This window comes from Membranihabitans marinus (genome assembly GCF_021729155.1).
Taxonomy (GTDB): domain Bacteria; phylum Bacteroidota; class Bacteroidia; order Chitinophagales; family Saprospiraceae; genus Membranihabitans; species Membranihabitans marinus.
The window spans coordinates 57,672-115,342 of the sequence record NZ_JAJQYA010000004.1 but is presented as its reverse complement, the minus strand read 5'-3'; the positions used below and the strand labels follow the sequence as shown (position 1 = coordinate 115,342).

Genomic DNA, 57,671 nt, shown 5'->3' with positions numbered 1-57,671 from the left:
TGAAAAATAGGTTTATCTCATTCTCGGACGGCGACGTTTTCTACTTTGATTCATTATCGCACCTGTGTGTTTCCCACTTTGTGCAGCTTTAATGTTCCCGGAATTTTTTAGAGCTTTACCAAACTGATCTACTTGTTCTTTGATTTGTGGTTCAGTGATGCGAAGGTCTTTAATTTCTCTATAAAATTGTTTTGCCAAGGTCCAGTTACCTCTATTTGCCTGCATATTAGCCAATTGAATATTGACCATGGCTCTTTCGTTGTCCGAGGGTAGTTTTGTCGCTTTTGCCAGCTGTAAGAAATGTTCGGCCTCTTCCATTTTTTTGTCATTTTGAGCTATAGTACCCTTGAGCATATAGTAGTAAGCTCTGTTGGCAGAGTACAACCATTCTGGTTTTAGAATCATTTTAAGGCGCTTGTCAGCAGCTTCCATATCCATGGACTGCATCAATTGTGCAGCCGATTGAACCGTCCCCAACAACACATAGGATATAAAGAGGACTAAGCCAATTAGAAAAAATGGGAAAGCATACCAGAAACCATATATACTAGTGAGGATTGCGCCACCGATAAAACAAACAGCTATAATAGCTAGCTTTAGATAGATATTTATTGAGAACATAGTTTATTATCTTTAGAAATTACTGCAAATAAAATCAATTCCAGTGAATTTTTATAAAGTTAGACTTTTATAATAATATTTCTTCTATAAAGTACCAAGGTTATCAGCCAAAAGAAGAAAACATGGGTTATGGCAAATAAGAATGACCCGTGCAATGGACCTGCTATCGGTTTAAAGACTTGATGATATAGCCATCCATAACCGGATAGATCACCGATTTTTATAATTATTAAAATTTTAACCCATAATACGGAGATAATGTAGGCAAATAAGGCATTGGTCCCAAAAACACGAAAAGGAAATGTCCAATTCGTCCATTTTTTAATATCAATTAAATATATAAGAACAGATAATATCAGTATGGCTATACCTCCAGCAAATAATACATATGTACTGGTCCATAGCGGTTTGTTAATGGGCATTATGCCATTGAATAATAAGCTGATGATGATGGCTGTTGTCCCCACAATAAAGAGGTATGATAATTTGAGGTTTTTAGTAGTGGATAAATAATAGGCAAACAAATAACCCAAGATCGCCGTAATAGAAGCAGGGATGGCACCTAATAATCCCTCGGGATCAAAGGGGATACCAAAACCTTTGTACATGTGAGATTCTCCTATGGTTGCCAAATCAAAAGCCCGAACTAAATTGTTTTCTAGAGTGAAAGCTTGGTCTGGTCCTGCTATAATTAATATAAAATAATACCCGATGAGCACCGCAATAGCCGTCCATGCCAAATGAATTTTATTCTTGATAAACATGGCCAGTAGAGAGGCCAATAAGTAAGCAAAAGCTATGCGTTGAAGTACACCATAGATTCTGAGGTTTTCAATTGATTTGTTGTAAAATGGGAAGTAATTTAGAGCCAAGCCAATTAAAAAAATAAGGAAAAATCTTTTGAAAATTCTCTGACGAACCCCACTGTTGAAATGGTCACCATATTTTCTAAGTGAAAAATAAATTGATGCACCAACGATAAATATAAAAAAAGGAAATACTAAGTCTGTGGGAGTACAACCATGCCATTCGGCGTGTCTAAGAGGGCTATAAACATGGGACCAGGTGCCTGGGGTATTGACCAATATCATAAGGGCAATGGTCAGTCCTCTAAATACATCTAGGGCTAAATATCGCTTTGCTTTTTCCATTTTTTGTTTGCTTTATAGGGTATTAATATCTTTATTGTTGATGTAAAATTGGTAATTTTCTTTGTAGACAACATCGAGAGGAAGGTAGTATTTTTTTTCAATTCTCTTTTCCAATATCATGTGATTGACTAAAGTCTTGATGCTTAGATATCCCAATTTCTCTGCACTTTGATTGATAATGATGTCGATTTTATTTTCTGTTAACAAGAGAATATTGTGATCTATGAGGTCATGACATATTATATATATATCGGGAAATAATCCCTTTATGGATTTGGCAATTAAATATCCCTTAGATGAAGTATTGTAAATGCAATCTATTTGGTGCTTGCGAATATAATCTTTGAGTTTTTTTACCATTTCTAATTCTGACAACAAATGATCGTTAATGGAAAGAACATGGGGTTGTATATCAATGTTATTTTCACTAAAATAGTCCAGTAAGCCAATTTCTTTATTCTTTAAATGGGCTGCATTTTGAATATTGGAAGTATTGTGAAGAATAAGGATGTTTTTGATATTTGATTTTATAGAGACCAGTTTTCCTGTCAAGCACCCCGTTTGATAGGAATTGGTACCGATGTAGGACAGACAGGGTACAGAGTTTAATTCTGCATTGATGACAATGGCAGGGATTTCATTGCGATTACATTTTTTTACAAATTGAATGGTTTGTTGATTGAATTCCGAACCGACAATGATGGCATCTGGTTCTTCTTTAAGTATTTGTTCTGAGATGGATTGAAAGTGAGCCTCGTCAAACATATCGTAAAAATAGACATTGCCCGACAGGTTAAAATGTTCAAAATCTCCAATACCAGTATCGATACCTGATTTGATCATCTTCCAATAATAATCTTGATAAGGGTAGGGGATAATGATTGAAAAATTAGTTACCTTTTTTCTGGCAAGGGTTCGCGCAATAATATTGGGACTGTAGTCGAGGTCACTCATGGCTTTAAGTACCTTGTCTTCTGCTTTTTTGGAAACTTTTCCCCTTTTGTGAATTACTCTATCAACTGTACCTGTAGACACGCCAGCTCTCAATGCAATGTCCTTAATTTTAATCTTATTTTTCACCTATCTTAATTTTTCGAGTCGTAAAATAAAAATTTTAAAATAATAGTGTGTGCGAACACAGTAAAAAATTAAAACATTTATATCTTTGTTATCTAAAGCAACAAAAACTTATGGACATTTTAAAGTATCAACTGAGATCATTCGAAAAAATTCCAGTACGGATTTACGATGATGGTCTGGAAGCATCCAAGAATGTAGCAAAATCAATTTCTTTGGCCATTCGCCAAAAACAGCAAGAAGGAGAGTATATGGTATTGGGATTGGCTACAGGGTCGACTCCCATTAAAGTATATCAGGAATTGATTCGGATGCATAAAACCGAAGAGCTAAGCTTTAAGAACGTGATCACTTTTAATTTGGATGAATATTATCCAATGAAGAAGGATGACGATCAAAGTTATTGGAAATTTATGCACGAGCATTTATTTAATCATATAGACATCGACCCCAAAAATATTCATATCCCCAATGGAGAACTACCCATCGATCAAGTAGAAGAGTATTGTAGGGATTACGAAGAAAAAATCGATGCTTTGGGAGGAATCGATATTCAATTATTGGGTATAGGTCGCACTGGCCATATTGGTTTTAACGAACCTGGAAGTTGGGAGTCTTCTAGAACTCGATTGGTAAAACTGGATCATTTAACTCGACAAGATGCAACCAAGAGTTTTATAACGGAGGAGAAAGTACCCTACCGTGCTATTACTATGGGTATTGATACAATATTAAAAGCCAAAACGATTTATGTAATGGCTTTTGGGCAACAGAAAGCTGATATTTTAGTGAAAACAGTGGAGGGTAAAATATCCGCTTCTTGTCCAGCGACTTATCTTCAAAAACACGGGAATACTCGATTCTTAGTAGATGAAAATGCTGCTTCACAATTGACTAAGGTTAAAACACCATGGAGTGTTGGCTTGGTAAATTGGAGTGACGAGCTTATATGTCGTGCCGTTGTTTGGTTGGCTTCAAAAGTGGGTAAGCCAATTTTGAAATTGACTGATGAAGATTACAACATTAATGGATTGAGTGATTTAATCCTTGAATACGATTCAGCCTACAATATCAATATAAGAATATTTAATCGGTTACAACACACGATTACAGGATGGCCAGGAGGGAAGCCAAATGCCGACGATTCGCAGCGTCCTGAAAGAGCAAAACCCAGTAAGAAACGAGTGGTAATATTTAGTCCTCATCCCGATGATGATGTGATCTCAATGGGAGGAACTTTTATTCGGTTGGTAGAACAAGGACATGAAGTTCATGTGGCTTATCAAACCTCTGGGAATATTGCTGTACATGATCACGATGTAATGAGATTTTCAGAATTCATCAAGGACGTGGTTGATTTATATGAAATCGATGCCGAAACTGCAAATAAGAAGTACGAAAAAATTCGCAAATCATTAGAGAGTAAGAAAGGTGGAGAAGCAGATATTAGTTTGGTTCGAGACATGAAGGGAATGATTAGAAGGGGGGAAGCTCGGGCAGGAGCTAGAATCGCCGGAGCCAAAGATGAAAATATTCATTTCCTTGATTTGCCATTTTATGAGACGGGTAAGGTTAAAAAATCCCCTGTAGGGAAGAAGGATGTTGAAATAATCAAGAAACTTTTACAAGAGATTAAACCTCACCAAATATATGCTGCTGGAGATCTAGCTGATCCTCACGGGACTCATAAAGTTTGTTTAGATGCTATCTTTGGAGCTTGCGAAGAACTTAAAAAGGAAGCTTGGTTCAAAGATTGTTGGCTTTGGTTGTACCGCGGAGCATGGCATGAGTGGGGTATAGATGAAATTGAGATGGCAGTTCCCTTGAGCCCAGATGAGGTCTTGCGGAAACGAATGGCTATTTTTATGCATCAATCGCAAAAAGATCGCGCACCATTCCCCGGTAACGATGAACGTGAATTTTGGCAGCGAGCTGAGGATAGAAATCGCGAGACGGCAAACTTGTACAATGCAATGGGATTAGCGGAATACGAAGCCATGGAAGCTTTTGTAAAGTGGAAATTTGAAACCAATAGCCTTAAATAGGTTGATTGATATAATTTTATTAAAAGGGTTGATTGTTTTAGCAGTTAACCCTTTTTTATTTAGACAACAAATTTCTCAAAATATCTAGGCCTCAATACCTTTTACGAAATACATTTTATGAAGACTTTGCACTGTTGATCTTTGGTACTTGGTATTATGTTTAGACCTGTCTCTACTGTAAATGATAACCGACAAATATAAATTCATAATATTGATAGTAGGATTTTCAAAATCAGTAGAGAAAATAGAACTAGAGAGATAAATTCTAGACTTATCATCAGTCATATTTATTCAAATTAAGTCTATCGATATCCGATCAACATTTTATTTCCCAAAACATCAATACTGCTGGTATTTTTAAAGACATTGGCAAAAAGGTTTTGATAGAGTGCTGATGTCTCTTGCTTGGTTTGAGCATTGGAGAATAATGTATTCCACATCACTAGTCCATTGATGGTCAGGTGATTGTGTATTTGCTCTAAAAATTCTATTTGCTTCACGTGATTGGGGATGTTTTCTCCGATAAATATATCGATACATATCATATCGTATAATGAATTATTTGTCTTTAAAAAATGGAGGGCATCGGTTTCATATATGTCAATGGGTGAAGTCAGTCTAGACGCTTGGTATTTGCCAAATAGGTAGAGTACACTTTCATCTATTTCTATTCCAGTGTACTGATATTTTTTATTGTGATATTTTTCTAGGATAAAGGGAATACTGCCCAAACCCAAACCGAGAACCAATACTTTAGAATCATCCTTGGGTAAGTCGGTTTCTAGGAAAACTGTCCTAAAATTATAATAGAAATCATCGTATGAATATATGGCATTTTGAGTACAGAGCTGCAATCTATTATTGACCATATAGAGGTCTAATTGCTGGTTGTGGTCGCTTTCTACCGATTCAATATGTTGGTCCTTTAGATAGGATAGTAGCTTGGTGTACCAATATATCATATCATAGGTTTTTGTATCTCATTGAGGTGACGTTGCAGTTGATTTTCCCAGTAATCATTCCAACTTTTACTTTTTAATATCATTTGATTTTGGGCGTGTGTTTTGGCTTTATCTAATAGATATTTTTGGTTTTTATTATCCGTTAACCAGGTTAGGGGAGGAATATTTCCAGTGATGGCACGACTGTTGATGATACTAGAAAATGAACCTATTTTAGTTCCAGAATTTATTTTAGTTATAATCCCTGTTTTTACAAAATCGCCTGTAATGACACCTCTCTTAATTGTCGGTAATGTTATAGTTTTACCTGTGTTCCAGTCTTGAGTTTTAATGCGCATAAAAGTATTTGACACATTAGAAACCGTAGTGCCTCCACCTAAATTGTTCCATCGTCCCAATATGGAATCACCCAAATATCCTTCATGACCTTTGTTGGTACACTCGTGGATAATAGAATTTTTAATTTCCCCAGCTACAGTACAATGTGGTCCTATGGTAGTTCCTGGATAAATTTTACTTCCCATTTTTACGATACTGTGATCCATGATGGCAATTGGACCTTTTAGAATAGCTCCATCCATAATATGAGTTCCTTTGCCAATAAATATTGGACCTCGGTCTGTATTCATAATCACTTGGTCAACTTTAGCGGTAGAGTGGATGAATACTTTTTCTTGACTTGAGTGATAATTTATATTCCCCTCTAGTTTTTTGCAGTCGCGTATTATTTCTTCTGCGTTATTGTCCAAGAAGTCAGAAAAATCAGAAATAATGGTAACCTTGCCATTATATTCAATGTTAATTGGATCTACATTGTTTATACTAATTCTATCAAATCTTGCAATGATGTGCTGCTCTTTCATCAATACCTCGCGCTGCCCTAAACCATTGATGTGATTAACTAATTCTGAATTGGGGAGAACAAGGGGGTTGATCCATATATCTTTAGGCAGCGAATCTTTGTAAGCTATCCATTTCTCCGCTAAATTAGAACAACCCAACAATAAGTGCTGAACTTGATCGTCGAAGCATAGAGGAAGAAATGATGATTGTTTGTTCGATATAAATTTCATGAATTATTGTTGAATTTTCCTTGATGTGAAAGTAAAAATTATTATTCTAATCTTTATTATTATTATAAGATTGAGGTCATATGTTAATTAGGCCTTTTTAAACTGTATATTATTCTCAGACCTGTTTTGTTTTATAGGTAATTTTTATATTTTGCGCCTCGGACTTTTAATTTTAAGACTCTAGATCTACAATCAATTAATTAAGCTATGGGGAAGAATATCAAATGGGGTGTTATTGGACTGGGGAAGATTACGAGAAAATTTATTCACGATCTTCATCTTTCTCGACGGGGAGAGCTCTATGCTGTTGGCAGTAGAAGTTTGGATAAAGCCTTGGCTTTTCAAAAAGAAATGGACTGTCCGGTAGCGTATGGTCAATACAGTGACTTGATAGCTGATCCTGAAGTAGATGTTATATATATAGGTACCCCACACCATTTGCATTACCCCTTATTAATTGATTGTATAAAAAATGGGAAAAATGTACTTTGTGAAAAGCCAATTTGCATAAATGCGGATCAATTATTATTGGTCAAACAATTGGCAGAAGATAGTGGTGTTTTTGTGATGGAAGCCCTTTGGACAAGATTCTTACCCGCATTTATAGCATTAAAAGAATACATAGATAATAGTGGGCAATCCATTAAAAATATAACTGCTGATTTTTGTTTTCCTACGGAGTACAATCCGAATAGTAGATTATACAATCCCGATTTGGCTGGAGGATCTTTGCTGGATATTGGAATTTACCCATTGTTTTTAAGCTATTTTTTGTTGGGGAAACCAAATCAGATTTCGGTGACTGGTGAAGTGGATAGGGGAGTTGATCTCCGTTTTAGTGGTATGTTGGATTATGGATCAGGTATAACTTCTTTTGTCTCTTCCGATATTACCTGTGCTTCTAAGAATGAAGCTGTTATAAAATTGGATGAGGAAGTGATTGTTATTCCAGAGCGCTGGCACGAGTCCAATAATTTTAACATTTTAAAAAACAATACAATTACTCAATATTTTTACCCAAAAATTGGACTGGGATATTACCATGAAATTGACCATGTGCAAGATATGTTAACTAAAAACAAAGTGGAAAGTTCTCTTTTTTCCCTCAATGATTCGCTAGAATTGATGAAGATAATGGACAAGGTAAGATCTGATTTGGGACTTAATTATCCCATGGCTATTGAAGAGGTGAATCAGTAGTTCTTCTAATTCAATTCTCGTAAAATACTGCTAAGTATATTAGATTTATAACTTTTATGTATTATTAAATAATGGAATATAATTTTAGTAATTCTGCTCTCTGATTAGGCTGAATTTTGTCTATTTCTCTGTTGTCGTCTGAAATTCTATTAACTATTGAATCTATATATATAGTTTATCCATATTTGTCTATTAATTTTCTAGAAAAAGTTACATATTATCTAAAGTTGTTATTTGATATTTAACAATATTCAAATCTATTATATGTTAATACTTAGATATTGTTGTTTTTAATAATGTGTTTAAAATTATTTCTAAATTTTTATTATTTTTAAACCTGATTTGTTTTAACATTCAATAATGATAATTGGTATGGTTATTGAATGTGTATTATGGAATAAGTAACGGTTATATGATGAAAAAATTACATTTAAAGATTTTAGTTATAATCTTATTGCATACTGGGTATACCTATGGACAGGATATACATATGACCCAATTTGATCATAGTTTCCGTACCTTAAACCCAGCACTTACAGGTCTTTTTGATGGTCAACATCGTATAGAGGCCAATTATAGAAAGCAGTGGAAGCAGGTTCCTGTAGAATATCTAACCTTTATGGGGTCATACGATTCCAAGTTCCAACCGAAGGAGTCAGAGAATAGTTTATTTGGTTATGGATTTAATCTCAATTACGACAGAGCTGGTTATTCAAAGCTCAGTCTTTTGCAATTGGGCTTAAATGGATCTTATTCTCATTTCTTAAATCCCAATAATATATTGACTGGAGGACTGCAAATAGGACTGGAGCAACGTACATTGAACGAAGACGATTTGAGTTTTGATCGACAATATGCCAATGGACAGTATAATGAAAATTTGCCCACTGGGGAAAACTTCGACAAGATGAATATTTTGTTTGCCACCATTTCAGCTGGGGTGAATTACAGATATCAAACTGAGAAAAATTCACTTAACCTGGGATTGGGTATTTATAATATAAATACTCCAGATCAAAATTTCTTTGATGTAGGCGATCCCTCCAATTTGCCATTGAGAACTTCTCTCTATGGTGACTTGTGGTTGGGTGTTACCAACAGACTGCGTTGGAATTTAGTAGCCGGTAGTCAATGGCAAAGCACTTATGAAGAATTAGTGTTTGGGACAAAGGTAGAGTTTCACGTCAATGAGAAAAGAGGGGATGACTTGTATTTATCTATAGGAGGTTATGGCCGTTTTAGTGAATTATGGGATGCATATTCACCTTATTTTGGGGTTAGATATAATTCATTTGATCTCGGAATTTCCTATGATGTCAATGTTTCTAAGTTTAAAATAGCTACGGAACGCAGAGGTGGTCCTGAGGTGTGGGTGCGCTATATTATTAAAAATGTAGATGCAGTTAAAGATTTCAAAACTTGTCGAATTTATTAATAGATTATGAGCTTTATAAAAGGAATAAAATTTTCGGTCATATTGTTGCTGATGGTCGTATTCAGCAATTCTTCTTATGGTCAAACAAGGCAGGCATTTATTAATGCTGCTGAAAAGGCTTTTGAAGAGAAAAATTATTATGCCGCATTAAAATATTATACTGAGGTTCTAGAATTCAAGAACGCATCTGCGGAATTGTATTACAAAACCGCTGAGTCTGCCCGATATTTCTTCGCCTATGAATTGGCGAAAGATTACTATACGAGCGCCGATATGCTCAAGGATGAGGGAGATCTACCTCTGACGAGCTATTACGTGGCTGAAATGGCCTTTCAAATGGGAGACTATGAAACGGCTATTCGGTATTTTACAAAATATTTAAATCAGAATAAGAACGACAGTAATTTTTATATTCAAACCGCTAAAAACAAATTAGAGGCAATTACCTGGGCTCAAGAAAATAATGAGTCGGCCTTCGTGTCTACTGTTGAGCGTTTAAGTGACTCTATCAATACCAATCAGTCTGAATTTGCTCCGATTAAATTAGGAGATGATTTGGTTTTTTCTGCATTGCGATACCCTGATGGTGATATTACTGCCAAACCAATGGGACGAGTATTTAACAATCGATTGGATACTTTACTTCAATTTAGGAGTGAGGAAGATTCCTTGTTGTATCAATCTCACTTTGCCTTAAATATGGATAGTACACGATTGTTTTATACTCTGTGTAAGTATATTACAGGAGAAGAATCTCGTTGTGCTATACACTACTCTGATTTGGTTAACGGAGAGTGGCAACAACCTCAATTGTTGGTCGAAATTCAAGATACTGCCTATAATTTTACTACTCCTAATTACGGTGTAGGACCGATGGGTAAAGGAGAAGGACTGTATTATGCCACCAATAAAGTAGGGGGAAAAGGAGGATATGATATTTATTTTACCTCTTATGAGGACGGATTGTTTTTGGCTCCGCAAAATGTATATGCACTCAATACCCCACTAGATGAATTGGCTCCATTCTATCACGAACAAAGTAAATCACTGTTTTTTAGTACCAATGGTTTTTCTGGTTATGGAGGTTTAGATATCTTTCAAATGGGATTACCACTGAAGTCTTCATCCAAAATTGAAAATTTAGGAAGTCCTATCAATTCTAGTTTTGATGATGTATATTTTTCTTGGGGGAAAAATACGAAGGATGCTTATTTCGCATCCAATAGAAATGAATCGTATAAACTAGATACTTCATTTCAAGCTTGTTGTTATGATTTGTATATAGCAGATATGACATCCAAGCAAATGGTTATAAAAGTATTAGTTTTCAACAAATTGACAGGGGAACCTATTATTGGCTCTACTTTAAATGTAATCAGAGACAATGAATTGTTAATTGATAGAACCAATAATGAATCACATGAGTACAATCTAGACCTTATGCGTGGAACTTACGATATTAAAGCCATGAAAGGTGGCTTTTATCCCGATTCTACGACCATTGATTTAGCTCATTTTGTTGGAGAGGATACCATCGTCAGAAAATTATTTTTACTACCTAAAGAATTGTCATTAGAGTTGCTGACTTTCGATGATGAAACTAAAGATCCAGTCAACGGACCTACCATTTCTATTTCAGATTTGGCAAATCCAGACAAGGAAAATATATATCAATTAAACAATCGCACCAATTCTTTGGTCGTTCCGATTGACCGCAATTTTGAATATGCTATTAAAGTCAATAAGAGGGGGTATGAAGAAGAAAATCTAGTATTGAGAGGAAGTGACTATCCCGACGATGCCAAACTTATCAAGAAGATATATTTAAAACGTGGAAATCTAGAGTCCTATTTAGTGTTGCCATTGTATTTTGATAATGACTTTCCCGATCCCCGTACTTGGGCTACACGCACCAATAAAAATTATCAAGAGACCTTCCCTCCATATTTTGCTAAGAAAAATGATTTTAAAGAAATGTATAGCCAAGGCCTAGCTGGGGTTGAGAAAGATGCCGCTGAAGTCGATGTAGAAAATTTCTTTGACAATGAAGTTTTAGCTGGAAAACAGGATTTGGTAAGGTTTTTGGAAACACTAGAAGAAGAGGTTGAAAAAGGAGAAAAAATTACTTTGGTAATAAGTGGATATGCCAGTCCAAAGTATCTTTCAAACTACAATTTGAACCTCAGTAAGCGACGGATAAATTCCTTGCAAAAAGAATTGGAAAAATACAACAATGGTGTATTTACTAAATACCTAAGGTCTAATATGCTTCAAATAAATGGAAGAGGTTATGGATCTGAAAATGCGCCGAATTCGGTAAGTGGTGATTCAAAAGATATTAAAAACTCTGTTTACCATCCCGATGCATCGAGAGAAAGACGTGTTGAAATAGTTGACATAATTCGAAATTAACAAGAGCAGATGAGAAAGCTATTACAAAAGAAGAAATCAGTAATTAAATCAGTTTATACCATGATGATGGTATGCTGGGTCAGTGTTATGGCCTATGCAATCCCATTTACTGGTGGTGAATTGAATTATACTTATATCAAAAATGGGGTATTTGAATTTACCTTGATTCTCGAAAGAGATTGTGGTCGTTTTAGCCCCAATCCTGAATTCACTGATGTAGTCTCAATTGGTGTTTTTGATATGGAAAATCAGTTGATTTCAGAATGTGGAGAAAATGGACGTATCCCTTTAACATTGTCTCAGAAGTACTATAAAACGAACAACTTAGATGCAGCTTGTATTGATGTGGAGGAAGTGGAATGCCGTGAGGTTGCTGTGTATAAAGGTAGAACCACCATTCCTTTGTCATCAAAAGGCCATCAGTTTGTATATAGCTCTTGTTGCAGAGCCGACAATATTGAAAATATACTAGATCCTTCCAATAAGGGATTTACTCTTATCTCTACCATGACCTTAAATGGATATCTATGGTTGTCTAGCTTGCCTAGTTTCAATAAACTATCCCCACTTTATAGTTGTATTGATGAAGAAGAGACCTATGACCCTGGTATAATAGCAAAAGACGATTACAGATATTCATTTACTTTGTGTACTCCTTATGATGGAAAGGCAGCGGCCAATGAATTTATTCGTCCAGGCAATCCACCATATGATTTTGTGGATTTTGCTAGTGGTTACAACTCATCGATGCCTTTGGGTGAAAATGGATATGTAAAAGTAGATGAGAATACCGGTGTAATTACCTATAAAAATGATGCTGTTGGTTCCTATACTGTGGCTGTATGTGTGACCCAATACAAAGGTGGCAAACTCATGGGAAGCGCCATCAAGGAAATTCAATTGAACTTTACTGATTGTGGCAATAAATCCTTTAGTGCCGATTTTGATTATACTGTAGATTTTTGTAATCCAGGTCGTGTTCTTTTTGAAAACAGAAGTTTTGGTGCCAATTCATTGAAATGGAAATTTTATACTGACGATAATAATTTTTCAACTTCTACCAACTTAAACCCAGTAATGACATTTTCTCAGAATGGAATGTACATGGTAGAATTAGCAGTTGCTAATGATGAAAATTGCGTAGATACTATTCGCAAAATTATAGATGTCTATTCTTTCGAAGACGATATAGAAGTCAATAATTATGGAACTTGTAATTCACTTTTACAATCTTTAACCCTCAATAAAGAGGTTCGCAATTACGATCTTACATGGGCCATCTTGGGAAGTAATGGTTCTGAAACGGTAATCGGTGAAGGTTCTGAGATTATGCATACATTTGACAGTGAAGGAAGTTATGTGATTAAAGTGACTGCACAATCACCGACATGTACGGTGTCCGCCTTGGATACTATTGATGTCAGATCGGGATTGACCCTGTTAATGGACACCATTGATTTATGTGCTCAAGATATGATCATGTTAAATCCCAATTTCAACCCCGATTATACTTATACATGGGATGAAAATCAGATTATGCAGAATGCTCAAACTGCCAATCCTTTGGTATCTATTACTCAATCTACTTTGTTTAAAGTAGTGATTCAGGACAACAATGACAATACTTGTTTAGGCGAAGGTTTTGTATTGGTAAGATTAGATGAAAAAAATATCGCTGATTTTAAAGCGACCAATGACGATGTTTGTTCTGTCGATAATTTATCCTATACCTTTGCACCAGTAGAAGATGACTTAGTTGATATTCGTTGGGTATTTCAAATTAATGGACAAAACATTGAATCAACAGAAGTAAGTCCTCAGATAACTTTCCCAACAACTGGGTATTATTTGGTGTCTTTATTCGCAGAAAATAGTGATGGATGTGTGGCTATTTTTTCTCAATTAGTTCCTATTCTAAGTGGAAGTTCTGATCTTTCCTTCAGCGTTTTTGGAAATTGTAATGATTTAAATCAACAATTGGCTATTGACGATCCGGTATCAGGACAAAGCTTCGAATGGTATCTTGTGTCTGGTGATACTGAAACCCTTATTGGAACAGGAAGTGCAATTAATTATACCTTCCCACAAGCTGATACTTATACTATAAAAGTAATTTCAAATGCTGTACAAGGATGTACACTGACAACGACTCAAGAAGTGGATATATTTATGGGGATAGCCCCACTTCAGAGTGAAATTGATATTTGTCAAATTGGCAATCTCTATCTCAACCCTAACTACAGCGACAACTATATATATACATGGGATAGTGATTTAATTGAAGATAAAAATAATCCCAATCCACTGGTATCTATAACTGAACCTACTGTATTCTCAGTCAAGATTGCAGATAAGAATAATCCTAATTGTACTACAACAGGATCGGTTAAAGTGACTATAGGGGAAAGAGAATTTTCGGATTTTGATTATGAAATAGTAGATCTCTGTTCTGAGGTACTAAACGTTCGATTGTTTACAGAAGAAGGAAGTGTAAATGGACAGTGGTCAGTGGAAATAGGGGATCAGGTACTTACTTCTAGTGATGATGAATTTTTGGTAACTTTCCCCACTTCAGGTTATTATCGAGTAACCTACACCAGTCAGTCTGGTGATGGATGTACTGGTAGTTTTTCTAGATTAATAGAAGTATTTAAGGTTCAATCTGATTATAGTATCCAAAATTTTGGAAATTGTACAGATTTTGTTCAAACCCTACAATTGGATCATGATATTGCAGACTTTACTGCTCAATGGAGCTTAATCAATGGAGACAATGTGACTAATATAGGTCAAGGAAGTTCAATAGACTACGATTTTGGCCAAGCGGGAACTTATCAGGTGCAAGTTGTACTGACAAATGACCAGTGTTCATATACTATTCAACAAGCTCTTGTTGTAAGTCAGGGTATTGAGGCTTTGACCGACACCATCGATATTTGTGTTACTGGAAATGTATATTTAAACCCCATGTTCAGTAATCGATATAACTATACTTGGGATAGTGACTTAATAGCGGATGCCCACGAAGCCAATCCTTTGGTAGCGGTAAGTGAAGAAACATTATTCCCAGTAACCCTTACCGATAAAACTGATCCAAGTTGTAGCAGTCAAGGATTTGTTTTGGTGAGATTGGGTGAAAGAAAATTTGCAGAATTTACCTATGAGCAAGGTAATTTATGCTTGTCCGATTATACTGTTGAGTTTACTGCGGCAGAAGGAGATTATATCAATGGTAAATGGAAGATTGAAGTAGGAGGTCAAATTGAAGAGTTTACAGGTGAAACTTTGACTTATTCTTTTCCTACTACAGGATATTATCGAGTCACATTTTCTGCGGAAACCGGTGATGGATGTATCGATGAATTTTCTCAATTGGTAGAAGTTTTTGATCCAAGAACAGATATTCATATCAATGCTTTTGGTGAATGTACTGATTATAATCAAACATTAGAACTCGATCATAATATAGATGGTTTTTCAGCAAAATGGTATTTAGTCATTGACGATCAAGTTCAAGAAATTGGCAATGGATCAAAAATTGATTACGATTTTGTTCAAGCGGGCAGTTATCAAATACAAGTAGAAATATCGAATGATGATTGTACTTGGACCATTAATGAAACTTTAAATATCAACAATCAAATACTTGTATTAGCGGATACTATTGACATATGTGTCACTGGCAACCTGTATTTGCTTCCAGACTATTCTGATCTTTACACCTATGAATGGGATAGCGATTTGATTGAAAATAAAAACGATGCCAATCCTTTCGTTGCCATATCTGAAGAGACTTTATTCCCTGTAACGATTACTAGTAAGGACGATATAAATTGTAGCAGTGAGGGCTTTGTTTTGGTAAGATTAGGAGAAAGAGAATTTGCTGAGTTTACCTATGAGCAATCTAATTTGTGTTTGTCCGATTTTTCAGTTGATTTTACAGCTGGAGACGGTGGTTTTATCAATGGAAAATGGAAGGTAGAAGTGGGCAGTCAGGTGGAAGAATTTGCTCAAGATTCATTGACATATATTTTCCCAGCACCTGGGTATTACAGAGTCACTTTTACCGCAGAAACAGGAGATGGATGTGTAGATGAATTTTCTCAATTGGTTGAAGTAATTGATCCGAGATTAGATATTCATATCAATGCTATAGGTCAATGTTCAGACTTTAACCAAACCTTGACATTGGATCACGGAATTGAGGGATTTGCAGCTAAGTGGTTTTTGGTAAATGGAGAAGATCTTCAAGAAATAGGAACAGGTACCTCCATAGAGTATGATTTTGGACAAAGTGGTATTTACGAGGTACAAGTGGAAATCGGCAATGGTCAATGTTCTTGGATAATCAATGAAGATATTGCTGTGTCCAATGAAGTCACTGTATTGGCAGATACTATAGACGTCTGTGTTACAGGTAACTTGTTTTTATTGCCAGATTATTCTGATCAATATAACTACGAGTGGGAAAGTGATTTAATAGAAAATAAAAATGAAGCCAATCCTTTTGTGTCGATTACTACTACTACTTTGTTTGAAGTAACTATAACTGACAAAGAAGATGCAAGTTGTACCAGTAGCGGATTTGTATTGGTAAGAGTTGGTGAAAAACCAATAGCTGGCTTTAATTATATCTCAGATATTTGTGGAGATCCAAGATCTATTACTTTTGAATCTAGTGTAGACTATATCAAATCCTATACCTGGTATTTTGATACCAACGATTTGTCTCAATATAGTAAATTAAGTAAGCCAACATATACTTATCCAAGCTTTGGAAGTTTTGAAGTCATGTTGATTTCAGAATCCTATGAAGGTTGTATTGATACATTGCGACAAACCATTGAGGTCAATGATTTCTTCGCCAATTTAGATATTATAGCGAGTGGTTCTTGTGATGGATTGGATTACTCTTTGGGACTGAATAAGGAAGTAATGGAATACCAAGTTAACTGGTATTTGGATAACGAAGGACAATTAACTTCATTGGGAACTGGAGAATCAATCGATTATTCATTTCCTAATGCGGGGAGCTATGATATTCGAGTAGAACTAGAAAATGATGATTGTACTAGATCCTTCGTTAAGAGATTGATAATATCTGATGGTATAGAAGCTCCTGATACTACTATAGTAGTGTGTCAGCCTGGATTAATTGCCTTAAATCCATACGGTCGAAATGATTTAAGTTATACTTGGAGTCCAGCTACGGGATTGGATGATGTAAATTCTGTGAATCCAGTTGCTGAGATTACTTCATCTATCCAATATACTGTCAATGTATCCTTGACCAGCAACGGTCAAGTATGTAGTGAGAGTGGGCAAGTAACTGTAGATTTGGTAAATGCTCAAGATACTATACCATTTGATACCACTACAATAACGGTTTGTGAAGGAGAATGGTTTTTCTTAAATCCAGACGGTGATTCTACATTAAACTATTATTGGCAGCCAGAATCGTTTTTTAACGATGCCAGAGAAAGCAATCCATCTACAAGATTATATATGGATCAAGAATTTGTAGTAACTATTACCGATCCAGAAACCAATTGTTCCAATAGTTACATTAAGAAAGTAATCGTTATCCCATATAGTGATTTATTAAATATTGACTATAGTTTTCAATGTGGTTCAACAGTGGCCAGTTTAATAGCTTTAGACATTCCTACGGACGGAGAGATTGAGTGGGTATACAACGAAGAGGTAATCTCTACAGACCCCGTATTTGATTACGATTTCGAATCTTTTGGAAGTTTTGATATTTTACTTCGATTGACTGGATCGCAGTGTATAGAGACATCAGCGGTAATTAGTTTATTGGATCCCAATAATTTATTGTTCAACGACAGTATCTTTTTATGTGAACCACAAGACATCCAATTGAACCCAACAGGTGATCCTAATCTTATTTACAAATGGGGTGGGGGTATGGTTGACAACGATACCTTAGCCAGTCCGTTTGCCTATGTAGATCAAAATTCTATCTTTTTTGCTGTAATTACCCATCCAAATGATACCAGTTGTACTACTACAGGAAGGGTTAATGTATTTATTGAAAGTGAATCCGATATTATATCTACGGAACAGACTGAGTTTTGTATGGGTGATTCTGCTTTCCTCAAATTAGGAAATGGAGAAGAAGCAATGAATGTACAATGGTATGATCCAGATGGTATCCTAATAGGTGCAGATCCAGAAATTGAATTTGTTTTTGAGAAAATGGGAGAGTATTCTGTTTCCGCACAATTTGGAGATTGTGTCTTTACTGATACTGTAGTTTTAATGTTTAGAAATGTAGAATTGACGGCTTCTAAAACAGACGGTATTTGTCCTGGTGAAGATGTGGTATTGGAAGTAATATTGGGTGCAGGTTTAGCCTACGATAGTATAGTATGGTCACCGTCCAATATTATGGTATCGGAAACCGATCCTAGAATGGCCATTTATTCTCCAGATAGTAATACTATAATTGAGACAAGAGTATATTTTTCTGACGGTTGTTTGAGTATGGATACTTTGATGTTAAAGATTCCAGTAGGGCTTGAAAACCTTGAGATTACGACTGATAAAGACACTGTAATAAGAGGAGAGAAGGCTACTTTAACACCTATAGGGGATGAGTTTATGACTTATGAATGGAATCCTTCAGAATTCATAGACAATCCAATGCAGGCTATTACTACGGTATTGCCTCCAGTAACTACAGAGTTTACATTGAACGTGACGGATGACAATGGATGTTCTATTCAGAAAAGTATTACAATATTTGTAATTAATCCTCAATGTGAGCCGCCATTTATATTTGTACCTCGAGCGTTTACGCCGAATGGGGATGGCAACAATGATGTATTATATGTAAGAGGGGAGAGTATTGATAAAGTTGAATTTATCATATACAATAGATGGGGACAAAAACTATTTGAAACCAATGATCAAAATATTGGATGGGATGGTAGTTATCAAGGCAAAGCTTTGGCTCCAGATGTCTACGGATATTATTTGAATGTTGAATGTATCGGTGGGGACACATATGAAGAGAAAGGAAATGTTACAATAATACGCTAGAGTTTAAAAACTAGAACTATGTGTATTGGCTGTCCCTAGGGACAGCCATTTTTATATCAAATTGTTTTATTAAATTCAGATAGTGTTTTGTATTCAAAAAAATAATGGATTATGAAAAGTAGTAAAGAGATTTTAATGGGACTTCCTTCAAAAGTTAACCCTGCTGTATTACAAGGATTGAGTACAGTGTTTCATTTCATAATAAAAAATGATTCCGGCACAGATGAATCGTTGACCATATCGGTAGAAGAGGGTAAATGTTCTGCCGAAGAAGGATTGACTGGCGAGGCTAAATGTGTAGTTACAGCCAGTGATGAAAATTTAGCAAAGTTATTGAGAGGGGAACTCAATCCCATGATGGCTTTGCTTACAGGTAAATTAAAGATCTCTAACCAAGCCGAAATGCTTCGTTATGCCAAAATATTCGGTCTGATGTAAAGCATAATTCATCAACTTTCATTTATTACTTAAATGAGGGCTGTATTACTTTGTCTAGCCACTAAAATTTATAGGTAAGTCCAAATATAGGAATGGTTGAAGTAATAATGGGCGGGCCGTTAGAAGTACCAGGACCGAAAGAAAGGTCTTCAGATATTTCAAAGTTTTTAAGGTGAGCATCTACATAGGCCTCTACTCCGTTGAGAAGATAGACAGCAGCTGTTCCTATAATCCCCAATTGAAATCTTTTGTAATAGATATCTCTAATTCTTTTTATCGTTTCATCATTGGGGTATAGTGTCAGATAGGGAGCATCGGGTTCGTTGTTGATCCGCTTTATATATGCGGTTTGGAATTCTTTGTATTTTGATCGATTATCTACTATGGCATATACTCCGACACCTAGTCCAGCGTATATAAGAGGTGTTTTCCACCACGATCTATTGTAGACTTGACCAGCTCCAGGAAGGATAAATGATAGCATTACTGCCTTCTTGGGATTGGGAGACCAAACCTCATCTGATTTTTTTTGTTGTGATTGGACAGCTGATGTATCTAGCTGAATCCCTTCCCCATCATTTTGTTGTCCAAAGCTCAGTATTGTAAAAAATACTAATACAAGACAGTAATACCACTTATTCATAGGACTGCTTATTGGTCCAAGAGTTCTAAAATTTCATCAAGATGATTAGGCGTTTCAAACTTAATTTTGATTTCACCTTTCATCCCATCTCTACTAGTTACTTTGACATCGGCACCAAATAATTCAGATAATTTATCTTCGATCTTTACTATCTCAGGATCTCTTACTTCTTCTGTTTGAGCGGTAGTAGGAGGCTTTGGTTTATGTAAATCGCGAATCAATTTTTCAGTGGCTCGAACGGACAATTGCTCTGAACTGATCTTGTGGTATACATAAAGAATTTCATCAATATGTTCCAATGATAGCAAAGCACGAGCATGCCCCATAGACAATTGTTTTTGCTTCAATCCTTTTTGGATTTCTGGAGGCAATTTCAACAATCGAATATAATTGGTGATGGTACTTCTATTCTTTCCTATACGGTCAGACAGTTCTTCATGAGTTATCTGACATTCTTCAATCAATCGCTGGTAAGTCAATGAGATTTCCAATGGATTAAGGTCTTCTCTTTGAATATTTTCCACCAAGGCCATCTCGAGTAATTCGGTATCGTTGGCTACCCGAACATAGGCTGGCACCCTTTCCATACCAATACTCTGGGCTGCTCTAAAACGTCGTTCCCCACTGATGATTTGGTAGTGATTACTCGATAATTTTCGAATGGTAATGGGTTGAATTAACCCATAAGTTTGAATAGACTGAGCCAGTTCTTTGATGGCATCGTCATCAAAATCCGTTCTAGGTTGACCTGGATTGGCTTCAATAGAAGAAATAGGAATGGTAAAAATCAAACGATCTTCGGCGTCATCTACCTCATCTGGCCCTTGTACCTCATCCTTTACTTCTTCCTCTTCCAAATTTGATAGGAGGGCTTGTAAGCCTTTTCCCAATTCCTTTTTTTTCATTTTAGCCATATATTTCTACTTTTATACTATCGGTTCAGGTTTACGCGATTGACGTTTCATAAATTCATTCGCCAAATTTAAAAAATTTCGGGCTCCTTTACTGCCTGCATCGTAAATAATAACAGGTTGCTGGACACTGGGAGCTTCTCCAATCTTTGAATTTCGATGAATAATGGTATTGTAAACATGGTCTTTAACCATATCTCTTACTTGTTCTACCACCATATTGGCCAATCTAAGCCTTTTGTCGTACATCGATAGGATTATTCCCTCAATAGTAAGCTTGGGGTTGAAATTTTGTTTAACCAATTTTATGGTATTTTTCAACTTACTCAATCCATCTAAGGCAAATATTTCGCATTGAATAGGTATGAGGACGGTATCGGAAGCCGATAATGCATTCAAGGTCAATATGCCAAGACTGGGAAGACAATCGATGAATACAAAATCGAAATCGTCTTTTACTTGATCGATGACTTTTCTCAGATGCAAATGTCTCTGGGTCGTCGTAGCCAATTCTACTTCTGCACCCACTAGATCAATGGTCGATGGCAATAAATATAAATTTGGTGTAGGGGTTTCCAATATAGCTGTCTTAGCATCTATTTCGTTCAAAAGAACATCGTAAATAGATACTTTAATATCATTTTTGGTGATGCCCAATCCATATGTCGTATTGGATTGTGGATCCAAATCGATAACGAGGATTTTTTTCTCCAATATTGCCAGACAAGCAGAAAGATTTATGGTAGTGGTTGTTTTTCCAACCCCACCTTTTTGATTGGCTATCGCAATTACTTTGCTCATAATGTTATATATCTATGGTTTCTCCAACTTCAGGTAAAAATATTTGTAGGTCCTGAGCTGTAAAATATTCTGAAACGTCTTCTTTATCAATCTTTATCGGTTCAAATGTATCGTAATGACAGCCGATGATTTTTTTACATTCAATAAATTTGGCTGCTATTGCAGCATCGCGATACCCCATAGTAAAATAATCTCCGATGGGTAAAATGGCAAAATCTAATGGTTTGCAAATCATGGGTATGAGTTTCATATCCATGGTAAGAGCGGTATCGCCGGCAATATAGAATGATTTATTTTCCCCTTGAATAACCACTCCAAAAGGATGACCTCCGTAGCTGCCATCTGGTAATATGCTAGAGTGAATAGCGGTTACTATTCGCAGAGATCCAAATTCAAAATTATAGCTACCTCCGATATTCATTCCATGTCCTGTAAATCCTTTTTTCTTATACCATTCCAATATTTCATATGAAGATATAATCTGGGCATTGGTTCTTTTTAATATAGATTCTGCATCGGCTAGATGATCGGAATGACCATGAGTTAAAATGATATAATCGGCTGGTATTTCATCTACACTTATCTCTTTGGCTAACGGATTATGGGTAATAAAAGGATCTACTAAAATTACTTTACCCTTAATCTTGAAGACAAAACAAGAGTGACCTAAATAGGAAATATTCATTGTGAGTATATTTTAAAATTTAATATCTCTCGAGGGATTTAGTTTCGTCAATTTAGAGAATTCATAGGTAACAATTAACCTAGGAAATATTATCTATATTGATTTATTCGTTTCCAAGTGCGAAGATATAGATAATTTTTGAAATGTTTGACTTAGTCCAAATTCAACCTTTGGAATTCATCTTAAAAACCGAAAAGAAATCGACTAGATCGATTTTAAAATGAACACTTAAATCTAACATTCGTTAATTTAGCGATTATTATCACAAGTTTTTATTTATTTAGCGACTAAATATGAAAAATCATTTAATTGTTCAAAACTGGGGCGCCATTGATTATGCAGAAGCATGGAAGCGTCAGGGAGAATTGCAGCAAGAATTAATAGACATCAAAAGGCAGCGAAATAAAGGTTTATCTCCATCGGACAATGGAAAACACTATTTAATATTTTGTCAACATCCCCATGTCTATACACTCGGCAAATCTGGAAGTGAAGACCACCTTTTGGTCGATGAAGATTTTCTTAAGAGTCATGAAGTTAGTTATTATAAAATAAATCGAGGAGGGGATATTACCTATCACGGTCCTGGTCAATGGGTGGTTTATCCAGTCATGGATTTAGAACTTATCTATACCGATATACACCGATATATAAGGTCATTAGAAGAAGTGATTATCTTGGTGTTGCAGGATCTAGGACTACAGGGATATCGAGTAGACGATTATACTGGGGTGTGGATTGGCGATGAACCCCGAAGAAAAATATGTGCCATTGGTGTTCATCTCAGTAGATGGGTCAGTATGCATGGCCTGGCATTTAATATTAATACTGATCTCAATTATTTTAATCATATTGTGCCCTGTGGTATCCAAGAGAAAAATAAGGAAGTGACTTCACTTTCGGAAGAATTAAATCGAAAATTGGACATGAAAGAAGTACAAGAAATGATTTTAAAGCATTTTCTAGAAGTATTTGAAATACAAGAAAAAAAATAATATGTCAAAAAAAGTAAAGGATTCACATACAGTTATGACTCAATTGATTCTACCAAATGACACCAATCATCTGGGCAATTTAATGGGAGGAGTCATGATGCGCTGGATGGACATTGTCTGCGCTCTCAGCGGGATGCGACATTGTAACGGTCCAGTAGTTACGGCAGCTGTCGATCATATATCATTTAACGAACCCATTGCCTTAGGATCTATGATAACCTTGGAGTGTTTTGTGACTAGGGCTTTTAAGACTTCCTTGGAAGTATATGTAGAGGTTTTTTCAGAAAGCTTTAGCGGAGTTAAAACCAAATGCAATGAAGCCTTTTTCACCTTTGTAGCCCTAGATGAAGAAACCAAGAAACCGGTCAAAGTACCAGCTGTTATTCCCGAATCTGAACGAGAACTTCAATTGTATGAGTCCGCATTAAGAAGACGTGAATTGCGCCTTATAATGTCTGGCCGAATAGATCCCAAGGATGCAGATAGCTTGAAAATGTTGTTTAGCTAGTCTTTATCTCCCAGAGCGATTGATAATGGTTGCACTGGCTTGTTGACTTCCAAAAACATCGATATCTTGGATGTTGACATGGCTGGGTCTTTCTATCATAAAAGCAATTATTTCTGCTACATCACTGCTCTTTAGGGGTTGATAATCTTCATATATTTTACTCTTATCAACATCGCCATCAAAGCGAACCAATGAAAATTCCGTTTCTTCCACATGGCCAGGGGAGACTTGACCTACTCTAATATTATATTTATGTAAATCAATGCGCATAGTATGGGTCAAGGCATCAACGGCGTGTTTGGTTGCACAGTAGACATTGCCGTTGGGATAGGGTTGTTTTCCAGCCACAGAACATATATTGATCACCTGTCCAGATCGTTGATTTACCATCCAACCAGTGACAATTCGCGATACGTACAATAAGCCTTTGATGTTGGTATCTATCATCTGTTCCCAATGACTTAAAGAACCTTCGTGGATTTCTGAAAATCCTTTGGCTAAACCAGCATTGTTGATCAATACATCGATCTGTTTGTTTTCGATTTGGGCTAAGGCTTTCTCTACTTCTTCATTGTAACGTACATCGAATGCCAAAATTTGAATATTTATTTTAGTATTGGATAGCAATTGAGATTTCAATTCGTCGAGAGCTTCTTTTCTTCGCCCAGTTAATATTAAATTATAGCCAGATTTGGCCAATAACATGGCCGTAGCTCTTCCTATTCCAGAACTAGCTCCGGTGATTAATACGGTTTTCATGTTGGTTACTTTTATTGGGTTAACAGATTGGTCATAATATCATCAAATTCACGGATGAAAGTTTCATAATGCCTGGTTGCTGGGCCATTGAATCCTGTAAATATTCGTTGGATATTATTGTTTTTATCAAATACTATTAAAGTAGGATATGAGGAGAATGAATCTATAAATGGTAGATTGACTTTATCTACATTATATTGACCTCCATAGACGATGGGCCATTCTATCTTCATACGATCTCTGTATTGTTTTAGAATATGAATATTTTTGGCGATGTTATCATATCTTTCATAGGCCATGGATACGACTTCTACCTGTGCTTGTGGATGATTCTTTATCCAGTCTTGGAGAAATACCGTTTCATCATAGCAATTGGGACACCAAGTACCCATAATTTGCAATAATTTAACCTTGCCTTGGTATTTATCTTGATCGAAGCTTATGACGGCTTGGTCAATACTTCGTCCCGAGAAAATTGAAGATTTGTCCGTGGTAGTTTTGGTGATATATAATGGATCTCTTAATTGATAATTATCGTCCCTTACTGCTTCCCATTTGGCTAAATAGTGTTTGCCAGAATAAAACACCCCATTGAGTTGTCCATCTTTATTCAGTTCTCCCTCAAATAAAAAGGCGTGAGCCCCATCAAAAGTAGAAAGGTATAATTTATTATCTATAACATCGCCTTGTAAGAAACGATAATCTCCTGTTTCGGTTTCAAAGGTACCAGTGACGGTATTACCCGATTGTGAAAAATCTCCAATTGCGGGAAAACTACTACCATCTGTTTCTGTTATTAATACCTTCCATCGGCCAGTAAAATCTAATTCTGTAGGCTTGGGCAAATCGGTAAATCGAAAGTTTTTACCCAAGTGGGCAGTAAATGGAATAGAATAGTGATCTCGATAATGAACGATCCATTCTCCCTGCATAACTCCACCTTGGACGTAGGCCTTTATCTCGGTATCATAAATAGGGAATTGAATGACAATACTATCTTTTGCTCCCAAAACATTGGGTTTAAATCTATAGGATTCCACCAATTGTTTATCGCTACCATTTAGCAAGAAAATTTGTAGACTGTCTGGATTTAGGTATTCTACAATGAAATTAAAAGGTAAGATACCGTTTTGTGTTGCTGAAAAATCAAATTTTGTGTCTGGAGTGGTTCGTTCTTTTTTACTGGGTAAATGTTGAATGTTTCTCAAATCTAATTCTCCTCGCCATTCACCTGGAGCCACCATAGAATAGGGGTTATTCATCTCTATACATCCATAAAAACAAAATAAGATGCAACCAAAAATTAATAATGTATAAGTGCGTTTGTTACACATAATTTGTTTATTAAATATGAACATTGTTACTTTGTGCAAGTTTAAGAATTATATTAAACATTAAATAAGAATAATCCATAATTTATGCATAAAAGCATTCATCCCATAAATCTAGATGTTGTCATTATTGGGGCTGGTCCAATCGGATTGACTTGTGCAATAGAGGCTAAGAAGAGTAAATTGAATTATTTAGTGATTGAAAAAGGAAGTCTAGTAGATTCACTTTATCATTTTCCAACAAATATGACCTTTTTCTCTACTTCCAAGTTATTAGAGATTGGAAATGTTCCTTTCGTTTCTCATTATGATAAACCCACTCGGAGAGAGGCTTTAGAATACTATCGGAGGGTATACGACTCATGGAAATTAAATATAAGTTTTTATGAAACGGTCAATGGATTAGAGCAAAAACAAGGATACTATATAATAGAAACTGATCAGCGAAGAATTTCCGCGAAGTATATTATTATCGCTACGGGGTTCTATGGACAAGCTAATTTGATGAATGTTCCGGGAGAGTCTTTGTCAAAAGTAAGGCATTATTATCAAGAAGCTCATCCTTACATTGGACAGAATGTATTGATTGTAGGAGCGGCCAATAGTGCTTGTGATGTGGCTTTGGAATTATATCACAAGGGATCTCAAGTATCTATGGTTATCAGAGGAGATAGTATCAATGATCGGGTAAAATATTGGATAAAACCCAATATTGAAAATAGAATTAAAGAAGGTTCTATTGACGCTTATTTTCAATCTGAGATTAAAGAGATAAAAGAAGATTCGGTTATAATAAAGACTCCCGACGGATTAATAGAAATAGAAAATGATTATGTATTGGCTATGACGGGATATACTCCCGATTTCACATGGCTTGAATCATTGGGAATAAAAAGAAATCCAGCTGATGTAAATCAATTAGATGTTGATAGTAATACATTGGAAACCAATTTGTCAGGTGTTTATGTGGCAGGTGTAGTAGTGGCTGGAAAGTATACTAGTAAACTATTTATTGAGAATACTAGGCAGCACGGGCAATTAATTATCTCACATATCAGAGAAAAAGAAAAAATTCAATTGTCTTAGAATTGGCATAATTTATGTTTTACTACCTGCGTAAACATGGATAATCGAGATATGAATAATAGCACAGTAGTATTAAAAGATAAGGAATCGGGGATAGAGTATAATTCTAAATTGTTGGCCTTTAAAAACGGGGTCTTATATATCGAGTTAGTCATAAATACAGAATTGACGCCCAATATTTCAAAAAGACAATTGGCCATAGGTTCTGCAAAATATTTCAAAAAGGAATTTCCTACATTCGAGGCTTCACTAGCTGCAAAAATTCATATTTATACTCAGGCAAATAAAATGGATTCTTACATTTCGAAATCATCAGGCACAAGTCCCGATTCAACTATCGGTATTATTTTTCAAGATAGTTTGTTGAATTAAACCAAGTAGCATCATCCAAGTCATTCTTAAGGGATAGCATTAATTTTATTTTAGTACATTTGGGCGTTTTTCTTACCTAAATGAGAACTAAGCTATGGAGTTGAATATATCCCATTTGCAGAATAAAATAGATACGGTCGTCCGAGCATTTATTGATAATGTAGACGATATCAAATTTTCAATAATAGAAAGTGGTCATATCAATGCAACATATAAAGTTGTGATTGAAAAATGTGGGCGCACAAATTCCTATTTACTTCAACAACTTAATACAGGGGTTTTCACCCAGCCCAATCAGGTAATGGATAATATTTATCGATGTGCTCGTTTCTTGAAGTCAGGGAACCTTCAATATCCATATCAAATTATGATGCCTATTAATACTTTAAGCCAAAGTGGTTTCTTGTACAAAGTAGAGGATGAGCATTGGAGAATGTTCAATTTTATTGAAAATACCACAGCTTTAGATAGAATTACAACCAGTCAACAAGCCTATGTCATAGGTAAGGCCTTTGGTAGTTTTTTGTATTATATAAATCAAGATGATGTAAGTCAATACCATACTACTATTCCTGATTTTCATAATTTCACTAAAAGATATATGTCCTTTCGTCAAAAAATAGAATCTCAATGGAAGAATTCATTGACCTTAGAAGAACAATCTATGGTAGATTATATCGCTAGTATAGCGGATGATTTTATAGCTTTAGAAAGAAAACAGTTCCCAATAAGATTAGTACATCACGACACAAAGGCAAATAATGTTTTGCTGGAAAAAGTCTCCCAACAACCTGCTTGCATAATAGATTTAGACACTTTGATGCCAGGATTAATTTTCTCTGACTTTGGAGATCTCATGCGGACAGTGTTGAATCCATATGAGGAAGATGCCTTTTTAGACCCTGAAACTACCATTGATAAAGAGATATTTTCTATGTTGCTGAAAGGGTTTATGGAATCTGTAAATGAAATGATTACAGATGATGAAAAAACATATTTAATTTTTGGCTCCAAAAAGATTATCTTGCTCCAAGTTGTACGTTTTCTGGAGGATCACTTGAATAATGATACATATTATCAAGTGGAATATCGAGGTCATAATTTGATAAGAGCGAAAAGTCAACTTAATTTGTACAAGTCTCTAGAAAACAGCGATTTGTCGATAGCCAATTAAACATATTTTAAGATTTTTTAATATTTTTTTTAATATATGATTATTTAACATATAAATGTTTTATCATTACATATTGAATTTATTTTTTATATCATGATTAATATGGCTAGACGTATACCCCGTAAAATAAAAATTTTCTGTCTTTTCATTTTCCTAATATTGGGATGGACGAGTTTTGCTCAAAATTCAGGAGGAGATGTGACCATTTTTATTTTTCACGATCAAAACAACAATGGTCAGAAAGATGCAGATGAACCTTACTTAGATGGGTTTTTTCCAGAAATCTTAGATTTTTCCGGAGGATATATCAATTTCGATGAAATCGAGCCCGGTATTTTTACAGGAACAATTGCCAATAGGGCTAGAGTAGAAATCAAGGGATATAATGGAGAATTTCAAGAAGGGAATATTGGGGAATCGGCCAGTTCTGTTTTCTTTGCCAGACCTGGTGAAGATTATTACATCGGTATTTCTAGTGGTATCGAGATAGATCCTGGACTACAGTTGGTTATACTGCCTTGTTATGAAGGTGGGCCTGCAGAGGGAAGGAACTCACCTGCCTTGATTGAGTTTAGTTATCTCAACAATGGAGTCGCCGAAAAACTCAACGGAACAACAGGAAATCCCAAAGCATTGGCAAGTATCAATCAGATAGGGGCTACTTGGGGAGTAGGACTACAAGATGATAAAAATATATATACTTCAGCTTTGGTGAAGCGTCATGTGGGACTGGGACCAATGGGAGTAGGAGGTGTTTATAAATATGACTATGAGGCTGGCGAATTGTATTCGTATAATCTTTCCGGTATATCCACGCAAAATTCTGGGGTATTGGATTTTGGAACACTGCAACGCGATATTGTAGAAGGAGAAATTGCCCACGACGCCAGCGATCAATATGCATTGACCAAACAAGATGGTGTGGCTACTTATGATATAGATGCCTTTGATAAAGTAGGTAAAACTGGTATTGGGGATATAGATGTTACAAAAGACGGCAATCAACTTTGGTTGGTTAATTTGCATCAAAACAGCCTGGTATCTGTTGATATATCTACAGGAGAACCTAACTTAAATACAGTAAATGCATATCCTATTGCAAGTATGCCTGGATTGCCATCCACTGACTTTCTCTATAAGAAAAATATTAATGCAGGTGGCTCGTCAGATCCTGGAGCTGAGGCGTTTACCGATCTCAATCAAACTGCTTGGGAAAGAAATAAATATTCAAATGATGGGCTAGGTGGATATTTAAACACAGAAATATACAATACTATGAATGCTAACGATGGGACTAGTGATACTACCTTGTATCAAACCTATCGTATCGGTGATCAATTTGAATACAATATACCAGTTGGTGGTAATGGAACTTATACAGTGACTCTGCATTTTGCTGAATTAGATGCCGACTATGATCCACAAGAGGCTGCTATGCCAGAGGTCAGATTATTTAATGTTTTAGCAGAAGGTGTCGCACAACTGCAAGATTATAATATAATAGAAGAAGCCGGAGGATTTGCCACAGCAGTAACAGCGAGTTTTGATGTAGATGTAACGGATAACGTTTTAGATCTAGAGTTTATAGGAAATAATTCCGAAGCTGTATTAATGGGGATAGAAATCGAAGGTGTTGAATATATGGACTCAGGAGAGTTGCGTCCATGGGGCTTGACCTTCGACGAAACCAAGGGTTATCTAGGATTGGTTGCAGATGCTTCTATCTCAAAGAATAAAGATCATTTATACGGTTATGTCTTGTCTTTCGATCCAAGTAATCCTGGATCTGGATTTACAACTGAGTTATCTTTTCCTCTAAAATACCGTCGAGAAAGAGTGTCCCGTGCTGGGAATCCAGAACCTCACCCGACCAAAACATCGGTTTGGGAAGCTTGGGTTGAAAACTGGGATCAGACATTTATACCACTAGAAGATGAAGGAGGTAACAATATAGAAAGAATATTTACATCATATCCACAACCTATCCTTTCTGACATAGATTTTGATAGTCATGGAGATATGGTCATTGGTATAATGGATAGATGGGCTCATCAAGTAGGATATAACAATTATCCTCCTATTATAGGGGATCAAACTTTTGTAGTGGGATATGCCTCTGGGGATATCTTAAAAGCGGCTAAGTCTAGTAGTGGAGGTTTTGAATTGGAGTCAGATAATAATGACAATATTCCATATTATAAAAATGATGATGGTCCAAGTTATAATGGAGAATTCTTTTATGAGGATTATTTTGAAGCAGAACTGGCACATCACGGGGAAATATTTACAGGGGGATTAGGAGTTATGCCCTCGTCCGATGAGGTGATTTTAACGGTGTTTAACCCTGTCAATACTGGCGCAATAGGAGATATTGACAACGATGGGGTATATACCCAAGGAACACATGCCTATTCTACTACATCAGGGGCCAAAAATAGAGGTTATCTTTTTATTAGTCAATACCAATATGGCAAGGCCAACGGTTTGGGAGATATTGAATTTCTAATGAGATACCCAGGTATCAATATCGGTAATTATGTATGGTGTGATGGAAATGGTGACGGGATTCAACAACCCAATGAGAATGGTATTCCCGGGGTAGAATTGGAACTTTGGTGTATTGATCCTGTGCAGGGATCCATTCTTGTAACGACTACGACTACTAATCAATACGGAGAATACTATTTTTACAATGTTAATGCCAATAAAGATTATCAAATCCGAATGGATTTATCCCAACCTGGTTTGAATGGATTTCAAGGAAAAATAACGGAGAGTAATGCAGGAAACAATAATCTGTTGGATTCAGATGCGGAGGATGATATTATCCCTGGCTATGCCGTTATCGATATTGAAAATCTATTCTTGGAATATAATTATTCTTATGATTTTGGTTTATTGGGGCCTGAAGCAGATGATATTACTCGATCTGTATGTGTGGATATAGCTGGTGGAGCTGGAACTTTTGATCTCTGTGAAATAGCAGATGCCCTTAAATTATCCATTTTTACTGGTGTTAAATTTTATCGAAACGAAATTGATGCTATAAATAACCTTAATTCAATAGATTATATAGGCACTTGTGATTATGTAACCACAGGAGACACACTTTATACAAGGGTATATGTAATAGGAGACGAACTTTGTTTTTCTATTTCAGAAGTTGTTTTAGTAGTTAATGCTGTTGATACGGAAATTATATTAACAGAATACTTTTGTCCAGGTAATGTAATTGATTTAGAGGAATATATTGATCTCGGTCAAGAAAGTTTAATGGTCTTTACTCATGAGGCTATGAATGCTGAAGATATGATTGTTGATCTTAATAATTATGTAGTCGGAACTCTGCCTGAAACATTGTACTTTAAGGCGAGCTACGATACCAATTGTCAAGCCTTTGGTCAATTAATTATCGAAGGGGTATCAGAGTTTCAGATTGATATGAAGGAAGAATCGAGTATTTGTGAAGGAGAGACCTTCTTTATCTCAGATTTGGATATAACATTCCCTATAGGGATTGAAAACATCGAAACTATTTATTGGGAGTTGACTTTAGGGAATGGAACAGTTGTTGGTTCCTTGGGTTTTCCTGATTTTGAATCCTATATACCCAGTGTTGACGATATCAATCGGGGGTATGTTGACTTTACCTTGGTTGCAAGTAATTTATGTCAAGAATATCGACAAAGAGTTAGGTTATATATATTGAATGAGAATAATATTTTTGTGGATTGTCTGCCAGCTAGAACAGTTTATTGTAATAACGATAGCATAGTTGATTTTCAAAATCCATTATTCCCTAAACCCACTGGTATTGTTGCTTGTGATAAATTTATTTATCCAGAACTATTAGATGTAGAAGTTGAGAAATACGATTGTCTAGAAAAAGACGATACCGTTGGACGAATTGTTCGACATTGGTTGTTTGAACTTAAATATGTTCCCGATACTTGTCCAGAACAAGAAGAAAATCCAGGACAAATCGTACGATGTGAAAAAGTTACTGTTACCAAGACATGTTCAGATACCATTTATGTACTTAATTTTCCTGATGATGTAGACATAATATGTCCACCTCCAATGGTAGTTTTGGAATGTGATACTATTGCTGAATACGATGAATTCGGCAGACCTCATCCCAACGTATCTGGATTTCCCAAAATAGGAGATATAGATTTGTATCCGAGTAGCGATCATTTATTTTGTTCTTACCGAACCGAATATGTAGATGATTCTTTTATGGAAAGTTGTGGAATGACAGGAATGTTTAAACGCAATTGGACGATTACCAATATGTGTACTAAAGAAATGACTACCTGTGAACAATGGATTCAAATCGTAGATACCAAACATCCTATTATCCGAAAAGATTTCACGGCATATCATCGATATGTAAATGATACCGTATTTATTAATACTTTGGAAAAAGAATGTGCGGGATTGTTTTATCCCAGTATCTACACTGTAGATTCATGTTCGGGAATACATCAAGTTAAAGCGACTATTAATTTTCAAACCGTAGAATTGTATTCTATCGGAGATGGAATTTTCAGAGCTGAAAAACCTATAAAAATTCCCTATGGTTACGATCCTGTAGAAGTGACTTATGAATCGAATGATAGTTGTTGGAATGGAGGGACTTTGACCCACTATGTACAAGTAAAAGACTATACTCCGCCTGTAATTTCTGTGGATGATGATCTTACCATAAGTTTGGTCAATAAAAAAGCTTGGTTAAATGCCGAATCGCTCAATGAAGGTAGTTATGACAATTGCGGTGATGTTATGGTCTTTGCTAGAAGAGTGGATTGGGAAACTTTCTGTGTGGATCTATGCGATGAAAAAATAAGTCAGATTACCAGTCTTGAAGAATTAAACGAGATCGATCCATTGTCCTTGTTGTCTGATGGAGAAGTGGAATTGTATTACAGAAATATGTTGAAATGGATGGAAGAAGATTATGCCTGTGGGAATGAAATAGTAGAAGGGTGGCGGCAAGCCATTCGATCGTACTGGGCAGAAAATTGTCCTCCATACGATGAACACGGCAATCCATTAATTAAAGAAAAGTCTTCGTTTATTGGTGGAGGTTGGAGTAAAAAAGTTCCTTTTGGTTGTGAAGATATATGCCAAGATGTAATGGTCGAAATTTTGGTCATGGATCAATGGTGTAATTGGGGTAAATCTTGGGCTACTGTAAGAGTAGAAGATAATGTGGAACCGGTAGTCTTGCAGAAATTAGATGATATTTCTATAAGTTGTGATGCTTACGATAAATATTATAAATCGATAGTAGAATTGGCCGCCGAAGCTGGAAGTAGTGAAGACGATTCCATCTTGTTCGCTCAATTAGACGAATTATTGGGTACTTATACCATAGCATGGGCTGATCAACAAAACCGCCCTACTCATATGGATGGAAGCCTAATGGATGTTAGTTTTGATTATTATAACACATTCTGTGCAGATTCTACAGTAACCACAACATATTCTGATACGACTCACGATGGATATATAGATTGGAAGTACAAAAATGTTGAAGTCGCTTATTTAGAAGATATCTCTAACACGGCTAATAATGGTTTCATTGGTGTGAATTGTTCCGCCACCATTACTCAAGATATCTGGCCTATATTAGATGATTGTGGACAGGGCAGTATTATGAGAAAATTTTATGTGACTTCTGGATGTGGGGACAAAGAGATCACTCGCGTCTATGTTCAAAATATTATTATAAAAGAGAGTTGTCCACTTCGACCTTCAATGTTTAGCTGGCCAGAAGATACAGAGCTATGTCTACCATTGACTACGAATTCTAGTGGAAATGCTATCTTGCCTTTGGCCGAAGTAGGAGAAGTGAGTTATCGTTTACCTGGAGGATGTAGATCAATCGCTATTGGATATCAGGATAAGATATACGATGTAGTGGGTTCTGAAACGATGAAAAAGGTATTGAGACAATACACAATTAAGGATTGGTGCAGTGGTGTAGTTATAAAACGAGAACAGGTAATCGTAGTCAATGATACCTGTGGATTGGATGGTCAACCTTTGATGATACTGTCAGGTACAGTTAGAGATGTACAGAAAAGACCTATTTACAATACCACTTTAAATGTAATGGAGTCTTCCAATACCATGGAATCTTATAATATAAACGATGCTGCTTATTTTATGAGAATTCCTTATTCGTTTGATCAAATTTATCTAGAAAAAGAAGATAATTATCAAAATGGAGTGTCGTTAATTGATTTAATTCTCACTCAACGGATATTGAAAAAAACATCAACTCCCACATCGGTATACCAGAAAATAGCTGCTGATGTCAATAATAACGATGTAGTAGATATTAATGATGTATTGTTAATTAGGCAGTTGATTTTAGGTCAACGCAGTAAGTTTTCGAATGTAAAACCATGGAAGTTTGTTGATCGATCTTCATTTAAAGAATATGCCGATGTAAGTCCAGATATCAATAATATTGATAACAATTGGATCGGTATCAAGATGGGAGATGTTAACAATAATGCGGATTACTTATTGAACACTAGTCGAAGTGAAATGCCTAGTTATCCAGTTAAGATCGTAAGTAAATACAATGACGATGGTCAAGTAATTTATGAATTCATCGCAACCCAAGATATTTCAATAGCGGGATTCCAGTTACACTTAAAAGAGTTGTCTAGAGATATAGAGATTGTCAATGGAAATAAAATTCACGGAAGTATATACAACTACTATGAACACGATGATGCTGCAAGTCTATTGTGGACTACAGAGAATGATGCTACATCGGTTTGGGCTGGAGATGTATTGTTTAAGATAGTATCCAATGATGCCAAGGTTGTAGACTTACAATTGATAGCTGGAATTAAAGGAAAGCAATCCATTGTGGTAGATAGTGAATTAGAGAGTAAGGCGATACAATTGAATAAGGAATTGCAAAACAATTGGTCTCATGTGATGTATCCTAATCCTTCGGTGGGATACAGCCAATTGAAAGTCAATGTACCGGTAAGTGGTAATGCTATTGTCCTCATTCGATCTATAGATGGAAAAATTGTCAATCGCAGAGACGTACAGTTCAATCGAGGAAGTAATGTAATATCATATGTATTCGATGGAGATTGGGTGGCTGGTGTATACACCTATCAAATAATCACTGATCAGAATATGCAGACAGGAAGATTTGAGCTAATGCCTAGATAGAGTTATTTTATACCAAAAATATTAGAATGCCCTTCATCATGTATTCCTTTTCTTAAGGTATAATTGGTGAAGGGTTTTTCATTTTAATAAAATTGGAGAAGAGATATATTAAAGTGATGTCGGTAATACAGATAATACATCAACAGATTATGGTATTAGTTTAATATAAATCTATATTTTTGCATTTCATTTGAAAATTAAATATATATGTCGGATCGGTTAAAGTATGAAAAAAGGGGAGTGTCAGCTTCAAAACAAGATGTACATCAAGCAATACAAGGAATTGATAAGGGATTATACCCCAATGCATTTTGTAAAATATTGCCCGATTACATAGCCAATGATAGTGAATATTGTAATATTATGCATTCTGATACTGCGGGCACTAAAACGAGTTTGGCCTATATGTATTATAAAGAAACTGGAGATATCACGGTTTGGAAAGGTGTGGCACAAGATGCTCTGGTAATGAATATCGATGATATGGCTTGTGTAGGAGCTGTGGACAATATTATTGTTTCTTCGACCATTGGACGGAATAAATCTTTGATCGGTGGAGAAGTGATCAAGGAATTGATTCATTTTTTTGATGGCTTCCAAAAAAGAATGGCTGATCATGGTATTCATATTCATTTGGCTGGAGGTGAAACTGCAGACGTAGGAGATATTGTCAGAACTATAGATGTGGGTTACACTACTTTTGCCCGAATGAAAAAATCAGATTTAATAGTCAATGATATCACTGGTGGAGAAGTTATAGTGGGCTTCGCATCTTATGGCCAAGCGAGCTATGAAGATGAATACAATAGTGGTATGGGGAGTAATGGTCTGACCTCCGCTAGACATGATATTTTAGCCAAATTGTATAAGTCTAAGTATCCCGATTCTGTAGATCCCAACGTGGATAGTGAATACCAATACACTGGGTCGAAGCAGTTAACCGATACCATAAATATCGATGGAAAAGATATGACAATAGGAAAATTAATACTTTCTCCTACAAGGACTTATATGCCATTGATTAAACCGATGATTGATGGTCATGCATCTGCTATAAAAGGTATGATTCACTGTACAGGTGGTGGTCAATCTAAGGTTCTTAAATTTGTGGATGGTGTAAAAATAGTAAAGAATAATTTATTGGCTTTGCCTCCTTTATTCCAATTGATCGAAGAGGAATCTGGACTACCTAGAGAGGAAATGTATCAAGTATTTAATATGGGACATCGTCTAGAAGTATTTACCGATGCCGATACCGCCCATGAATTAATACGATTATCTGAGTCCTTAAATATCGATGCTCAAATAATAGGTTACGTTGAAAAAGCGGATGAAAAGAGTGTTGAAATTACCGATGAGAAGGGAAGTTATACGCTTAAAGATGAATAATCATTACCTATGCCATCGTTTTCCATATACTAGATTACAATGACTAAGTTGAATTATCAAGAGGCTGAGGAATTCATTATGTCTGCTCTCCCTATGTTTCAAAAATTAGGTAGGCCTAGTTTAGAAAAATTAGATCTTAGGAAGACATTAGACTTTATGTCTTATTTAGGCAATCCACATAAAGATCTTAAATGCATTCATATTGCTGGCACGAACGGCAAAGGGTCGGTTTCTCATATGTTGTCTGGCATATTTCAACAAAATGGATACGATGTAGGATTATTTACCTCTCCTCATTTGCGAGATTATCGAGAGCGTATTAAGATCAATGGAATATATATAGATAAAGATTATATAGCTGATTGGGTAAGTGTCCATCAACAATATCTTTCAGATGCCATGCTCTCATTTTTTGAAATGAGTACCGGTCTTGCATTTGATTATTTCAAAGAGAAAAAAATTGATCTAGCGATTATAGAAACCGGATTGGGGGGAAGATTGGATTCTACCAATGTAATTCATCCTTTATTGAGTATTATTACCAGTATTGATTTTGATCATATGGATATATTGGGTCATACCTTGAAGGAAATAGCCGGAGAAAAAGCAGGTATTATAAAACCTGAAGTACCAGTATTATTGGGCAACGTAAATTCCGACTTAGAAGTCGTTTTTGAAGAGAAAGCCAGGAATGAGAATTCTATTATATTTAAAAGTGATTTAAGTCTTTGTCAATTTCGAGGAATAGTTGATTTTAAGCGCAGTTATCGTCTCATAAACCATAATTGGGGACAGGATGGCTTATTGTTGGACAATCTAGGACCCTATCAAGATCACAATGTGAACACCTGCTTACACGCGATAAAAATCGTTCAATCTTTAGGTTTAATAGCCATAGATATTGGTAAAAGTTTAGCAGGATTGGCGCGGTTTTCACAATTAAGTAAATTCAAAGGAAGGTTTGAAATTGTTAGTAAACAACCTCTTATCATAGCTGATGCAGCTCATAATGCTGCTGGTATTCAATATTTAAAAGAGTATTTTGATAAAAAAAGTTTACATTTGCACATCGTGTTTGGTATGGTTGAGGGCAAAGATCATAGCAGTGTTTTGAGTCAATTACCCAAAGATGCGACATATTATTTTTGTAATATGAGTATTCCAAGGGCTATGTCGGCTGAAAAAATTCAGCAATTGGCATTAAATTATCAATTGTCTGGGAAGGTGTATAAGTCTGCAAATGAAGCACTTACTGAGATCAAACAAACAATAGCTTCTACCGATACAGTATTGGTATTTGGCAGTATATTTTTAATCGCAGAAATTTTGTAAATTATGGATATATTTAAAAGAGTGGTGGACAACCCTGGTCCATTGGGACAGTTCGCTAATTATGGAGAAGGATATTTTATCTTTCCTGAATTGGAGGGTGAAATAGGTCCGCGAATGAATTTTCAAGGAAAAGAAGTCGTGGTGTGGAGTGTTAACAACTATTTGGGTTTAGCCAATCATCCAGAAGTGAGGAAGGCAGATGCAGAATCTGTAGCCAATTATGGTCTGGCATATCCAATGGGTTCGAGATTAATGTCAGGACAAACCAAAAAGCATGCTGAATTAGAAAGAGAATTAGCCGACTTTGTAGGCAAGGAAGATTCTTTTTTAGTCAATTTTGGTTATCAATCAATGGTATCAACCATTGATGCCTTGGTCACTAGACGCGATGTAATTATTTATGATGATGGTTCACATGCTTGTATAGTAGATGGGGTGAGATTACATGTAGGTAAGAGATTTACCTATTTGCACAACGATATGGACAGTTTGGTCAAACAGCTAGAAAGAGCAACCGCAATTACTGAAAAGACCGGAGGAGGTATTTTGGTGATTACTGAAGGAGTATTTGGAATGCAGGGCGAGCAAGGTGATATTAAGGGTGTGGTAGCTCTTAAAGAAAGATATGATTTCAGATTGTTGGTAGATGATGCACATGGTTTTGGTGTGCTTGGTGAAACTGGTGCTGGAGTAGGTGAGGAGCAAGATGTAATAGATGAAATTGATATTTACTTTTCTACTTTTGCCAAGTCAATGGCCGGTATAGGAGCATTCTTTGCCGCAGATAAGGAGATCATTAGATTTTTGAAATACAATGCGCGTTCTCAAGTTTTTGCCAAGTCTTTGCCTATGGGATTTGTAGAAGGAGGATTGAAAAGATTGGAACTGATTAAAAAACATCCAGAACTCAAAGATAACTTATGGCGAATCGTTGGTTTGTTGCAAGCTGGCCTCAAAGAGCGTGGCTACAACATTGGTAGTACAAAGAGTTGTGTTACACCAGTGTTTATGAAAGGAGAGCCTCTAGAAGCTTGTGAAATGGTTAGAGATTTGCGTGATACTCACGGCATATTCTGTTCTGTAGTGGTTTATCCAGTAGTACCCAAAGATGTTATCTTAATTCGATTGATACCTACAGCTGTGCATACAGAAGACGATGTACTGAGAACCTTGGATGCATTTGATTCAGTTAAAGTAAAGCTCGATCAAGGTGTATACAAAAGTCAAATTCCAACCAGTATATAATCCATAATTGTTTTGACAATTTGTACAATATGAAAATATAAAAAAGTGAACAGCCCTGTTGTTCACTTTTTTTATGTTTTTGATATACATATGCCATGTAATCACAAATCTTAAACTCAAAGTTTTATTTGATTTTTAAATATTCAATCTACATTTTTTCACTTTGGATATAAATGCATTCTTATATTTGCTATTATGAAGCATGGACGCGAAATTATGGAACCCAAACGATTTGATCTCACCCTACTTAGGTTGACCGAGCAAATCATAGAAGACTATAGCCATTGTGAAGAGTTGTGTTTAATAGGTATTCAGCCTCGAGGCACGATTTTATTAAAAGAAATATTGGCTCGACTTCAAAATTCAAACTTTAAAACCAAAGTCTTTGAAGGTCATCTTGATATAACATTTTACAGGGATGATTTTAGAAGGAGGGAGAAGATATTGGCACCGCAGTCCAATAAAATGGATTTTTTAATTGAAGGGCGTGAAGTATTATTAGTGGACGATGTATTGTATACTGGAAGAACGATTCAAGCTGCTCTCAGTGCTTTACAACATTATGGACGCCCATCTACTATAAAATTATTAACCCTTATCGATCGGAGATTTAATCGACATTTACCGATTCAGTGCGATTATACGGGTATGGAAGTGGATACGGTAGATCATGCCTATGTAAGAGTATATTGGAAGTTAGGAGATTCAGAGAATAGAGTGGTTTTGTACGATTCAAAAGAAATTGATAATGATTAAGTCTTATCTAAGTCAACCTCATTTATTGGGTATACAGAATTTGTTGCCCGAGGACATAGAATTAATATTGCAGACAGCGGACAATTTTAAGGACGTAATTAATCGTCCCATAAAGAAGGTACCTACACTACGGGATGTTACCATAGCCAATTTGTTTTTTGAGAACTCCACCAGAACAAGGATTTCTTTTGAATTAGCAGAAAAAAGACTTTCTGCTGATGTGTTGAATTTTTCATCTGCTAGTTCTAGTGTCAAAAAGGGGGAATCTCTCTTAGATACAGTCAACAATATTTTGTCGATGAAAGTCGATATGGTTGTCATTCGTCATTCAGCTCCAGGAACGCCTACATTTTTGGCCAATCACATAGATGCCAATATTATTAATGCTGGTGATGGTACCCACGAACACCCTACTCAGGCTTTGTTAGATGCCTATTCAATCGGTGAACACTTTAATAGTTATAAAGGGCTTCACGTATGCATATTTGGCGATATTGTACACAGTCGTGTAGCCTTAAGTAATATTTTCTGCCTTCAGAAACTTGGTGCTAAGGTTGCTGTCTGTGGTCCACCAACTCTTATTCCTAAATTTTTGTCCGAGTTAAACGTCCAGATTTTTTACAACGTAGAAGCAGCATTGCGATGGTGTGATGTGGCCAACGTATTGAGAATTCAATTGGAGCGTCAAGAAATCAAATACATCCCTTCTCTGCGAGAATATTCGCTGTATTATGGTATCCACAAGGAATTGTTGGATAAAATCGACAAAGATATTGTAATTATGCACCCAGGTCCCATAAATCGGGGAATTGAAATAGATAGTGATGTGGCCGATTCCGACCAATCCATTATCTTGCAACAAGTAGAAAATGGGGTTGCGATTCGAATGGCAGTACTGTTTTTATTGGCCGGGAATCGCGTAGGATAGTACCTGATTAGTAATTTTTGTGATTGGATTCCTAAAGTATTGGTGGTTATTACAAAATAAATTTGTAGGCTACTGATATAAATATGAAATGCATTTTTGTGTTCAAATTTTTCTATATAACTAGGGATGTACAACTCACAGCTCATAAAAGGTATTGGCTTGTCATAAATTTTTAAAGAGGTTTGCATTGAATATTAATTCCAAATATGAATTTGGAATAATTTAAATGATTGAAAATTATAGCTATATCTGAATCATGGGGAATTATGTCTTGTTATAAAAGATAAAAAATATGGATTACACATACGAATCACAACTCAAATTCGTCTTATTGTATAAATATCCCTATGACTAAATCCCTTTTAAGTTCTTTCCTGCTATTGTTTATCACCAATTCTGTATTTTCTCAATCATATAAATGGGCGGCTGGTCTAAAATTGAGTAAAAATATGGGGATGAGTGTGGTTTATAGTCCCGTGATTCCATATTCGGCTGAACTGGTTTTGTCTAAAAACTTTTGGACCAATGAAGCTGGTATTAGTTTAATCGGTAGATATCACAAGAAAATAATTTCTAAAGGTTTTAATATGTATGGAGGTGGGGGATTGCACTACGGGTTTCATGAAGATATAGAAAAGCAGAATTATGCTGGACTATTGTTAAATGGAGGGATTGAATTGTCCATAGGTAAATCAAATATTGCTTTTAATCTCACTCCCCTTGTAGGTATAGGATCTGAGGAAGTCAAATTTAGAATTGGTTCAGATATTAGTTTGCGCTATATCATAGAAAAACACAAAAAGCAAAAAGGAGAATTGTGGAAAAAGATCGGTATTAAAAAGAAAAATCCCAATGATCCTGGACTTTTAGAAAGAATAGGTATTAAGAAGAAACAACAACCTAATCAAAATAATTCAAAAGAGAAATGGTTTAAAAAGAAGGGTGGCTGATGGGATTCGAACCCACGACCCTCGGTACCACAAACCGATGCTCTAACCAACTGAGCTACAACCACCGTTTTAGCGAGTGCGAATATAGGAATAAATGAATTTATTTTAAAGCTTTTTTTGAAAATATTTAAAATAAATATCATTTTCCACCTCACCAGTTATTTTATTGAAGTGATTTTGCCGGATCTTTTATGATTTCGAAATTTCTCAAAAATGAACCTATTGGTGTAGGCAAAGGCATTCCGTTCATATCGAGTAATTGGATACCCACAGAATTGGTCCCAGCAGGAAGTCCTTCAATAAAGTAAGGTTTCCAATCGTAAAGATAGTATTGTTCTCCATTGACTTGCAATTTAATTTTAGCATCTTCTCCTATAGCAATATTCAAAGGGTAAAAATCTATTAATATTTTCTCCGCATCTTTTCCAACATAAGTTCCTTTTGGACGACTATAGAAAAGGGCGGGGGTAGGAATATTCCATTCATTGGTTACTTTCCCATCTACAACATCGATTAACCTAGCAATTCTTGCACTTGAATTTTTAATACTCTCATGATAGGATTTTCCTAAAAATGCGAGTATGTGATGTTGGCCGTCTGGAATATCAAATTCAAAATTGTCTTCATATTTAGCAACATAGGGAGCTTTATCTAATAAAACGTGGATATGTGCTCCCTCATTTGAATTGGCACACATTAATGACGAAGCATCGGAACTTTGTTGTTTTAATTCATATCCGTTGCCTTCGATATCAAATGATAATCTGCCGTTCTCATAATTCCAGCCAGTCATCTTGGCATCATTATATTCATCAGTGGTTTCTCCGGTGGTCAAGGTGTACTTTGGTGTTCCAGAACCTAAATATTCGAAACTTTCATGATGACTTTCACTATTATTACTTGTTTGACTTGTACCAGTGCCTTCATTTTTACATGAAAAACACATTACTATTCCCAATATTAAAACTGAATACAGATTTATGTTCATACTTTTTGTTTATTTTAAAATGCAAATTTGAAAAAAATTATCGGATTCTTTCTAACCTATATATAATTAAAATTAATAATTCCTTATCTAGCAATAATTAAGTTGTGAATGGATTTTGTGTTATTGCTATATTGTATTTGAATAAAATAATTGCCTGGAAATAATTTTTCTAAATCTAGGGTAATATTAGACATTAATTTATTTTCAAGATCTTGACTCATAGATTCTTGTCCCAGACTATTATATACCTTTACATTATTTATTTCAAAGGGCTTGATAAGTTGAATATCTACCTGATTATTTGCAGGATTGGGATATATGGAATGAGGTAGTGTTTGAATCCCGTTGTTGTTGGTTAAAATATCCACCTTATTGTCCTTGGTAATTATCCAACGATCGGGATCAATTTCTATACTATTTACTGTCCAAGAGAGATTAATCATAAATGCTTCATCATTGTGTTTGTGGTCGAGAGTAATCAAGGTGTCTCTATCATCTCCTATTAATTTTATTTGAACTGGCATTTCATAAAAGTCCACCGAAGGATGAGAAGTGGTTTGAGATAGAAAAATAGTATACATATCTTCTGAATTAAACCATCTTAAATGATAAGAAGGGTATCCTTGTCCTTCATACCAATCTTCAAAAAATTCAGTTAAATCCATTCCGGAACTTTGCTCTAAATGTCTTTTTAAAACCGGTGTTTTGGTAAAACCATGAACTGTGGATTCATCTGTTAAATAATTTCTAATGGCATTGAAAAAATCTTCATCTCCCATTATTCCGCGCAACATATGTAGAAGGAGTCCACCTTTGAAATAGGACAAATAGGGGTTGAAAATTCGATCGACACTGGTTGTATCATCTACTTTAACCGAACCATCAGGAAATGTAACGGCCAATCCCATTAACTCATCTATATATCTTTCCCAGCGACCATCTTTAGTCTCAAATTGATAGATAAGGGCAGTACAGTAAGTGGCAAATCCTTCATTTAACCATATATCTTCCCAGCTTCCACAAGTTATATAATCGCCAAACCATTGATGAGCCAATTCATGTGCCATTAAACTATAGCGATAATCTCTGACAAAACTTATGGTTTGATGTTCGATACCCCCTCCAAATTCAAATTGAGCATGTCCATACTTTTCTTTGGTAAATGGATATGGAGTAAAGAGAGAGTCCATCATTTGAATCATACCTGGCAATTGATCGTCCAATAAAGCCACATTCTTGTCGTATTCATGAGGATATATATAATTGGTTACGGGTAAATTACCTTCACGTAGTGGAATAGTTTGGTGATAAATATCGTAATTGGATACTGCAAAACCGATAAGGTAGGTTGTAATTGGATATCTGTGTTGCCAATGAAAACGACTGCGATTGTCAGGCAGGGCTAATTCTTCCATTAATAGTCCATTGGCGGCCACTTCATATCCTTGTGGAACGGTGATATAAAGATCTAATGAGTCTACTTTGTCTTTTAAATCTTGATTGCAAGGCCACCATTCTTTTGCACCAAATGGTTCGGATAAAGTATACAATATAGGGCCGGAATCATGGCTAGTTTGTATAAATGATCCAAAGCCGACTTCCATAGGCGCACCTTGATAGAATATTTGCACTTGAGCGATTTCACCTTCTTGGTAGGTTGAGTCCAATGTTATGACGAGGAGATCACTATTATTGTGAACGTATTGAAGATCTTGACCACGAGTTGAAAGAATACTATCGACCAATAAATTTTTCGACATGTCTAAAGTGATAGAGCTAGTATTCTCTTCTTCTATGAATAGTGTGGTAGTAATATTGCCAGAAATAAAATTGACATTGGGATCAATATGTAAATCTAGTTTTTGATGAATGATGTTTAAGTTTTTTGCTTCATTACGAAATTCTATCATAGGGGAAGCTGAAGCAGCTTCGGCCGCGGCTATTTTACAAATATCATATGCCTCTTGTCCTTTAATACTGGTGTTCCAAATAAAAATAATATAACATAAAGTGAAAATTCGAATACCATTCATGTATTGTCATTTAAAAAATTTTAAAATACAGTTCATATTCACAACGAATGTCAATTGGTATAACGCATTATGAATGTGAATTTAATATACAATACTTCTAATACATATTGACTTCTTTCCATGAATTTGTCCTACTTCCAAATATAGTAATTGGAATCGGTTATGTCCCAATCACTAATCATTGAAAATACTATCCCATATCCAATCATATACTTCTGTAGCTTCAATGACATCCTGATTTGGGGATTTTGAAGAAATTATAACTGGATGGTATATATTCTCTACTCCAATACTCCCATGTGACCCCTTTATGAGTTCAGCATCCGTTGGTATAATATTCATCCGATATCTAAATCCGAGTTTTTTTCTGGCTACCTTGTATATGGCTTTTAAAGTAATAAAGGGGTTCTTCGGATCCAGAAACAATTCAACAGGGTCGTAGCCTGGTTTTTTGTGAATATCCACAGAATGGGCAAAATCGGGGGCTTTGTTCTCATCTTCCCAATAATAGTAGGTGAACCATGCATTGGATTGGGCTTGAAGTACTATGTCTCCACTTCTTTTGTGATTTATTTTAAACTTTTCTTTCTCCGGTCCGTAAATCACATGTTGAATTTCTTGTATAGATTCCAATTTTTTAATCAAATCTGACTTAATCGAATCGTCATTGATATAAATATGAGCCACTTGATGGTCGGCAACGGCAAAGGCTTTTGAACCACCTGGATCCAATAATTCCCTTTTGTTTTCCACTCTGGTTTGCAGCCATCCATGCGATCGCAGAATTCTATTGATATGGATGGGGTGATTCACGGGATTGATACCGTATTCCGACAATAGTATTATCCTACAACCCTGTTTTTCGTAATAACTAACTGCTTTTGATACCAGGTCGTCAATTTCTTTTAAATCTTTTTCAATTTTCTGGGAATGTGGACCATATTTTTGCAATCCATAGTCCAAATGTGGAAGATAAATCAATGTAAGCTTGGGATCATATTTTTTATCTACATAGAGAGAGGCATCTAATATCCATTCCGATGCCTTTATTGAAGTTTTAGGTCCCCAAAAATGAAATAGAGGGAAAGTACCAAACTTAGATTGTAATTCATCCCTTAGATCTGAAGGATGGGTGTAACAATCGGGTTGTTTTACACCATCGGCATGATATTGTGGTCGGGGAGTGGCTGAGTAATCTGCCGTACTATACATATTGTACCACCAAAACATCTTGGAACATGTAAAATCGGGATTGACTTCCTTGGCTTTATCCCATATTTTTTTTCCTTGAACTAGAGGATTGGACTGTTTCCAAAATTTGATCTCACTATCTATCTTATCATACCAACCATTGCCTACAATTCCGTGATCTGAAGGCCAAGATTTTGTCAAATATGTCGATTGGGCCACAGTAGTTACAGCGGGAAAGACCGGTTTGATATTGGTTATATGATGCTGATCAATGTATTGTTTAATAAATGGGGTATGTTGACCGATAATACTCTTACTTAAACCTACAATATTAATCACTACCGTCTTATGCATATTGATTTTAATTTATATTTTCCAAGGTATTCTCTGCCCATTTTATTTCTCTTGCAATGGATTCATTAAGTGAATTTTGAATCTCATCTGGCAAAACTTCCCAAGTATATGTTTCTACCTCATAATGATCACATAGTCCTTCTCTAACTAAAATTTTTAGCGTCTCTGTTATATAGGATTGTGTAGATTCCAATAAACCATATTTTTCTTGAAAAATGGGGACATGGTAGTGAATTCGCCATATATCCCCTTCTCGAATATCTTCATTGATCAATGCTTTGGAAAGGTCTTGGTACCGTGATGTTGAATGATTAGGTAGTTGAATGACTACTTGATGTAGATATACAGGTTCATCAAAATCCTTAATTCTTCTTAATTTTTCTTGAATATTGCCGCTGATTTTCATTTCCATAGCAGAACTTATTTGAACCTTCCCTATGGTCAAATTATTTCTTTTAAGACTATGTATAGCTTCCTGTGGATCTTCAAATTCTACGGCAAAATGGCATATATCATAACACAATTGTATATGGTTATTGGTTATTGCTTTTACTTGACTATAGGGTAATTCTTCAAATTGTTTGGCCGCCATGGGCAGTAAATACTCATTGTACCAAGTAATATAATCAGAAGAATTACTGAGTAGTCCATCGGGCTCACATTCAATATCGAGGTGTAGACTTTGACCAGTCTCTATTTTATGTAAGTGAAGAAATTTTAAAACTTCAATAATATTCGCCGTTGCTTTTCGAAAAACTTCCTCAGTATCTTCACTTGAACTAATCCAATATTTATACGACAAAGGGGAAGTAGATATACCCCCTGAAGATAGATTATCCGGGAGTAAAGTTGAAAGTATTTTAAACAGCCGCAAGGTATAATTCAATCGATCTATAGTAGTCCAATCGGGAAAGTGAACTTGATCTTTTACTTTAGTTTTATGAAAGTTTCCATATGGGAATCCATTCATTGTGAATACATAAGAGTTATTTGTTTTAAGCCATTCTTTAAGCTCTTGTAAATATTCTTCCTGTGTTAAGGTTATGCTGGCCGCATTGGATATTCTCAGTCCTATGGCCATTTTATTCTGCGGATATGTTTTTTGATGAATGGTTGGAAAATTTTCTTTCAACTGTTGAAAGTGATCTTCCCATTGTTCTCCGGAATGGATATTACTGCAATATGTTAGGTGGCCGGTATGAATTTTCATTAATCAGGATAATTTTGAAGGAGGCTATTGATTGATTCTTTCATTACATCAGTATTTATTTCGTGTACTTCTAATCCAATTCCAATAGCTGACAATAAGGTGATGGTTAATTGACCTCCGAGATGTTCTTTGAATTCGATGAGGCCTTCTAATAATTTGTCTTGTTGATTGAGCTGAGGATGAGACAATGAAAATCCAAGTTTGGTCAGCAGCTCTAAAATTTGATCTTGGTCGGTCTCCGATATCAATCCTATGCGATGGGAGTATATGGAATCCAAAGCAATCCCAATAGCCACAGCTTCTCCATGACGCAATTGGAAATGGGTAAGGTATTCTAATTTATGAGCTAACCAATGACCAAAATCTAGAGGTCTGGCTGATCCACTTTCAAATGGATCACCACTGGCTATATGATCATTGTGCAGTTGAGCACATTTAAAGATTAAATACTCCATTGGTTTTGATTCTCTTTTTCTCAAGGAATCCGCATTTTCTAATAACCAATCAAAAAATATTTTATCCTTAATCAGGGCCACTTTCACCGCTTCGGACATACCAGATCTCCAATCTCTATCATTTAAGGTGGTTAAAAACAAAGCATCGTTAAATACAGCCACTGGAGGAACAAATGTGCCTAAGAAGTTTTTTTTACCAAAATAATTTATACTGTTTTTAACTCCAATACCTGAGTCATTTTGTGATAAAACCGTAGTAGGTATTCTTATATGCCTAATACCTCTATGGGCAATAGCGGCGGCATAACCTACCATATCCAATATGGCTCCACCACCTATTCCCGCTATATATGAATGTCTATCTATTCCATCATTATTGACAGCTGTTAGTACTTGCTCTAAGTATCGACTATTATTTTTCACTTCTTCTCCACCTGGCAATATTAGAATTGAAGCTAGTGAAATTCCAGGAATAGTTTCAAAATACGCCCTGATTTTTGCCTGTAATTGATCATGCAGTTTATTTACATTGCTATCGATAATAAAGAGTATTTTGGCTTGGTCATTGGAGGTATTATGATATCTAAAAAAGTCCGCCAATAGGGGATTGTCTATTTTGAAAAGGTCATTAGTAAATTGAATATCAAAGGTGTATTCTATTTCAAATTTTTGATTTATTATATTCATTTATATATATGAATTTATTTATATTATTGATTTATAGTAGTTTGTGTTGTTTTATTTAAATCTATTATTGAATGCTAAATATTAATTTTGGTTCATTGTTTTTCTATGTGTCTATTGATATACCCAATTGTCAGATCTATAATAACCACAGGTTAGTGAATGTGGTTTATGTAACAGCGAAATATTTAGACAACTGAATGGACAAGGGCAATAATGCTAGTATAATTAATGCTAAGATATAATTTCCCGAAACACTAGCCCATGCAGCATTCATAACTATGAGTCCCAGAACACCATGTTTTACAGCACGACCAATATTGCTGGGCAAGGGAGATTGAATAGCCTTTAGCAATGGTGAAAAAATAAAGTATATATGTAGTAATACAAAGGGTAAAGCAAGCCATAGGTACCCAATAGACCATGCTATGACTAATTGTGACAAATGTACGCCTCCGTAGAGGATGGCACTGAATATCATCATTTTTTTATGACCACCATGGACTTCACCTCGGCTAATGATGGTAACTGCTGCAATATATAACACAGGTAGTAAAGATATGGACAACCACGACTCTACCGCTAGAGGTAAAATACTTATACCCAGCATCAGATTTCCCCCTCGGCAAAGCCCCATATTAATCGGGCCTAGCAGTGAATGATGTTTTCCATATTTATCGTATATTACTGCACATGCCATAATAAAGATAGCAATTAGCCCGCTTATTGAATCGTGAAGAAAGGCAAAGAAAATTCCCAAAATAAAAAGCACAATTACATAAATTAATGCCGCACCTTTTGTTATTTGTCCACTGGGAATGGGTCTTTCTGGTCTTTCCAAGGTATCTAATTCTGCATCGCATACATCGTTAAATGCGATTCCCCCTCCGTATAAAAACAGAGTAGATAGGAGAAGAAAGATCAACCCGAAACCATTACTTATATCGATAATAGAATTTTGTGCTATAGAAGCAATGGCTACTCCGGCTAAGATATCAGAAAACGCAGTGACAATATTAGCAGGACGAATTAATAAAATATAGGGTTTGATATTCACAGCTATTCGATTATAATTGATTTTTTATCAATACGAGGTTGTTGACCCCCTCTAAGGATGGTATTGCCACTATATGTAGCAGATTGGTCGATAACCACGGGCTGTTCGAAATCTTCAAATGATATTTGATTACTCTGACCAAAGGCAGCTATGGCATTGGAATAAGTAACTTTTTTAATGTCTGAGATAGAAATCCCTTTCATTTTCATAAGGGCTGCAGTTTTTGCAACAGCTAATGGATCGCTTATGCCCCAATCAGCTGCACTGTTGACCATTATTCTTTCCGATCCGTATTTTTTAACAATTTCTACCATTCTTTCATTGCCCATTTTAGTAAAAGGATAAATGGTAAAAGCCGCCCAAAAGCCACGATCCAATACTTCGGCTACGGTTTCTTCATTATTGTGATCGATAATAACCATTTCGGGTTCTAGCCCTTGTTCAATGGCAATATCCATACTTTTAATAGTACCCTTTTTCTTGTCTCTATGAGGAGTATGCACTTGAACGGGCAATTGACCTTCTTTAGCTAGATCTAATTGTAAACGGTAATATTTTTCTTCAGCTGCTGTTTGATCGTCGAATCCTATTTCCCCTACACCTACGACTCCTTCTTTGTAAATGTATAAAGGTAAGATTTCCATTACTTGTTCGGCCAAGGCTTCGTTGTTGGCTTCTCTAGAATTTAGTCCAATGGTGCAATAGTGTTTAATTCCAAATTGTGATGAACGAAATCTTTCCCATCCAATCAGACTATTATAATAATCTTTAAAAGTAGACAACCCTGTTCGAGGTTGACCCAACCAAAAGGCGGGTTCAATTATGCCTACAATACCAGCATCTGCCAATGCTTGATAATCGTCGGTGGTTCGAGAAGTCATATGGATATGGGGGTCAAAAAAAGTCATATTTTCAATGTGGGCCATAAAGTCTACATTTACTTTTTCCATATCTTGCGATTCACTACCTGTAAAGTGAGGAGGATTCATTTCAGATTCTAGCCGATTGCACATATTAAAAATTTATTATAAGTTTTAAAGTTGTTCAAGTTGTTCCCAATGTACTAATGTATTTTTAAACGATTGAAACTTAGTATGATTTTGTAAGAAATCTGTTGCTTTTTTGTCTTGAGATTGCTGACATACCAAATAAGCTGCCTTTTGATCAGAAACACTATTAGAGTTGGCCAAAAACCGTATATCTTCCCATATTTGAGAATTTAGAAAATCAGTAACCAATCTCCACACTTGAGCGGGAACAGTTCTTCCGGCGGCCCATCTTTCATGGGCAAAATCGGAAATAGATATGGCTAATGTTTCATTATTCCTTTCTTTTAATCCGGTTATTAAATGTATAGGTTTTTGATTGAAGATGGTTTTTAGGATTAATTGATTCCACTCTGCTTCAGAAAAATACATGGCTGCATAAGGGTTGTTAAAGGCAAATGCATCGAAAACCTGTCCAATATTACTGCGAACAGCCTCCGTGCCGTAAAATTTCAGCTCTTGAGCATATGGAAGCAATGCCAAACCAGACACAATAGCCACTGCTTCATTGATTTCAGCGGTTTCAAAGAGTTGTTGGATTGACTGGCGATATTTCACCCCATCATCACTGTTGAGGTGAAATAGAAAATAAATCCTCACCAATCTATCCAAAGTCCATCCTTGGGTTTGAATAAGGTAATCCGTGTTGTCAATGGGTATTGAAGCGTCTACTTGTCGATTTTTAGATACATGTCGAGGTGTAGCAACAAATCCCAATAGAGGATTCTTTGATATTTGATGGTTAATCCAGGTCCATTCAGATTCATTGCAATGATGGAGGATGATGTCCTTCATTAAGGATTTAGTCTTCAAGGTGTCTAATATTTAATATGATATAAACTTTCCTTTTTCCCCCTGTTTTAGTCAATCAAATGAAAAAGACATCAGCTCATTTACTTAAGCCAAGTACGCAGTAAGGGCTCATTGGAAAATCTTAAAATTAAACTTTTAGTTATTAATATCCAAAATGGACTCAAAAATATGGTTACTGATATTATCAGAATGATTAAGTTGTAATTGTTGGCCGACAACACACCTGATGCTCTACCAGTGGATGCAAGTATAAAGCTCAACTCTCCAATTTGTGCTAAAAGTCCACCCCCTAATATCGATTGACAGTGTGAATTGCCTAGGGATTTAAGTGAAAATGTATTGATGCTGTGATTTATTATAAAAACGGCTAAGACGAGGATTAACACAGTCTGCCAATGGTGGAAAAGATATTGTATGTCGATGAGGATGCCAATGGAGATAAAAAATACTGCGACTAAGACTACTCGAAAAGAATGAAGACTATCGTGAAGCCATTGTGTACTCTTCGATGCGTGAACCAAAATACCACCTACAAAAGCACCTAGAGCAGGGGATAGGTGAAAAAAGTCGGAAGCAAATGCTAAACCAAAACAAATAAGTAGGCCAGCAAAAACTTGAATTTCGTGGTCGTGTTCTAGTTGTTTAGAAAAGGGCAATTTTATTTCACCTTTCCACATTACATAGATCATAGTCGCTAATAGTAATAAACCTCCTATGATTTGCAATAAAATAGTATTGGAACTGGTCTCTTGTCCACTAATGCTGGATAGAAAAATTAAAATGGGAACAAAGAGTATGTCTTGAGTAAGTAATATCATAATCACATTTTGTCCAACTGAATCTTTTAAATTCTCATTGTCTTCAATGATTTTAATAACCACAGCCGAACTACTAAAGGCCATTATAAAACCTAAAAACAATATTATAGGTAGGGACCAATGAAAAAAGAAACCCAAAATCCAACAAAATAATAGACTGAGAGCCATTTGAATTCCTGTTCCTATTACGGCTATCTTCCATTTACTTATAAACTTAGGAAGCGAAATCTCCATTCCAATAAAAAACATTAGGATAACCAAACCAATATCACCGACGACTTGAACCAATTCGAGATCGGTTACTGATTGACTGCCGTGAGGACCTAAGATAATGCCACATATCATGTAAGCCAGTATATAGGGTTGTTTCAATCTTTTCAATACAAAACTTAGGGCCAGAATGACAAAGGCTACCAATAAATACAACTGCATACTGTCAGGCAATCCGGCTAATGCCCAAAAAGATGAAATGGAAAGTCCTAGCATAAATTAAATTAGTTTTTGAAAAATGAAATATTAAATGGTTTTTAAGGGTATCCATATTATTTTGAATACAAAACTATGCCCTATTGTTGATTTAAATATATTACATGTAAAAATAAGAGAATAAAAATACTAATTTTTATAGTTTGATTCTCTGAGAAGAGTATTAATTTTGGAATTTGAAATAATTAAATAAAAGTCAAAAATATATTACTATGGTATCCGCTATAATTAAAGGTATTGGACATTATGTTCCAGATCAAATTGTAACTAATGCTGAATTAGAGTCAATTATGGACACCTCCAATGAATGGATAGTAGAACGTACCGGGATAGAAGAACGTAGAATGGCTGGTCGATTTAAAGAAACAACAACAACCATGGGAGCTATTGCTGCGCAAAGAGCAATTGACAATGCTGGAATAAAAAAAGAAGATGTTGATTTTATCATTTTTGCCACTCTTAGTCCCGATTATTATTTCCCGGGATGTGGGGTATTGGTTCAACGTATGCTGGGTATCAACCACCTTGAAATGGGGGCTTTAGATATTAGAAATCAATGTTCGGGATTTATATATGGCTTGAGTATCGGAGATCAATATATTCAGACTGGGAAATACAAAAATATATTAGTCATTGGCTCTGAAACTCATTCTATGGGCTTGGATTATACTACTAGAGGAAGGGATATTTCCGTGATATTTGGAGATGGTGCAGGAGCTGTAATTCTCCAACCGACAGAAGAAGATGGTCGTGGAATTATTCATACCAATTTACATGCAGATGGGGCTTATGCAGAAAAATTAGCCTTCGTCAATCCAGGTAGTCATGGTGGATATCACGATGAGGACAAGGATAAATTCGGTTTTTCAAATGAGGATTTTAGTCCGGTTTTTTTAACCGACAAAATGATGAAAGATGGTTTAACTTATCCCTATATGGATGGCAAGTATGTATTTAAATATGCCCTGACAAAATTTCCAGAAACCATTGTGGAAGCCCTTGAAAAAAGCAATAAAACTATTTCTGATTTAAAACTGTTTATCCCCCATCAGGCCAACTTGAGAATTAGCCAAATGATTCAAAAGATGATGGGATTAAAAGACGAACAAGTGTTTAACAATATTCAAAAATATGGAAATACCACCGCTGCTTCTATTCCTATCGCTTTGTCTGAAGCCTATGAAGAAGGCAAATTTAAAGAAGGAGATTTAATTTTATTATCTGCTTTTGGAAGTGGATTTACTTGGGGGTCAGCATTGATAAATTGGTAGACAAATAAAAATAGCGGTATAAAATGATGAGTAAAGTGGATATTCTAGCCATAGGCGTTCATCCTGATGATATTGAATTGGGAGCTGGTGGGACAGTAGCGAGCCAGATTGCTCAAGGATACAAGGTCGGATTGTTGGATTTGACGAGGGGAGAGTTGGGAACCAGGGGTACTCCGGAATTGAGGATAGAAGAATCCTTGCGAGCGAATAAAATTCTAGGCGGGGAATTTAGATTAAACATTGGTTTAGCGGACGGCTTTTTTACTGGATCGGTGGAAGAAAAACTTAAAATCGTTGAAGTTATTCGTTGGTGTCAACCCAAGATTATATTAACCAATGCAGTAAGAGATCGTCATCCCGATCACGGCAGAGCTGCAGAACTGGTAAACCAGGCTGCTTTTTTGGCTGGATTGAAATCCATTGAAACACAGTACGAGGGCAAAGTCCAAGAACGATGGCGTCCAGATGTCATATATCATTATATTCAAGACTATATTTTAGAACCCGATATTGTGTTCGATATATCCGACTATTTCATGGTGAAAATGGAGGCTATAAAAGCTTTTAGATCTCAATTTTTTGATCCAAATAACGAAGAATTAGATTCTCCTTTAACCAATCCGGACTATTTTGATCAGTTAGAAGGTAGAGCTAGGTCTTTAGGACGTCAAATTGGTGTAACCTATGGTGAAGGATTTACGGTTCGCAGATATGTAGGCACTGACAATTTATTTCAATTGATCTAAAAACAAAGTAGTGGGATTACCTTTTTGTTCTAGGTAATTGACATAAGACAATGATCCTATCCTGAAAAAGCAATGTAATTGATTGTTTTCATTTATTTTGTCTTCAATTCTGCAAAATAAAGCCTGTGATTTTTGATGTTTAATTAGGAGGACAGAAGGTTGATCTTGGGCTTTTGTAAGTTGCATATCCAAAGAATATTTTTGAATATATTTCGACCAAGTCGCATCTAGCTTTACTGTAGGTATTGTGAACATGGCCTGGCCAGACTGTCCATATCCAAAGGCTAGGGTAGAAGATAGAATCACACTCAATATTATGGTTTTAATAGTCATAGTATGTTTTTTATATAAGAAGATATCGATATCTTGAGTGTTCTTTTATGGGTTTTTTAATTCTACAAATATAGCTTATGCCTCTCAATATATTAAAAGCCTCTGCTGGATCGGGTAAAACCTTTAGTTTAACTCGGACTTACATATCATATTGCCTTGATCCCAAGAACCAAATTGATTTTAATAATATTTTGGCCATTACCTTTACCAAGAAGGCTACAGCTGAGATGAAGAACAGGATATTACAAGAATTGTTTAATCTGGCTACTGATCCGATTAAAAGTCTTCATGGTTCCTATTTTATGGAAACCTATGGTTTTAATTCTGAGGAATTGGCAAAACGATGTAAGGCCTTGCTACATCAAATTCTTCAAGAATATCATCAATTTTCAATAAGTACGATTGATAGTTTTTTTTCTGGGCTATATCAATCTGTTGTATTGGATTTGTTTAAAGAAAGCCAACGCGACGTAAATTTAAATAGTCATATAATTTTGGAGAAAGCGACTCAATACCTGATTCGAGAAGTGGATATCAATAGTCCTCTGGCGGATTTACTTCAAACCATGATCGATGAAAAGCTAATACAGGGCAAGGGGTACAATATTTTCACTACTATTCAAAAGTTAGGGGACCAGCTCTTTCGTGACGAATTTGCCTTTATGCGCAATCATCATATTTTTAAGCGGGTTTCAGATGATGTATATTCTTTGTTAACCTCTAATATTTCTGAGATTGAAAGCGTAGTAAATTCCTATAAGAAGGAGATTGAGACCTTACTTAAGACGGTAAATATGACAGGTGAGGATTTCGCTTATGGTAAATCATCCTTTGTTTCAATAGCCCTGAAAAAGGAAATTACTGAATTAGTAGAGACCAAGAGATTTGTCAATATGCCCGAGGAAGACAAATGGTTTAAAAAATCTGATAGAGATCAAAATGAAGTAGTTTTGTCGCCTATTCGTGAAGATTTCTTGAGATTGATTTTCGAATTTCATCATTACGTTCTTGAAAATTTTACTAAATACAACTCCTATCAACTGATAAAAGACAATTATCCTTCTTTTATGATACTCAGCTATTTGGACAAATATATTGATATGTACTGCAAAGATGAGGGAGAAATTACTTTGAACGAAATCAATAGACAGCTTTACGATCGCATAACTAACGACGATGCAGCTATAATTTTCGAAAAATTAGGCCAGCGTTATAAATCCATTCTCATCGATGAATTTCAAGACACCTCGACGCTACAATGGAATAACCTACAACCTTTAATTGAAAACTGTTTATACAACAAGAACCCTGTACTGGTCGTCGGAGATGTGAAGCAGTCTATATATCGATTTAGAGATGGTGATTGGCGAATTATGGAATACCAAACACCTCAATTGCAGAAGAATTTTAACGATCCAGACTTTCCTCAACACCACGGAAATATCGATACCCTATCTCATAATTGGCGCAGTAGTCAAGCTGTGGTAGAAACCAATAATCACCTATTCTCAAATTTGGCCAAATCCCTGTCCAATAATCTTCAATCCTTTATCCGTGATATTGAATTGAAACCCGACAATGACATTATTGAAATGATAGAGGCACCTCGAAATATTTATCGAGGAATAGAACA

The 57,671-nt window shown here is 35.7% G+C and carries 43 protein-coding genes and 1 tRNA gene (2 of these 44 cut by a window edge); 22 read left to right on the top strand and 22 right to left on the bottom strand.

Annotation, left to right across the window (positions count from 1 at the left end; genetic code table 11):
* On the top strand, window positions 1-10 hold the end of the coding sequence (locus LVD51_RS04070) for a Rho-binding antiterminator (protein ID WP_236969915.1). Its footprint begins 296 nt before the window's first position; only the last 10 of its 306 coding nucleotides appear in the window; the start codon falls outside the window, past its left edge; it ends in the stop codon at window positions 8-10.
* A 2-nt stretch (window positions 11-12) separates the two neighbouring features.
* Here the strand turns inward: LVD51_RS04070 and LVD51_RS04065 are convergent, their stop codons facing one another.
* From LVD51_RS04065 to LVD51_RS04055, 3 genes are read right to left on the bottom strand one after another with little or no spacing between them, the layout of a single operon-like run.
* Window positions 13-621: a tetratricopeptide repeat protein gene (locus tag LVD51_RS04065; RefSeq protein WP_236969914.1), complete on the bottom strand. Its 609-nt coding sequence runs from the start codon at window positions 619-621 to the stop codon at window positions 13-15.
* A 59-nt stretch (window positions 622-680) separates the two neighbouring features.
* The gene (locus LVD51_RS04060) at window positions 681-1,772 is read right to left on the bottom strand and encodes an acyltransferase family protein (protein WP_236969913.1); all 1,092 of its coding nucleotides are present in this window, start codon (window positions 1,770-1,772) and stop codon (window positions 681-683) included.
* A 12-nt stretch (window positions 1,773-1,784) separates the two neighbouring features.
* The gene (locus tag LVD51_RS04055; protein WP_236969912.1) at window positions 1,785-2,852 is read right to left on the bottom strand and encodes a LacI family DNA-binding transcriptional regulator; all 1,068 of its coding nucleotides are present in this window, start codon (window positions 2,850-2,852) and stop codon (window positions 1,785-1,787) included.
* Between the two features lie 110 nt (window positions 2,853-2,962).
* Here LVD51_RS04055 and nagB point away from each other — a divergent pair, with 110 nt between their 5' ends.
* Window positions 2,963-4,894: a glucosamine-6-phosphate deaminase gene (gene nagB, locus LVD51_RS04050; protein WP_236969911.1), complete on the top strand. Its 1,932-nt coding sequence runs from the start codon at window positions 2,963-2,965 to the stop codon at window positions 4,892-4,894.
* A gap of 302 nt (window positions 4,895-5,196) precedes the next feature.
* Here nagB and LVD51_RS04045 read toward each other — a convergent pair whose 3' ends face one another.
* Window positions 5,197-5,856 (bottom strand): spermidine synthase, encoded by a 660-nt coding sequence (locus LVD51_RS04045; protein ID WP_236969910.1) that lies wholly within the window; start codon window positions 5,854-5,856, stop codon window positions 5,197-5,199.
* Window positions 5,853-6,929: a putative sugar nucleotidyl transferase gene (locus LVD51_RS04040; protein WP_236969909.1), complete on the bottom strand. Its 1,077-nt coding sequence runs from the start codon at window positions 6,927-6,929 to the stop codon at window positions 5,853-5,855. The genes LVD51_RS04045 and LVD51_RS04040 overlap by 4 nt, the downstream gene beginning before the upstream one ends.
* A 207-nt stretch (window positions 6,930-7,136) precedes the next feature.
* On the opposite strand from LVD51_RS04040, the gene LVD51_RS04035 reads away from it, so the two are divergent.
* The 5 genes from LVD51_RS04035 (at window position 7,137) to LVD51_RS04015 (ending at window position 19,479) form a co-directional block, all read left to right on the top strand.
* Window positions 7,137-8,129 (top strand): Gfo/Idh/MocA family protein, encoded by a 993-nt coding sequence (locus LVD51_RS04035; protein WP_236969908.1) that lies wholly within the window; start codon window positions 7,137-7,139, stop codon window positions 8,127-8,129.
* Window positions 8,130-8,541: 412 nt separating this feature from the next.
* Window positions 8,542-9,564: a PorP/SprF family type IX secretion system membrane protein gene (locus tag LVD51_RS04030; RefSeq protein WP_236969907.1), complete on the top strand. Its 1,023-nt coding sequence runs from the start codon at window positions 8,542-8,544 to the stop codon at window positions 9,562-9,564.
* Window positions 9,565-9,570: 6 nt separating this feature from the next.
* Window positions 9,571-11,976 carry an OmpA family protein gene (locus LVD51_RS04025; RefSeq protein ID WP_236969906.1) on the top strand — a complete coding sequence of 802 codons (2,406 nt, stop codon included), beginning with the start codon at window positions 9,571-9,573 and terminating at the stop codon, window positions 11,974-11,976.
* 9 nt (window positions 11,977-11,985) lie between these two features.
* Window positions 11,986-19,041: a T9SS type B sorting domain-containing protein gene (locus LVD51_RS04020; RefSeq protein WP_236969905.1), complete on the top strand. Its 7,056-nt coding sequence runs from the start codon at window positions 11,986-11,988 to the stop codon at window positions 19,039-19,041.
* A 111-nt stretch (window positions 19,042-19,152) separates the two neighbouring features.
* The gene (locus LVD51_RS04015) at window positions 19,153-19,479 is read left to right on the top strand and encodes an SCP2 sterol-binding domain-containing protein (protein ID WP_236969904.1); all 327 of its coding nucleotides are present in this window, start codon (window positions 19,153-19,155) and stop codon (window positions 19,477-19,479) included.
* A gap of 61 nt (window positions 19,480-19,540) precedes the next feature.
* Here the strand turns inward: LVD51_RS04015 and LVD51_RS04010 are convergent, their stop codons facing one another.
* Genes LVD51_RS04010 through LVD51_RS03995 form a run of 4 tightly spaced genes read right to left on the bottom strand, consistent with a single transcriptional unit; the run spans window position 19,541 to window position 22,519 of the window.
* Window positions 19,541-20,122, bottom strand: a complete 582-nt coding sequence (locus LVD51_RS04010) for a DUF5683 domain-containing protein (protein ID WP_236969903.1) — start codon at window positions 20,120-20,122, stop codon at window positions 19,541-19,543.
* A gap of 8 nt (window positions 20,123-20,130) precedes the next feature.
* Window positions 20,131-21,027 (bottom strand): ParB/RepB/Spo0J family partition protein, encoded by an 897-nt coding sequence (locus LVD51_RS04005; RefSeq protein ID WP_236969902.1) that lies wholly within the window; start codon window positions 21,025-21,027, stop codon window positions 20,131-20,133.
* Window positions 21,028-21,048: 21 nt separating this feature from the next.
* Entirely contained in the window at window positions 21,049-21,834 is a 786-nt protein-coding gene (locus LVD51_RS04000; RefSeq protein ID WP_236969901.1) for a ParA family protein, read from the bottom strand.
* Between the two features lie 4 nt (window positions 21,835-21,838).
* Complete coding sequence (locus tag LVD51_RS03995) at window positions 21,839-22,519, bottom strand: metal-dependent hydrolase (protein ID WP_236969900.1); 681 nt, start codon at window positions 22,517-22,519, stop codon at window positions 21,839-21,841.
* Between the two features lie 293 nt (window positions 22,520-22,812).
* On the opposite strand from LVD51_RS03995, the gene lipB reads away from it, so the two are divergent.
* Both lipB and LVD51_RS03985 read left to right on the top strand, forming a co-directional pair.
* Complete coding sequence (gene lipB / locus LVD51_RS03990) at window positions 22,813-23,514, top strand: lipoyl(octanoyl) transferase LipB (protein WP_236969899.1); 702 nt, start codon at window positions 22,813-22,815, stop codon at window positions 23,512-23,514.
* 1 nt (window position 23,515) lies between these two features.
* Complete coding sequence (locus tag LVD51_RS03985) at window positions 23,516-24,022, top strand: acyl-CoA thioesterase (protein ID WP_236969898.1); 507 nt, start codon at window positions 23,516-23,518, stop codon at window positions 24,020-24,022.
* A 3-nt stretch (window positions 24,023-24,025) separates the two neighbouring features.
* Here LVD51_RS03985 and LVD51_RS03980 read toward each other — a convergent pair whose 3' ends face one another.
* Both LVD51_RS03980 and LVD51_RS03975 read right to left on the bottom strand, forming a co-directional pair.
* Window positions 24,026-24,781, bottom strand: coding sequence for an SDR family NAD(P)-dependent oxidoreductase (locus LVD51_RS03980; protein WP_236969897.1), 756 nt, complete (start codon window positions 24,779-24,781; stop codon window positions 24,026-24,028).
* A gap of 11 nt (window positions 24,782-24,792) precedes the next feature.
* Window positions 24,793-26,043 (bottom strand): TlpA disulfide reductase family protein, encoded by a 1,251-nt coding sequence (locus LVD51_RS03975; protein WP_236969896.1) that lies wholly within the window; start codon window positions 26,041-26,043, stop codon window positions 24,793-24,795.
* A gap of 156 nt (window positions 26,044-26,199) precedes the next feature.
* Here LVD51_RS03975 and LVD51_RS03970 point away from each other — a divergent pair, with 156 nt between their 5' ends.
* The 10 genes from LVD51_RS03970 to LVD51_RS03925 all read left to right on the top strand — a co-directional run bounded on the left by LVD51_RS03970 (window position 26,200) and on the right by LVD51_RS03925 (window position 42,553).
* Window positions 26,200-27,198, top strand: coding sequence for a YpdA family putative bacillithiol disulfide reductase (locus LVD51_RS03970; RefSeq protein ID WP_236969895.1), 999 nt, complete (start codon window positions 26,200-26,202; stop codon window positions 27,196-27,198).
* A 51-nt stretch (window positions 27,199-27,249) separates the two neighbouring features.
* Window positions 27,250-27,570: a hypothetical protein gene (locus tag LVD51_RS03965; protein WP_236969894.1), complete on the top strand. Its 321-nt coding sequence runs from the start codon at window positions 27,250-27,252 to the stop codon at window positions 27,568-27,570.
* 94 nt (window positions 27,571-27,664) lie between these two features.
* Window positions 27,665-28,744 (top strand): phosphotransferase, encoded by a 1,080-nt coding sequence (locus LVD51_RS03960; RefSeq protein ID WP_236969893.1) that lies wholly within the window; start codon window positions 27,665-27,667, stop codon window positions 28,742-28,744.
* 102 nt (window positions 28,745-28,846) lie between these two features.
* Window positions 28,847-35,953 (top strand): malectin domain-containing carbohydrate-binding protein, encoded by a 7,107-nt coding sequence (locus tag LVD51_RS03955; protein ID WP_236969892.1) that lies wholly within the window; start codon window positions 28,847-28,849, stop codon window positions 35,951-35,953.
* 207 nt (window positions 35,954-36,160) lie between these two features.
* A complete protein-coding gene (locus LVD51_RS03950; RefSeq protein WP_236969891.1) occupies window positions 36,161-37,342 on the top strand; it encodes an AIR synthase related protein in 1,182 nt (393 codons plus the stop codon).
* A gap of 39 nt (window positions 37,343-37,381) precedes the next feature.
* On the top strand, window positions 37,382-38,674 hold the full coding sequence (locus tag LVD51_RS03945) for a bifunctional folylpolyglutamate synthase/dihydrofolate synthase (protein ID WP_236969890.1): 1,293 nt from the start codon (window positions 37,382-37,384) through the stop codon (window positions 38,672-38,674).
* 3 nt (window positions 38,675-38,677) lie between these two features.
* On the top strand, window positions 38,678-39,919 hold the full coding sequence (locus LVD51_RS03940; protein WP_236969889.1) for an aminotransferase class I/II-fold pyridoxal phosphate-dependent enzyme: 1,242 nt from the start codon (window positions 38,678-38,680) through the stop codon (window positions 39,917-39,919).
* A 195-nt stretch (window positions 39,920-40,114) separates the two neighbouring features.
* Entirely contained in the window at window positions 40,115-40,675 is a 561-nt protein-coding gene (pyrR, locus tag LVD51_RS03935) for a bifunctional pyr operon transcriptional regulator/uracil phosphoribosyltransferase PyrR (RefSeq protein ID WP_236969888.1), read from the top strand.
* The gene (locus LVD51_RS03930) at window positions 40,668-41,603 is read left to right on the top strand and encodes an aspartate carbamoyltransferase catalytic subunit (RefSeq protein WP_236969887.1); all 936 of its coding nucleotides are present in this window, start codon (window positions 40,668-40,670) and stop codon (window positions 41,601-41,603) included. Before pyrR ends, LVD51_RS03930 begins: the two co-directional genes overlap by 8 nt.
* 347 nt (window positions 41,604-41,950) lie before the next feature.
* Window positions 41,951-42,553, top strand: coding sequence for a hypothetical protein (locus tag LVD51_RS03925; protein WP_236969886.1), 603 nt, complete (start codon window positions 41,951-41,953; stop codon window positions 42,551-42,553).
* Here the strand turns inward: LVD51_RS03925 and LVD51_RS03920 are convergent.
* The 10 genes from LVD51_RS03920 to LVD51_RS03875 form a co-directional block, all read right to left on the bottom strand.
* Window positions 42,545-42,618 (bottom strand) — tRNA-His (locus LVD51_RS03920). The genes LVD51_RS03925 and LVD51_RS03920 overlap by 9 nt on opposite strands.
* A gap of 98 nt (window positions 42,619-42,716) precedes the next feature.
* Window positions 42,717-43,541 carry a hypothetical protein gene (locus LVD51_RS03915; protein WP_236969885.1) on the bottom strand — a complete coding sequence of 275 codons (825 nt, stop codon included), beginning with the start codon at window positions 43,539-43,541 and terminating at the stop codon, window positions 42,717-42,719.
* 83 nt (window positions 43,542-43,624) lie between these two features.
* Window positions 43,625-45,574 carry a M1 family aminopeptidase gene (locus LVD51_RS03910; protein WP_236969884.1) on the bottom strand — a complete coding sequence of 650 codons (1,950 nt, stop codon included), beginning with the start codon at window positions 45,572-45,574 and terminating at the stop codon, window positions 43,625-43,627.
* Window positions 45,575-45,748: 174 nt separating this feature from the next.
* The gene (locus LVD51_RS03905) at window positions 45,749-47,119 is read right to left on the bottom strand and encodes an alkaline phosphatase family protein (protein WP_236969883.1); all 1,371 of its coding nucleotides are present in this window, start codon (window positions 47,117-47,119) and stop codon (window positions 45,749-45,751) included.
* A gap of 7 nt (window positions 47,120-47,126) precedes the next feature.
* Window positions 47,127-48,329, bottom strand: a complete 1,203-nt coding sequence (gene eboE / locus LVD51_RS03900; protein ID WP_236969882.1) for a metabolite traffic protein EboE — start codon at window positions 48,327-48,329, stop codon at window positions 47,127-47,129.
* On the bottom strand, window positions 48,329-49,471 hold the full coding sequence (locus LVD51_RS03895; protein WP_236969881.1) for a 3-dehydroquinate synthase: 1,143 nt from the start codon (window positions 49,469-49,471) through the stop codon (window positions 48,329-48,331). The genes eboE and LVD51_RS03895 overlap by 1 nt, the downstream gene beginning before the upstream one ends.
* A 166-nt stretch (window positions 49,472-49,637) precedes the next feature.
* Window positions 49,638-50,525 (bottom strand): UbiA-like protein EboC, encoded by an 888-nt coding sequence (gene eboC, locus LVD51_RS03890; RefSeq protein ID WP_236969880.1) that lies wholly within the window; start codon window positions 50,523-50,525, stop codon window positions 49,638-49,640.
* A gap of 2 nt (window positions 50,526-50,527) precedes the next feature.
* Window positions 50,528-51,538: a TatD family hydrolase gene (locus tag LVD51_RS03885; RefSeq protein WP_236969879.1), complete on the bottom strand. Its 1,011-nt coding sequence runs from the start codon at window positions 51,536-51,538 to the stop codon at window positions 50,528-50,530.
* A gap of 21 nt (window positions 51,539-51,559) precedes the next feature.
* Window positions 51,560-52,384, bottom strand: coding sequence for an EboA domain-containing protein (locus tag LVD51_RS03880; protein WP_236969878.1), 825 nt, complete (start codon window positions 52,382-52,384; stop codon window positions 51,560-51,562).
* A gap of 80 nt (window positions 52,385-52,464) precedes the next feature.
* A complete protein-coding gene (locus LVD51_RS03875; RefSeq protein WP_236969877.1) occupies window positions 52,465-53,688 on the bottom strand; it encodes a cation:proton antiporter in 1,224 nt (407 codons plus the stop codon).
* Between the two features lie 212 nt (window positions 53,689-53,900).
* Here LVD51_RS03875 and LVD51_RS03870 point away from each other — a divergent pair, with 212 nt between their 5' ends.
* Both LVD51_RS03870 and bshB1 read left to right on the top strand, forming a co-directional pair.
* The gene (locus LVD51_RS03870; protein ID WP_236969876.1) at window positions 53,901-54,959 is read left to right on the top strand and encodes a 3-oxoacyl-ACP synthase III family protein; all 1,059 of its coding nucleotides are present in this window, start codon (window positions 53,901-53,903) and stop codon (window positions 54,957-54,959) included.
* Window positions 54,960-54,982: 23 nt separating this feature from the next.
* Window positions 54,983-55,705 carry a bacillithiol biosynthesis deacetylase BshB1 gene (gene bshB1, locus LVD51_RS03865; RefSeq protein ID WP_236969875.1) on the top strand — a complete coding sequence of 241 codons (723 nt, stop codon included), beginning with the start codon at window positions 54,983-54,985 and terminating at the stop codon, window positions 55,703-55,705.
* On the opposite strand, the gene LVD51_RS03860 is transcribed toward bshB1, so the two are convergent.
* Window positions 55,688-56,038, bottom strand: a complete 351-nt coding sequence (locus tag LVD51_RS03860; protein ID WP_236969874.1) for a hypothetical protein — start codon at window positions 56,036-56,038, stop codon at window positions 55,688-55,690. The two genes, bshB1 and LVD51_RS03860, sit on opposite strands and share 18 nt — an antisense overlap.
* 77 nt (window positions 56,039-56,115) lie before the next feature.
* On the opposite strand from LVD51_RS03860, the gene LVD51_RS03855 reads away from it, so the two are divergent.
* Window positions 56,116-57,671, top strand: partial view of a UvrD-helicase domain-containing protein gene (locus LVD51_RS03855; protein WP_236969873.1) — the beginning only. It continues 1,630 nt past the right edge of the window; only the first 1,556 of its 3,186 coding nucleotides appear in the window; the start codon lies at window positions 56,116-56,118; its stop codon lies beyond the right edge, outside the window.

What these genes read in the sequence shown, in the direction of transcription:
- LVD51_RS04035 (WP_236969908.1), top strand. Translation starts at nt 7,137, where the DNA reads ATGGGGAAGAATATCAAATGGGGTGTTATTGGACTGGGGAAGATTACG.
- LVD51_RS03975 (WP_236969896.1), bottom strand. Translation starts at nt 26,043, where the DNA reads ATGAATAACCCCTATTCTATGGTGGCTCCAGGTGAATGGCGAGGAGAA.
- LVD51_RS03875 (WP_236969877.1), bottom strand. Translation starts at nt 53,688, where the DNA reads ATGCTAGGACTTTCCATTTCATCTTTTTGGGCATTAGCCGGATTGCCT.
- LVD51_RS03940 (WP_236969889.1), top strand. Translation starts at nt 38,678, where the DNA reads ATGGATATATTTAAAAGAGTGGTGGACAACCCTGGTCCATTGGGACAG.
- LVD51_RS03970 (WP_236969895.1), top strand. Translation starts at nt 26,200, where the DNA reads ATGCATAAAAGCATTCATCCCATAAATCTAGATGTTGTCATTATTGGG.
- LVD51_RS03895 (WP_236969881.1), bottom strand. Translation starts at nt 49,471, where the DNA reads ATGAATATAATAAATCAAAAATTTGAAATAGAATACACCTTTGATATT.
- lipB (WP_236969899.1), top strand. Translation starts at nt 22,813, where the DNA reads ATGAAAAATCATTTAATTGTTCAAAACTGGGGCGCCATTGATTATGCA.
- LVD51_RS03955 (WP_236969892.1), top strand. Translation starts at nt 28,847, where the DNA reads ATGGCTAGACGTATACCCCGTAAAATAAAAATTTTCTGTCTTTTCATT.
- LVD51_RS03965 (WP_236969894.1), top strand. Translation starts at nt 27,250, where the DNA reads ATGAATAATAGCACAGTAGTATTAAAAGATAAGGAATCGGGGATAGAG.
- LVD51_RS03995 (WP_236969900.1), bottom strand. Translation starts at nt 22,519, where the DNA reads ATGAATATTTCCTATTTAGGTCACTCTTGTTTTGTCTTCAAGATTAAG.
- LVD51_RS04000 (WP_236969901.1), bottom strand. Translation starts at nt 21,834, where the DNA reads ATGAGCAAAGTAATTGCGATAGCCAATCAAAAAGGTGGGGTTGGAAAA.
- LVD51_RS03905 (WP_236969883.1), bottom strand. Translation starts at nt 47,119, where the DNA reads ATGCATAAGACGGTAGTGATTAATATTGTAGGTTTAAGTAAGAGTATT.
- LVD51_RS04010 (WP_236969903.1), bottom strand. Translation starts at nt 20,122, where the DNA reads ATGAATAAGTGGTATTACTGTCTTGTATTAGTATTTTTTACAATACTG.
- LVD51_RS04025 (WP_236969906.1), top strand. Translation starts at nt 9,571, where the DNA reads ATGAGCTTTATAAAAGGAATAAAATTTTCGGTCATATTGTTGCTGATG.
- LVD51_RS03870 (WP_236969876.1), top strand. Translation starts at nt 53,901, where the DNA reads ATGGTATCCGCTATAATTAAAGGTATTGGACATTATGTTCCAGATCAA.
- LVD51_RS03925 (WP_236969886.1), top strand. Translation starts at nt 41,951, where the DNA reads ATGACTAAATCCCTTTTAAGTTCTTTCCTGCTATTGTTTATCACCAAT.
- LVD51_RS03930 (WP_236969887.1), top strand. Translation starts at nt 40,668, where the DNA reads ATGATTAAGTCTTATCTAAGTCAACCTCATTTATTGGGTATACAGAAT.
- LVD51_RS04040 (WP_236969909.1), bottom strand. Translation starts at nt 6,929, where the DNA reads ATGAAATTTATATCGAACAAACAATCATCATTTCTTCCTCTATGCTTC.
- LVD51_RS03885 (WP_236969879.1), bottom strand. Translation starts at nt 51,538, where the DNA reads ATGTGCAATCGGCTAGAATCTGAAATGAATCCTCCTCACTTTACAGGT.
- LVD51_RS04060 (WP_236969913.1), bottom strand. Translation starts at nt 1,772, where the DNA reads ATGGAAAAAGCAAAGCGATATTTAGCCCTAGATGTATTTAGAGGACTG.
- nagB (WP_236969911.1), top strand. Translation starts at nt 2,963, where the DNA reads ATGGACATTTTAAAGTATCAACTGAGATCATTCGAAAAAATTCCAGTA.
- LVD51_RS03980 (WP_236969897.1), bottom strand. Translation starts at nt 24,781, where the DNA reads ATGAAAACCGTATTAATCACCGGAGCTAGTTCTGGAATAGGAAGAGCT.
- LVD51_RS04030 (WP_236969907.1), top strand. Translation starts at nt 8,542, where the DNA reads ATGATGAAAAAATTACATTTAAAGATTTTAGTTATAATCTTATTGCAT.
- LVD51_RS04045 (WP_236969910.1), bottom strand. Translation starts at nt 5,856, where the DNA reads ATGATATATTGGTACACCAAGCTACTATCCTATCTAAAGGACCAACAT.
- LVD51_RS04065 (WP_236969914.1), bottom strand. Translation starts at nt 621, where the DNA reads ATGTTCTCAATAAATATCTATCTAAAGCTAGCTATTATAGCTGTTTGT.
- LVD51_RS03985 (WP_236969898.1), top strand. Translation starts at nt 23,516, where the DNA reads ATGTCAAAAAAAGTAAAGGATTCACATACAGTTATGACTCAATTGATT.
- LVD51_RS04005 (WP_236969902.1), bottom strand. Translation starts at nt 21,027, where the DNA reads ATGAAAAAAAAGGAATTGGGAAAAGGCTTACAAGCCCTCCTATCAAAT.
- LVD51_RS03915 (WP_236969885.1), bottom strand. Translation starts at nt 43,541, where the DNA reads ATGAACATAAATCTGTATTCAGTTTTAATATTGGGAATAGTAATGTGT.
- LVD51_RS04015 (WP_236969904.1), top strand. Translation starts at nt 19,153, where the DNA reads ATGAAAAGTAGTAAAGAGATTTTAATGGGACTTCCTTCAAAAGTTAAC.
- LVD51_RS03860 (WP_236969874.1), bottom strand. Translation starts at nt 56,038, where the DNA reads ATGACTATTAAAACCATAATATTGAGTGTGATTCTATCTTCTACCCTA.
- LVD51_RS03945 (WP_236969890.1), top strand. Translation starts at nt 37,382, where the DNA reads ATGACTAAGTTGAATTATCAAGAGGCTGAGGAATTCATTATGTCTGCT.
- pyrR (WP_236969888.1), top strand. Translation starts at nt 40,115, where the DNA reads ATGAAGCATGGACGCGAAATTATGGAACCCAAACGATTTGATCTCACC.
- eboE (WP_236969882.1), bottom strand. Translation starts at nt 48,329, where the DNA reads ATGAAAATTCATACCGGCCACCTAACATATTGCAGTAATATCCATTCC.
- bshB1 (WP_236969875.1), top strand. Translation starts at nt 54,983, where the DNA reads ATGATGAGTAAAGTGGATATTCTAGCCATAGGCGTTCATCCTGATGAT.
- LVD51_RS04020 (WP_236969905.1), top strand. Translation starts at nt 11,986, where the DNA reads ATGAGAAAGCTATTACAAAAGAAGAAATCAGTAATTAAATCAGTTTAT.
- LVD51_RS03960 (WP_236969893.1), top strand. Translation starts at nt 27,665, where the DNA reads ATGGAGTTGAATATATCCCATTTGCAGAATAAAATAGATACGGTCGTC.
- LVD51_RS03950 (WP_236969891.1), top strand. Translation starts at nt 36,161, where the DNA reads ATGTCGGATCGGTTAAAGTATGAAAAAAGGGGAGTGTCAGCTTCAAAA.
- LVD51_RS03910 (WP_236969884.1), bottom strand. Translation starts at nt 45,574, where the DNA reads ATGAATGGTATTCGAATTTTCACTTTATGTTATATTATTTTTATTTGG.